The following is a 43,699-nucleotide window of genomic DNA, read 5'->3' on the forward strand; positions in this document are numbered from 1 at the left end:
GCTTGTCTCCGTCGTGCTTTATGGATCGGCCGTAACGGGAGACTTCGATCCCGAACGATCGAACTATAATGTCCTCGTCGTCCTGCAGACGATCGCTCCGGAGGATCTTCGAGCCGCCCGTCCGGTGATCGAAGACTGGCAGGCGCGCGGACATCCGTTGCCGTTGTACTTCACGCGAGAGGAGATGGCAGATGCGTCAGATGTCTTCCCAATGGAGTTCCTCGACATGAGCGCGGCTCATCGCGTCCTCTATGGCGAAGATCCCTTCCTGGGTCTCGATGTCCCGACGGTTCACCTTCGCCACCAGCTCGAATACGAATTGCGGGGGAAGCTCATCCGACTGCGGGAGCTCTACATTCCGGCGAGCCATAGCGCCGAGCGGGTGACGGCCCTCATGGCAGATTCGATCGTGAGCTTCGTCGTCCTCTTCCGACATGTTCTCCGACTCTTTGGGATCTCCGAACCACCCCTGAAGCGGCAGGAAGTCGTGCAACGGTTGGGCGAGACGCTCTCGCTCGATGTGACGCCGTTTCAAACAATCCTTGATCTTCGACAGGCGAAGCGGTCGCTTCCACTTGAGGAAGCCGATCGGCTCTTCGCCGCCTATGTGGAGGCCATTCGAACCGTCATTGAGCGAGTTGACCATTTGGAGGTGCGACCATGAGCGAATGGTTAGGACCGGAATCCGGAACGCGCGAGGAATTCCGCCAGGTCTATCTTCGCGAGCAAGAGCAGTTGGCTCGCGCGCGAGCTGAGCGGCGCCGCCGCACCTTCATCGTGGGCGTCATCCTCGGCGCGGTGATCCTCATCTTCGGCGGCTACTCCATCTCGACGTACAACAGCCTGGTTGCAAAACGCGAGGCCGTGCGCAGCCACTGGTCACAAGTGGAAAATCAAATGCAGCGGCGCGCCGATCTGATCCCGAATCTCGTGAACACGGTCCGCGGGATCACGAAGCAAGAGCTAGAGGTCTTCACCCGCATCGCAGAAGCGCGAGCGAGACTCCTGAAGCCCGATGCGACGCCTGAGGAGCGCGTGCAAGCGAATGCGCAGATCGAGACGCTTCTGCCGCAGTTGCGCGTGCAGGTGCTCTCGCTCGCCGAGCAGTATCCTGAGTTGCGCTCGAACGAGACGTTCCAACGGCTCATGGATGAACTGGCGGGGAGTGAGAATCGGATCGCCGTCGCGCGCCGGGATTATATCCAGGCCGTTCAAGAGTACAACATCGCGACATCTCGATTCCCCTCGGTCCTCGTCGCACGGCTTTTTGGTTTCGAGCGAGCCGAAGACTACTTCAAGGCTGCACCAGAAGCGACGCGCGTTCCTCAGGTTCAGTTTTGAGCTGCGGGGGCGTCTTATTCTTCTTCCAATGGGGCCTTCGAGATTTCTCTCAGCACGCGGTGGATGTGTTCGTGCTCGAAGCCGAGTCGCATCAAGTGATCGAAGAGCCGTTTCGCCTCCGCCGTCGTCCTGGGTCTCCCCTTTGTCCGCATCCACTTCTGGACAGCGCGCGCGATCAGAGATTCTTCGTCGGTGTGACGATAGGCTTGCTCCAGGGCCGATTCGATCGCTTCTTCGGGTAAGCGCTTTCGGCGCAACTCCTCGCGAAGTCGCCGTCGGCCCATCGGCCTGAGTTGTAGACGCATGAGGGCGTAATCGCTCGCCAGTTGCCCGTCATTTAAGTAGCCGAGTTCTCGCAGGCGGGCGAGGACTTGCTCGACGAGCTGTTCTTCTTCCGGCGCTTTCTCCAGGAGCTTCGCGCGAAGTTCGGCCGTACTGAGCGCCTTGCGCGAGAGCAGCCGAAAGGCGCGATTCATGAGCTGTTGGTAGCGCGATGCGGTCATGACGTGAGGATTATCTTCGCCCGCTCCTGGCTTCGTCAATGTGACCTCGGGGGAAATCCGAGAAGATCAACGCGAAGGCTCTGCTCCGTCACGAAAGGGACATTTTGGGAATGAAAGCAGGGAAGTAGGTGGGCCGGTCGCGCAATCCCTGGCGAGACGGCGAGTAGCTGACCCGACCTATTAGGTCCTGTCATCCGGCCGCATGACGTGGTAAACTCCAGAACGGTTTTTCAGAGCTGTAAGAACCTGCCGAGGCGCCCGCGCAGATTATCGCGTGGCGGCCTCGCGCGGCAAGAGATCGCCGGGGGGGAGGGGGCTATGGTCGGGGGCGATCTCCAAACGATGGAGAGTGAGAGCGAGCGATGGGCCCGGTGGGATCAAGTACATGAAGAGATCCTACAGCTCGCTCGTCGGCTCATGGAAGCGCGCGATGATTCGGTGGAGACCCATTCTCTGATCTCCCGTTTAGAGCAGCTCCTTGAAGAAGTCGAACAATTGCGGCGGTATTCGGCTTAGCCGGTACGATCCTCCATTCGAAGCGGGCTCATCGGAAGCTTCTATTCGACATGGCGCTACCCCGTGAGGTGGCGTCCGTGCTGTTGTGTGAGAGGAGGACGTCGCCATGGCGAAGATCTTACTCGTAGATGATGAGCCCAGCATTCGCCTTTTTTATTCCGCCGTCTTAGCCGATGAAGGCTATGAGGTCGCCGAAGCTCCGTCGGGAGCCGAGGCTTTGCGACTTTTGAACGCCGAGCCGTTCGATCTCGTCGTTCTCGATATCCGATTGGGGTCTCAGAGCGGGCTTGAGCTGCTTCAACAAATCGCGAGCCATCCGGCGCGCGTCCCCGTCATCATCCTCACGGCCTATGCGTCTTTTCAGGACGACTACACCACGTGGTTGGCCGAGAGCTACGTCCTCAAATCGAGCGATCCGACGGATTTTCTCACAGAGGTTCATCGCGTGCTCGATCGCCGGCTGGGGGGATCGTTGAACATCTCGTTCCCATTGGGAAGCACCCTTCCTAACACCTCGCCTCCGTAATGCCGTTCGGCATCGAGCTGTCCCGTGCCTTTTCTTCGAGGCCGACGTGAGCCGTTCCGGCTATGGGCTGTGAGAGCAGCAAGGGATACGAAAAAGACAGCATCTTCACCTCAGAGAGGGATCCTCCGCTCGCCGTTGCGTCTCGTGGCGTCAAGCCGCGAGTTTGATCGTCCAGCTCATGCCGCGCTTCTCGACCACCACTCCGAGCGCACGTCCAAGCCTCTCTAGGACGCTCCATGAGGGCGGCGACTTGTGGAGCCCGCGTTCGATTCGACTAAGGTATTCGACGGAGATCTCTACCCGCTCGCTCAAAGCCTCTTGCGTGAGTCGGCGCGCTTGACGCAACTCGCGCAAGGCGCGGCCGAACTCCTTGGCGAGATCTCGCCTCATGGCCCCCTCCCGAACTTTCAGTGTATCTTCGCCGAGCGGTCTTTTCAAATCACGCGTTCGCTTCGTGACGAAAGAATTCAGCGTTTCCCTCCATTGCAGGAGAGTAGGGGAGGACCTGGTTCGAGAGACGTCGCTTGCGCTGTCTTCGTCAAGGAGCTAGCCCGCGCGGAAGGGCCCCGAAAGAGGGCGTCGTTCCGGCGCTCTTTATGCCGGAAGAGGCATCGCGAAGGTGTTTCCCGTCTTGACGTCTCGCTACTGGCGTTCAATCATCCCACTAACTCACGTACGCGTTGCACGATCCGACGGGCGCTGATGCCATAATGATCGAGCAGCTCTTCGGGTTTACCCGAGCGCGGCAGATCGTTCACGGCGAGCTTCACGACCCGAAGGCCTTCTTCAGCAGCAACTGCGGCGATGGCATCGCCCAGCCCCCCTTCCGGATAATGATCCTCCACGGTGAGAATGATTCCGCCAGTCTCGCGAGCCATCCGACATATGGTCTCACGATCCATGGGCTTGACCGAGAAGAGATCGATCACGCGGACGAAGACCCCTTGGTTCTTCAGCTCTTCGTGAGCCCGCAGGGCCTCATGGAGCGTGATGCCGGCGGCTACGATCGTGAGCCGGTCTCGTGCGTCTCGCCGTAAGACCTTGCACTGGCCAATGGCGAATGATTCTTCGTTCGGGTAGAGGACGGGCGTTTTCGGTCGCGTCGTGCGAATATAGACGATACCTCGGTAGGCAGCGGCCAGCTCGACGGCTCTCTCGGTCGAAATCGCGTCCGAGGGATAGAGAACGACGGATCCCGGAATTGCGCGCATCATGGCCAAATCTTCAAGTCCCATCTGCGAGGGGCCATCTTCGCCAATGGAGACGCCGGCGTGGGAGCCGCAGAGTTTGATGTTCGCACGCGAGATGCCAGCCATGCGGATGTGATCGAAGGCCCGCGTGAGGAAGCAGGCGAACGTGGAGGCGAAGGGAATGTAACCGCGCGCCGCAAGTCCGATCGCCGCACCCACCATGTTCTGCTCAGCAATGAACTTCTCAAAGAAGCGGTGGGGATACGCCTGCTGGAACTTCTCCGAGAACGTGGAATTCTTCGTATCTCCATCTAGGGCAACGATTCGTGGATTCATGCGACCAGCCCGCACGAGCCCCGTTCCGTAGGCTTCGCGCGTCGCGACGTGATCGCCAATGCGATAAGTGGGCGGCGGCCACGATTCGCCAGGAGGGATCGCCTCGGCGACATGGATCCCATCGGGATGAGGCGGAGGAGGCGATAACTCGAACCCAGCGGGAGCCTCGATTCGTTCGATCGGCCACTGTTCCGGAGCGCCAAGGTCTCGCAGAGCCCGCTCTGTCTCCTCACCCCGCTTGAGGGGTTTTCCATGCCATCCCTCTTTGTCTTCGAGGAAGGAGACGCCTTTCCCTTTTATCGTCTTGGCGATGATGGCGACGGGGCGTTCCTCGCTCTGGCGTGCTTCGTCCAATGCTCGGGTGATCGCTTCCACGTCGTGCCCATCTACGACGAGCGTGTGCCATCCGAAGGCTCGAAAGCGCCGTTCATACGCCTCCAGATCATGGCCGTACATGGTCGCTTGACTTTGACCGAGACGGTTCACATCCACGAGGGCAATGAGATTGTTCAGCCGATAGTAAGCCGCCAGCGCAATGGCTTCCCAAACGGCTCCTTCCGCCGTCTCCCCATCACCGAGCAGGACGTAGACACGATAGTCGAGTCGGTCCAGGTACTTTCCCGCTAAGGCCATGCCTACGCCGATGGAAAGACCTTGACCAAGCGATCCCGTTGCGACTTCCGCCCACGGGAAGCGCGGCGTAGGATGACCTTCCAGCTCGCTCTCCACGTGCCGGAGAGTCGCGAGCTTCTCGGCCGGAATCGCTCCAGCTTCGGCCCAAGCGGCGTAAAGCAGCGGCGCCGCATGACCTTTCGAGAGGATGAACCGATCGTTTGTCGGATTATGAATATTGCGGACATCATAGCGAAGAGCATGGAAGAAGACGGCGGCCACAAGGTCAGCGGCCGAAAGACAAGAGGTGGGATGTCCCGATCCCGCCTCCGTCGTCATGCGGACACAATTGCGTCGCAATCGTTGCGCCAGTTCTCGCAAGTCAGTGATCTTCGCTCTCATAGTCCTCCTCGCATCCCGTTCAGGATCATGGTCTCCAGCGCGCTCACTGGAGGTTCCCCATATCCGAGCAAACGATCGTGGAATTCCCTGAGCGAGAACGCGTCTCCTCGCGCGTGACGATAGACTTCGCGCAAAGCACGAATCTGCCACTTCCCCCATGAGTAGACGAGCACGAGCGGATCGCGCGTGTATCGCCACACTTCGCGACGCGCGTTCTCCGGCTCTTGGTAGCATTCTTGCACAAGGAACTGGATGGCTTGCGAGAGCGAGAGCTGCCCCATATGCATCAGCGTGGCGGTAATCAATCGGCCGATGCGCCAGAGCGCTTCATGGAGTTGGAAGAGCCGGAGGCGTGGATCCTCTCGCCCGAACCCTTCATCCAGCATCATCTCTTCGCAGTAGTGCGCCCATCCCTCGACGAATGTCCCAGCCGCGAATACCTTTCGCACCAGTGACGGGCATCGCCTCACATGGAGCGACTGAACGTGATGACCGGGATATGCCTCGTGGATGATCGTCGAGACCTGAGCATAGACATTGTGCGCACGCAGGTAGGCGTCCTGACGATCTGGAGGATGCGTGGCGTCCACCGGCGTGACGTAGAAAAACGTCGGGTGTTGCGCGGTCTCGAAGGGACCCGGCGGATCGAGCGCAGCGAAGATGAGGCTCCGATAAAAGGGGGGCGTCTCAGTGATTTCTAGCCAGTCCCCTTCGGGGATGCTGATCAGTTCCCGCTCCAAGACGAAGCGTTTCGCTTCCTCGCAGCGCCGGCGGTAGGAGGGGATCAAGTCGTCAGCCGTCGGGTGGTCTTCCGAGAGCTGACGGAGGAGATCGGGAAGCGAGCGGTGGGGAGCGATCCGGCGCGCGATCTCCTGCATCTGCTGCTGGGTCGCGCGCAACTCCTGCCATCCCCGCTGCAGGATCTCTTCGATGGGCGTGAACACGTGCTCTTCCGCCGCAAGCAAACGAGCGAAGACCTCTCGACCGAGAGCGAACTCTCCTTGAGCGCCATCCAGAAGCTCCTCCGCGAGAAATCTCCGCATCCTCTCACACGCATGAAGGACCTCGGCGTTGGCCTGCTCGAGCGAACGCGCTTTCTCCGGATCACTCACTTCGGCAATGAAGCCGGGGACTGCCGTGGCGAAGAACTCGCACGCGCCGCCGAATTCTTCAAGGGCGATCTCGACGAAGATGCGGGGGATCCCCTGAGCGGGAGCTTCGCGCGCTTCTTCCGCCGTGCGCGCCAGATGTTCCTGCGCCTGTGCCAACAATCGGGGGATGGCGCGCAAGCGTCGCTCAATAGCCTCCAGACGTTGTGGCAGCGGCGTCGTTGGCCTCACCAGGAGACTGTAGATCGACCATGCCGCTAAATCGCTGAAGTAACCGGGATCGCGCGCCCACCAGCGGATCTCCCGCAGATGCACGAGCTGTGCCTCGATCTTCGAGCGCAGGATTTTAAGATCAAGGCGCGCTTCCGCCGGAAGCTCTTCGGGTGCGACCTCGCGATCCATTCGTTCGCGAGAGCTTTCCAGGCGACGAATCTCTTTGGCGATCGCCTCGGCCGATCGGTCCTCCACCTGATCGTCGTATTCGTGTACGCCTAAGGCCGTCGCGTGCGTGGGATTGAAGGCGAAATATCCGCTCAGGAATTCCTCGACCAGATGCTCGAACGCTCTCGTCCCTTGCCTTGGCATAATGCAATAGCGTTTCACGATAGCACGGGAGCGGGCCTTCGGACAAGGCCACCTCTTTCGCGGAGGCCTTTCCATCGTGGGGAGATTTCCCTATAATTGCTCGTTATACTCAACGAGCGGGAGGAAAGCCATATGGCCATACGAGTCGGCATCAATGGGTTCGGTCGCATCGGGCGCAATCTGCTGCGTGCCTCTTTGGGAAATCCGGAGATCGAGTTCGTCGCCGTCAATGACATCACGGACGCGAAGACACTCGCGCATCTGCTCAAGTACGATTCGGTCCTTGGGCCGTTGGAGGCGACGGTTACTTCCACTGAGGACACGATCACAGTGAATGGTCGGACATTTCGGGTCTTCAAGGAAAAGGACCCGGCGAAGATCCCATGGGAATCGGTTGGTGCGGAGATCGTCGTCGAATCCACGGGGTTGTTCACCAATCGCGCAGACGCCGAGAAGCATTTGCGGGGTCCGGTCAAGAAGGTCATTATCACAGCCCCGGCGAAAGAGGAGGACATCACGATCGTCCTTGGTGTGAACGAGAAGGCATACGATCCGGCGCGGCATCACATCATCTCCAACGCTTCGTGCACGACGAACTGCTTGGCGCCAGTCGTCAAGGTGCTACACGAGCGGTTTGGCATTGTGCACGGCTACATGACGACGGTTCACGCCTATACGAACGATCAAAAGGTTCTAGACCTGCCGCACAAAGACCTGCGGCGCGCGCGCGCGGCCGCCGTCTCGATGATCCCGACGACGACGGGAGCGGCCAAAGCGATTGGATTGGTGATCCCGGAATTGAAAGGGAAGCTCGACGGGATCGCTATTCGCGTTCCTGTGCCGAATGTCTCGGTCGTGGATCTGGTCGCTGAACTGAAGCGTCCGGTGACGACCGAGGAAGTGCGCGCCGCGCTCAAGGAAGCGGCCGAGGGAGAGTTGCGTGGAATCCTCGCCTACTGCGAGGAGGAGCTGGTCTCCGTGGACTTCCTGCGAAACCCTCACTCTTCGATCGTGGATGCCAGCTTCACGCGCGCTCTGGACGGGAACCTGGTGAAGGTGCTCGCGTGGTACGACAACGAATGGGGCTATAGCTGCCGGGTGCGCGATCTGATCCTCTTCATCGCTCAAAAGGGATGGTGAGGGCGTATGGCTAAGGTCTCGATCCGCGATTTGGAGTTGCAAGGGAAACGGGTCTTCCTGCGGGCAGATTTCAACGTCCCGATCGAAGGGGGGGAGGTCATCGAAGCCTGGCGGATTGAAGCGACGCTCCCCACGATTCGCTATGCATTGGAGCGAGGAGCGCGAGTGATCTTGGCCTCTCACCTTGGACGTCCCAAGGGGAAGCGCGATCCGAAATACTCGCTGCAACCGGTTGCGCGGAAGCTCTCCGAATTGCTCGGCCAAGAGGTCCCGTTGGCGCCCAATTGTGTGGGCGCTGAGGTCAAGGCCTTGGTGGATCAAATGTCGAATGGACAAGCCCTCCTGTTGGAGAACCTGCGCTTCCATCCGGAGGAGGAGAAGAACGATCTCGAATTCGCGCGTCAGCTCGCTCAGCTGGCGGATCTCTATGTGAACGATGCCTTTGGGGCGGCTCACCGAGCCCACGCTTCGATCGAGGGGATCACGCGCTTTGTGCCCGTAGCGGCGGCGGGATTCCTCATGGAGCGAGAGCTGGAGTATCTGGGACGCCTACTCACGCAGCCGGAGCGTCCCTTCGTCGTCGTCCTCGGGGGGGCGAAGGTCTCGGACAAGATCCTAGTCATCGAAAACCTGCTGGCGCGGGCTGATGCCGTGCTCATCGGCGGCGCTATGGCCTATACGTTTCTGCGTGCCCGGGGAGAAGATGTTGGCGCCTCGCGCGTGGAGAGCGATCAACTGGAGTTGGCGCGGAAGCTCATGACGGAGGCCGAAGCGCGACAGATCGCCTTCTTGCTGCCCGTGGATCATGTGGTGCTTGAACGCATGGAGGACCAGACGCAAACGCGCATTGTACGAACCGAGGAGTTTCCCGAGAAAGCCATTGGGATGGATATCGGACCGGAGACCATACGCCTTTTCGCCGCGCGAATCGCCCAAGCGCAAACGGTTTTCTGGAATGGGCCCTTGGGCGTCTTCGAGCAGCCCCCATTTGATCAAGGGACAGTGGAGATCGCACGGGCATTGGCCGAATGTTCGGGAGTGACGATCGTCGGCGGGGGGGATTCTCTGGCGGCGATTCGTCATGCGGGCGTCGCCGAGCGGATCACCCATCTCTCGACAGGGGGCGGCGCGACGTTGGAATTCTTAGCTGGGATCGAGCTTCCGGGAGTGAAGGCCTTGACGGAGAAGACATAGCGGGGCGCCATCGCCCGAGGAGAAGAGATGCGCAAGCCGGTGATCGCCGGAAACTGGAAGATGTACAAGCTCGTCGCGGAAGCCGTCCAGACGGTCGCGGAGTTGAGATCCCTTGTCGCTTCGGTCACCCATTGTGAGGTCGTTGTGGCCCCGCCGTTCACGGCGCTGTGGGCTGTCGCTCAGCAGCTTGAGGGGAGCAACATCCAGATCGCGGCTCAAGATGTCTGCGACGTAAACGGCTTTGGCGCGCGAACGGGCGAAATCAGCGCCCTCATGCTGCGAGATGTCGGATGCCGATATGTGATCATCGGACATTCGGAACGGCGCCAGTTCTACGGGGAGACGGACGAATTGGTGCGGCGCAAAATCAGCGCAGCGCTTGAGGCGGGCTTAAGCCCCATTGTATGCGTGGGCGAGACACTGCAAGAACGAGAGGCGGGCCGTGCCGAAGTCGTCGTGAAGCGACAGGTAGAAGCCGCGTTGAGCGGACTGCGTCCGGAGGAAGTGACTCGTCTCCTCATCGCCTATGAACCGGTGTGGGCGATCGGGACGGGGCACACGGCCTCTCCCGAACAAGCGCAGACGATGCATGCCTACATCCGACAGCGCGTAGTCACCCTGGTTGGAGAACAGGTGGCTGAGGGATTGCGCATTCTCTATGGGGGAAGCGTCCGGCCCGATAATATTCGCGCCCTCATGGCCGAGCCCGATATTGACGGCGCTTTGGTCGGGGGGGCGAGCTTAGATCCTCGGAGTTTTTCGGAGATCGTGTACTTTCTTTGAGGAGAAAATGCCGTGTGGTGGGTAGATGTGCTCATCGCCCTCTATGTCCTTGATTGTCTGTTGCTGATCGCCGCCGTCTTATTGCAACCGGGGAAAGCGGATGCGGCCGCTCTTTTTGGCGGTGGGGGGAGTCAAACGGCCTTTGGCCCACGAGGGGCTCAGCACTTCTTAGGATGGGTTACAATCGTGACGGCGGCGATCTTCATGGGACTGGGACTTATCTTCAGCCTTCCGAACGTCTTCGGCCCAGCATCAGTTGTGCGCGAAGTGAAGGAGCCTCCGCCCGTCGAACGGCCAGCTGAGGCTCCTTCACCGGCCCCACAAAGGTGAACTTTGGCTCTTGAAAATGGGCCGGAGTTGATGTAATGTTCTATTGAACCTTGAACGAAGCGTCGGGGTGCCGAAGTGGTGGAATTGGTAGACACGCACGTTTGAGGGGCGTGTGGGGCAACCCGTGGGGGTTCGAGTCCCCCCTTCGGCACCATGTCTTTTTTCCTCCTCGACGAAAGAAATGGCCTTTTCTACGGGGGCTTCGAGCATGATCTTCCGAACTGTCGGCCGTAAGGTGTGCGAAACGCTGCAGACTCTGGGCGTGCCCCGACCGACCCTGGAACACTTAGTAAATGCGCAAAAGGAGGCGCTTCTGGCCGTGCGCTCTCTTTTGGACGCCGCCATCGAAGACATCGAGAGTTGGTTGAAGCCCGAGTCAGAGAGAGGCGTTGAGAAGGTAGAAATCCAGTAAAACTAGATTCCGGGTGCGTTCGGGCGCGAAATCTACATCGCCGGGTTCATTACGTCTTGACGAAGAGGGGCTTCTTTTGGTAACTTCAAACGTGTTCTAGACTTAATGGTCAAGGTGGAGGGAGCGGGATTCGGTGGCCAAGGCGACTCGGAGAGCGAAAAAGTCCAAATCCACATCCAGGCGAGTCCCCGCTTCGACCCCTGCGGCCTCTCGGAGAAAGGTCACCGGTCGGGGAAAAGCGTCTAAAGGCCGGGCTACGGCTCGAAAGGAATCGTCAACGGCTCGCCATCGAGCTTCTCAAGAGGCCCCTTCGAAGAAGGCTGCGGTGCGAGCCCCACTCACGAGCAGAGAGCGAGTGCTCGCCCCTCCGGCCGTGCGGGCTTTCGAGCAAGCCGTTAAGCTCTTCAATCGCCAGGAGTTTGAGAGGGCACGGGAGGCGTTCCAAACCCTCATTGAACGCTTCCCGACGGAGGCCGAGGTGCTGGCACGGGCTCGCGCCTATCTGGCCATTTGCGAGCAGAAACTCAAGGCGCCTCGCCCAGTGCCGCGCACGGCCGAGGCACTCTATGACCAAGGGATCATTGAGCTGAATCGCGGGCAGATCGCTCCGGCCATCGCCTATTTTGAGAAGGCCCTCAGGCTCGATCCCCGCGCTGATCATGCCGTGTACGCCCTAGCTGCCGCTTACGCCCGAGGCGGTCACGTCGAGAAAGCTCTGGCGACTTTGCGCCAGGCGATCGCCATGCGGGAGACCTATCGGCTCCATGCGCGTCGAGATCCCGACTTCTTCTCCCTCTACGCGAATCCGGAATTCCAAAAACTCGTTGGGATCGAGGTCATTGAGTAAAACGCCTGCTGATGGGCGTTCTCTTTACGACCCCCGTCGAGAACGAATCCTTCGTCCCTGAAGCCTCAGGTCATGACGCTTAGTCGTCATTCCTCCGGAGACGTCTCCGCCTCGGCAGGAGGTAGATCCTTATACAGGTACTTGATCGCGTGCTTGAAGATGAGCAAGTTGGGCTCTCCATTGCGATGCAATTTGATGCAGTTTTTATCGTACCATTCGATCGTGCCCCGAATGACCTCCCCGTCGGTGAGGACGACAACCATCGGAGTCTTGGCCTCCATTTGCTTCCGGTAGTAGTAGTTCTCCGCATGCGTTTGTTCGGGCGGCACGCGCTTCTTCGACTGTGTTTGCACAATCTGCGTGCGCGTCAAGTTGTTCGGATCATAAAGACCCCGGCTGCTGACATCTGTGTATGTCGCTCGCACCGTCTTCTTAGTCACAAACGCACCCTCCAAATGATTTCTTCGTCTCGTTCCCGTTGGGGAGAGCAAGCTAGGCTAATATTACAGGAAAACACGCCGTTTGGCAAGATGCGGATGAAGACGCCTTCTCTCAAACGTACGAGTGGGAAGACGGGCATGAGTCGGACGGTTGACGTTGCGAGCGTGAAGGTGCTATAGATTGAGCGATATTGTCGGCGAGTGGGCGCATATGTTGGAATCGTTACGAGAGCGTTTAGTGGCGCGTCTTCGAGAATGCGTTCGAGAGCGGTTTGACCTCGCGTTAGAGGAGGTTCCGATCGAGATCCCGCCACAGGTCGAATATGGGGATTTGGCCTTTCCCATCGCGTTTCAACTCGCGCGCAAGCTTCGGGAGCGCACTGGGCAGACGTCGAATCCGCGAGCATTGGCGGAGATGATCGCGGCTCATTTGCCGCCGATGGAGGAGATCGCGCGCGTCGAAGTCGCTGGAGCGGGGTACATCAACGTCTTCCTCAACCGGGGGGCTCTCCTAGTAGGACTTCGACAGCCGGAGCCTCCTCGGGAGCCATCTGGGGAGAAGATCATCGTCGAGCACACGAGTATCAACCCCAATAAGGCCGCGCATATCGGGCATTTGCGGAACGCGGTCCTCGGAGATGCCCTGGTTCGGTTGTTGCGCTACAATGGGGCGCGCGTCGAGGTCCATAACTACATCGACAACACCGGGGTTCAAGTGGCCGACGTCGTCGTCGGATTCAAGTACTTGGAGAAGAAAGACCGAGCGGAGATCGAAGCGATCCCCGGGAAATTCGATCACTATTGCTGGGACTTGTACGCGCGAGTAACGGCATGGTATGAAGAGGACCCGACGGCTTTGGAGCTTCGGCGTCGAACGCTCAGTGAGATCGAAGAGGGCGGTAATCCGACGGCTGAGCTCGCCGAATATATCTCCATGCGCGTGCTCAATGCTCAGCTGGACACGGTGGAGCGCTTGGGCATCTATTACGATCTGCTTCCCCGCGAGAGTGAGATCCTTCATCTGAGGTTTTGGGATCGCGCCTTCGAACTGCTCAAAGCCGCTGGATTGATCACCTACGAGACCGAGGGGAAGAATCGAGGATGTTGGGTAATGCGCTTGCCCTCAGAGAGTGAAAGCGAGGCGCAGGGAGAAGAAGGGAAAGTTCTCGTTCGCTCCGACGGGACGGTCGTCTATACGGGGAAGGACATTGCGTATCACCTCTGGAAGCTCGGGCGGCTGGACGTGGACTTCAGCTATCGGCCGTTTCGTCGATACTCAAACGGACACACGACGTGGATCACGACAACCGAGGGAGCGAGCGAAGCGCATCCGGAATTCGGGCACGGATCGGCTTATCTGAGCGTGATCGGATCAGAGCAAACGTATTTGCAGAAGTTCGTGAAGGAAGCCGTCCGCGCTCTGGTCGTGGATCCGCGCGTCGAGCGAAGCGCGCATATCGCCTACGAGAAAGTGGCATTGACGCCTCGGGCTTGTCTGGAGCTTGGGATCGAGTTATCGCCGGAGGAGTTGGAGCGGCAGCAAATCAGCATGTCCGGACGGCGTGGTCTTGGAGTAAAGGCCGACGATCTCATTGAGAAGCTTGAGGAGAAAGCGTTCTCGGAAGTGCGCGCTCGGCATCCTGAGCGCTCCGAGGCTGAAGCTCGACAACTGGCCCATCAAATCGCGGTGGGTGCGTTGCGCTATTTCTTGCTCAAGTATACGCGGACGACGGCCATCGCCTTCGATTTCGCCGAAGCCCTCGCCTTTGAAGGGGAGACCGGTCCTTACATCCAATATGCCGTCGTGCGCGCGCGCAGCATCTTTCGGAAGCTTCGGGAAGCGGGAATAGAGCGGCGTTCGCTAGGGTCGGAGGATCTGGCCGAGATCAATCGTTTCTTGAACGCGCACGACGATCTGTGGACGTTGCTCTATTTCGCTGCGCGGCTCAGAGAATTCGTCCGCCAGGCCTGTGAGAACTATGAGCCGGCGATCCTCGCGAAATACGCTTTTCAACTCGCTCAGCGTTTCAACAACTTCTATCACAGCTATCACATCTTGAGCGAGGACGATCCGCTCAAGCGCGAGATCTACCTCACCATCACTGAGATTGTGTGCGAGCGCTTGACGCGCGCGTTAGACCTTTTGGGCATCGAAGTTCCCGAGCAGATGTGAGCGTGTGGATCCTCACGAAGCGGGGACTTGCGCCCGTCGCCGTTCGCGTTGAGTACGCCAGAGCCAGTTCGCCAGAGCGAGCACAGAGGTCAGAATCAGCACGATCACTTCTCCGCGCCCCATGCGGGTTACCAGGATCAAAGAGAAAGCGAGCGCCAAAACGGCTAGGAATGGCCCATACGGGAGGCGGAATGCTGGCTCTTCGTGCCCTTTCTGCCTCAGGACGATGAGGGCTAGGCACGTCGAAGCGTAGGTGAAGAGGCGCGCGACGGCGGAGAGCATGACGTTCCAGGCGAACGTGCCGGCCAGCGCTAATCCCCATGTCAGGAGCGCGAAGACCACGATCGAGAGGTGCGGCGTGCGAAATCGCGGGTGAACGGCGGCGAAAAAGCCCGGGAAGTCACCGCGTTCGGCCAAGGCGAATGTCAGCCGTGGCGCGTTCAACATCATCGAGCTGAGGTACCCATAGACCGAGATGAGCGCACCCGCGCTGATCATCCCAGCTCCCCATGCTCCCGAGAACGCACGCGCTGCTGTGGCCAGCGGGCGCTCTGTGCGCGCGGCATCCGGTAGGACGCTCACGACGATCACCTGAATAAGTGTGAAGATCGCCGTGACCGTCACCAGCGCGACGAAGAGTGCAAAGGGTGCGTCTCGCCGAGGATTCTTTGCTTCCGCCATCGGCAAGAGTGCGGCCTCGAAGCCTCCATAGGCGTACACGAGCACGAGCACGGCGTGCAACCAGGCTTCGACTGTAGGCGTCGAGGAGCGCACTTCGATGGGCTTCATGAAGGCGAACCCCAAGCCAATGAAGAGCAAAAGCGGAATGAGCTTCAAAACGGCGAAGACATTGCTCACCTGAGCGCCGGTGCGCACGCCGCGATAATTCACGGCCGCGAGCCCACCGATGAGCAGCGTCAACAGGGCCGCGCGCGGGAGGGGATCATCGGCCGATGGCCAGAATTCGGCCAAGTAGATGACGAAGAGATTGGCATTGGCGGCGGCAGCAGTGAGCCGGACTAACCACGTGAGCCAACCGATTTGCACGCCGAAGAACGCCCCGAATGCTTCTCGCGCATATAAGTACGGGCCGCCGGCTGCCGTGAAGCGCGAAGCGACCTCAGCGAAACAAGCCATGATCAATCCCATCCCCGTCGCAGCGAGAAGATAGGCCAGTGGGCTCCAGGCTCCGACCAATCCGGCGACGATCGAAGGGAGACCGAAGATGCCGCTCCCGATGATGGAGTTGATGACGAGCGCCGCGAGGCTCCATCGGCCGATGGCCCGTAGAAGTGGGGCGTCCGAACGTTCGCTCATCACACCCGTCGCTGCCGCCAATCGCGCAGAACCGTTCGCGCCGCGTGGTATCCGGGCAGGCCCATGACCCCGCCTCCCGGATGCGTGCCGGCCCCGCACAAATAGAGTCCCCGAATAGGTGTGCGATAGCGTGCCCATCCAGGCACAGGGCGAAAGGAGAAGAGTTGGTCCGCGCTCATGTCCCCATGAAAGATGTTCCCCCCTGTGAGCCCGAACTCCTCTTCCAGATCCTGCGGCGAGAGCACCTGCCGGTCCAGAACGCGATCCTTAAACCCTGGGGCATATTCCTCGATGAGATCCATCACGCGATCGGCGTACGCATCTTTCAGGGCGCGCCAGTCGCCTTCCCGAAGCCGATAGGGCGCGTATTGGAGAAAGATGCCCATGATGTGCTTCCCCGGCGGCGCGAGCGAATCATCGTACGTCGTGGGGAGGGTGATCTCCAACATCGGGAAGGAGGAGGGATGCCCGTGCTTCGCTTCGTCCCACGCGCGCTCGATGTAATCCATGTCCGGGCAGATATGGATCGTCGTCTTGTGATGCGGCATGAGGTGCGTCCCCGGCTGGGCCTTGAAGCTCGGGAGGCCATCGAGCGCGAGATTGATCTTCATCGCATATCCGCTCGTGCGGATCGCTCTCACCTGGCGCACGAATTCCGGATCCAGCTCGGATTCGCCCACGAGCGTGAGAAATGTCCGTTTGGGATCGGCATTAGAGAGGATGCAGCGAGCGCGAATCTCCTCGCCATCGGCGAGGCAGGCACCCAGGGCGCGCCCGTTGCGCACGATGATGCGCCGCACTTCGGCTTCGGTCCGGATCTCGACTCCCGCCGCGCGAGCTGCCGTTGCGATCGCTTCCGAAAGCGCCCCCATCCCGCCGCGCACGAACCCCCACAATCCGCGATGCCCGTTGACCTTCCCCATGACGTGATGCAGGAGCACATAGGCCGTTCCCGGAGTCCTCGGGCCGCCGGCCGTCCCGATGACCCCGTCCGTTGCCACCGTGACCTTCACCTCCTCGGACTCAAACCATGGTTCGAGAAAGTCGGCAGCACTTTGGGTCAGAAGCTTCAATAAGCTCACCCGTGCCGTCTCTTCCAATCGCAGAAGAGCCCATCCTAACTTCCCGAACTCCCAAAGATCGCGCGCACGCATCCGCACAAGATTCGGTGGGGGATGCCAGAGAATACGCTCCATCCAGCGAGCGAGTTGTTCCAAATACTCCTCGAAACGCGGATAGGCCTCAGCATCGCGGCGAGAGAACTTCGCGATCTCTTCGCACGTCCGCTTTTGGTCCTGCCAGAAGATGAGGAAGCGTCCGTCCGGAAAGGGTGTGAAGAAGGCCGGATCTTTCGCATAGACGTGATACCCATAACGCGGCAGGTCCAGCTCGCGAACGAGACGTTCCGGAAAGAGGCTGCACAGATAGGCGGCTGTTGAGATCCGAAAACCGGGAAAGACTTCTTCCGTCACGCTCGCTCCGCCGACGCGCGGTCGGCGTTCTAGGACGAGCACGCGCAATCCGGCCCGCGCCAGATAAGCCGCGGCTACTAAGCCGTTGTGGCCCGCGCCGACGATCACCACGTCCAAAGGATCAGGCATAGGGGAGGAACGCCGCATCTTCGCGGCACGACATCCTGAGTTTTCGATGCTCCTTCAGCATGCACCGATTCATGACGACCAGCAAACCGGCTTCTCGGGCGCGGCGCGCCGCTTCTTCATTGACGACTCCCTCCTGCATCCACACAGCCCAGGCGTTGATCCGAATTGCTTCCTCTACGATCGGGAGGACGGCTTCCGAACGCCGGAAGATCGTAACCACATCCACGCGCTCGGGCACATCCGAGAGTCGAGCATAGGCGCGTTCACCGAGCACCTTCACTTCGTTCGGATTGACGGGGATGATCCGATATCCCTCCGATTGGAGATACTGGGCGACGCCGTAGCTTGGTCGCGTCGGTTTGGAAGAGAGGCCAACGATTGCGATCGTGCGCGCTTGCTGAAGGATTCGCCGAATGGCCTCCGGATCATTCGCCCGCATATCCCCTCCAGTCGTGTGCCGTATATGAGTAGCATAGAACGAAGCGCCGCGCAAAGCCAAAGAACGAAAATGGCGGAAGAAGGCGGATCGCCGCGCATTTCCGCTGCGGAAGGACGCGGAAGGCGCGTTCGCTCAAACATCGGCAGAAACAAAGGATGCGCGCGGCGACGGTTCGCGCCTCTCTGCTTGACCCGCTCCGGAAGTGGGCCTACACTTAGCGCGAAGACTGGGCGATGGGAGAAAAGCGATGAACAGGTTCCTCTTGGTGCTTCTGTTGAGTTCCTCAGCTTTCGGCGCCGGCCAGATGAGCGCAGGACGCCTCTCGGGCGTGGTCACCGATTCGCGAGGAGCGGTCATCCCCGGCGCTACGGTCATCGCTGTGCGAGCTAACGCCGAACCAATCCTGACCTCCACTAACGAAGCCGGGCGATACACGTTCACCAGCTTGATTCCCGGTCGCTATACGCTCACAGTGGAAATGCGGGGATTCAAACGCGCGACCGTGAGCGATATTCTCATCGAGGTCGGCAGCGCGGTCGTACGCGATGTCGTGCTCGAACCGGGCGAGCTCACCGAAGAGATCACGGTCACGGCGGAGAGCCAACCCGTCGTGGAGATAGGCAAAGGGCCCTCACTGGGCGACGTCGTAGATGCACGCCGATTGCTCGATCTTCCATTGAACGGACGGAACCCGCTCGATCTCATCCAATTGCAAGCCGGAGTCGTCGGCAGCAATGTCTCCGGAACACGCACCACTTCGAACAACATTCGCGTAGATGGGATTCAAGCGCAAGACAATTTCATCCAGGAGCCGATCAATGTTTCTATGATCCCGCTCTCGGTGGATGACGTCGCTGAGTTTCGCGTGACAATATCGCCGGTGGATGTGGAGTACGGGCGCGGAGCCGGAGCGCAGGTGGATGTCATCACCCCTTCGGGGACGAACGAGCTTCACGGCAGTCTCTTCGAGTTTCATCGCAATACAGTGCTGAATGCCAACAGTTTCTTCAATAACGCCATTCCACGTCGTGCTGATGGTTCCGAGGTCGCCCCGCGCGATGTCCTGTTGCGCCATCAGTTCGGCTTTCGTGTGAGCGGACCGATTCGCAAAAACCGCACGTTCTTCTTCGGCGCCTACGAAGGGCTGCGGGAGAGCACGGGGCAGACCGTGACGCGCGTGGTCCTGACCGAGCCAGCGCGACGCGGCCTCTTTCGATATTTCCCGAACGTTCCCAACGGACATGCAGCGAGTGCGAATCCGACGGTGGATTTTCAAGGGAATCCTCGACCGCCAGCTGGAATGACGCTCGCCGACCTGCGTGCGCTCGATCTCTTCTCATTGGACGTGCGCCGCGCGCAGCCGGATCAAACGGGATTGATCCGACGGTTGTTGGAGGCGATTCCCCTGCCGAACGACTTCACTGTCGGCGATGGGTTGAATACGGCGGGCTATACCTTCTTCGCACCGATTCGTACGGTCTCGGATCAGTTCACCCTTCGCATTGATCATGTGTTCACGGATCGGCATCGTTTGTATGGCGTCTATCGCTTCCAAGATTTCGCTATTCGTGGCGTGATCGCGCCGGGCGAAGGGTTGCAAACCTTCCCGGGATTGGGCGTGGGAGGGCAGACATTCCGCGCACAGAGCTTCTCGGGCACGCTCATTTCAGCCTTCACGCCGACCTTCATCAACGAATTCCGCGCGGGATTTCAACGCACGCCGATTCGCTTCGTGCCGCCCGAAGAAGGAGGATTGGCGGCCTTGGGCGCACGCTTGCCTCGATTACAAGGTGTGCCTGTGTCTCTGGTATTCGGAGCCTTCAGCAATCCGATCAACAATTTCGAGCAGCAGCAACGCGTCACTCCGGTCTATCAGTATACCGACACGGTGACGTGGATTCGCGGTAACCATGAGTTCCGCGGCGGCATCGAAGTACGGTTCATCCAGGCGAATTCGCGGGATACGGCAGGCGTGCGTCCCGTCGTGAGCTTGGGGGAAGCGCCAGCCAGTCAAGTGCCGCTGCCCCGCGAGGTGAATCCGAATAATGCCGCTTTGGCGCGCGCCATTCTATATGACCTCACCGGTTCGATCGCGCGCGTCGAGCAACAATATCGCACACCGGATGGGCGCACGCTCCTTCCGTTCCAAGCCGAGCACTTCGGCTTCCGCCATCGGCAGGTGAATCTCTTCTTCGGCGATTCGTGGCGGCTGCGGCGCACGCTGACCCTCATCTACGGGGTGCGGTACGAATATAACACCGTGCCATTTGAGGTGAACGGCTTGCTGGTGCAACCGACGCTTGGACCTGGGCACACGCGCTTCGCGGCGGCGCTCGGCATCTCCCATCGCACGGGCACGTGGGTCGATCTCTTTCAGCCCTCAGCGCCGGTGACCGACCCTCGCGCCATCGGCCCCGTCGGATTCGAGCTGGTGGGGCCAGGGCGGCCAAATCCGCTCTTTGGCGATGATCGGAATAATGTGGCTCCGGCATTCGGCTTAGCATGGAGTCCGCGCACGCGGCTGTGGGGCTTGCGCCATTTGCTCGGGCGCGAGACGCAGAGCGTACTGCGCGGGGGATATTACATCGGATACGAGGCCTTTCCGCTCGTCCTCTTCGCTCAATTCAGCCGTTTCAATCCTGGGATTTCGACCTCGGCCTTTCTCGTCCCAGCGGCGACGGCCGAAGCCGTGAGCCGATTGGACAATCCAATAGGCCTCACCTTGCCCGTGCCTTTGAGCGATACCCGCGCGCTGCGGCCGCCGGATTTTCAGCGACGCGATAGCGGGTTCTTCATAGATGAGAACATGCGCTCCCCCTACGTCCAGACGTGGAACCTCTCCTGGCAGCGCGAGCTGGACCGCGATACGGTCTTAGAGTTGCGCTACGTCGGCACCAAGGGGACTAAGCTCGTGCGCACGGCCAATCTCAACGAGATTAACATCATCGAGAACGGCCTGCGCGATGACTTCACTCTCTTGCGCGAGGAGCTGCTGCGCAGTGGCGATCCCATGGGATTCACCCCCTTGCGGTTTCCAAACCCCGCGGGCCCGTTGGCGCGCATCTTTCGCACGCCGGGCCGATTCCTCAACATCTTCGGCGCGCGCAATGATCTGCTGTTGGGAAATTACGTCCTCATCGCCTTCAACATTGATCGCCAGGTTTTTCAAGGCGCGCAAGGTGGATGGCTTGCGCTCGCCGGCCTTCCAGTGAACTTCATCAGCGCCAATCCGCAATTCGCCAGTGTCCTTTACATGTCGAATTTCTCTAACTCGACCTATCACGCGGCACAAATCGAGGTGCGCCGTCGCTTCGCGCGCGGGTTGCAGTTTCAGGCGAACTATACTTTCAGCCGTGCGCTTGGTGATGGGACCGATGACGGCACGGATCAATTCGCTTTCTCCTCGAATTTCCGAACGAATCGGAATCGGCGAATCGAGAAGCGGCGCTTGGTTTTCGATCGGGAGCATGTGCTCAAGGTTAATGCCATTTACGAGCTGCCGGTCGGACCTGGGCGCAAGTTCCTCGCGCGTCCAAGGGGATGGTTCGGCAAGCTGCTCGAAGGATGGCAAGTAGCGGGCATATTCCTCGTCTATTCCGGTGCGCCGCGTACGTTCAGTGCCGGTCGTTTCACGCTCTTTGGCGCTGGCGGGCTCAACGTCGTGCCCCCCAACCCGGCTCCCGGATTCGAGGTGCGTGGCTTCTCGGGGACAGTCACGCGCTTGCCCGATGGGGTCACATTCTTGCCTGGGGTGACCAATCCCTTCCAGGATCCCTTCGGGTTCAATCGCATGGTCTTGGACAAGACAGGTCGGATCATACTCCTCACTCCTGAGCCTGGAACGGCAGGCACACTCGGTGCCGGGACGTTCACCGATCCCGGCCAAGTTTATTTCGATGGCAGCCTCCTCAAACGCACGCGCGTGGCCGAACGTTGGAGCGTGGAGTTTCGAGCCGAGTTCTTCAATCTCTTCAACAACGTTAACTTCAGCGGCCCCAATCTCAACATCCAATCGCCGAGCTTCGGGCGCATCAGTGCACAAGCCAATTCGCCTCGCGTCATTCAATTCGCCCTCCGCGTGAGTTTTTGAGTGCGGCGGCGCGCGAGGTGAGGGAGGTGGGTGTCTCGTGCGCTGGCTCTGTACGAATAACGGGGGGATGTGCTACCCTTTCGGCGTGGTGAGAGAATTCGCAAAAAGGGAGCGCGCCGTGAGACGAACGTTTGGGATCGCGATCGCCTTCTTTCTCATTCTTCCCCTCACACCGCGTCGGCCGGAGGAACGCTCGCCGAACGAGCAGACGATCTTGGCCGATTTCGCAGAGGCGCTCACCATCATTGACGAGAATTACGTGGAGAAGATTGATTACGAGAGCGTGGTGAAAGCAGCAATCCTGGGAATGCTGCACACGCTCGACCCGCACTCGAATTTCTATGACAAGCGGGAATTCGCGCGATTCCGGATCGAGCAAATGAGCCAGTACTACGGCATCGGAGCGACTATTGGCGCGCGCAATGGCAAGGTGTATATCCTGGCACCTTTTGAGAACACACCGGCACATCGGGCTGGATTGCGTTACGGGGATCAAATCGTCGCCATTAATGGGGAATCCACGGAGGGATGGCCTTCCGCTCAAGTCTCTGAGCGCTTGCGTGGGCCGCGGGGAACGACGGTCGAAGTGCGCATCCTGCGTGCCGGAGAGCGGGAACCTCGTACGGTTCGCATCGTGCGCGACGCCATTCCGTTACCGAGCATCGTCAATGCGTACGTGATTCGTCCGGGGGTCGGATACATCGCCCTCTCGCGCGGATTCAATACTACGACGGATGAAGAGTTACAAAACGCGCTCGCTGAGTTGCAAGCACAAGGGGCGACTCGTCTCATCCTCGATCTCCGAAGTAATCCTGGAGGTTTTCTGGAGCAGGCTGTGCGCGTCGCTGACCGCTTTCTAGCGGCCGGTCAGTTGATCCTCACGCAGAAGAGTCGGACCGGTCGTCGTCAGGCCGAGCGGCAATACTATGCGCAGAACGGGAATCCGAATCTCATGCCTTTGGTGATCTTGGTGAATCGAGGCACAGCCTCGGCTTCGGAGATCGTGGCGGGAGCGATCCAAGAGCATGATCGTGGACTCATTGTGGGAGAGCCTACGTTCGGCAAGGCATTGGTGCAGACGATCATCCCCCTCCCGTTCGGAACGGGACTGACGTTGAGCACAGCCAAATATCTGCTGCCGAGCGGACGGTTCATTCAGCGCAGTTATCTGGGGCTCTCATATCACAGCTATTATGCTCAACGGCGAGGGGGTGAGACGCCGACTCAGCCTCAGGGACCGGGTTTTCGCACGGATACCGGCCGCGAGGTCTATGGCGGCGGCGGGATCACTCCTGACGTCGTCGTGCCGGCGGTGACGCTCACGCGCGAACAGTCAGCCCTCTTGGGGCCGATCTTCGCTTTCGCACGCGAGCTTGTGGCTGGACTCATTCCCGGGTTGGAGCGGTATCGCGTTTCCGGGATTACGTTTCGTCATATCCTCAAGCCAGGGGAATATCGCATCACTGACGAAGTGATCGAGGCGTTCAAGAAATATCTGCACGAGCACAGGAGCGAATTCCGCTTGAATCCGAAGACGGTGGACGAAAACCGCGAGTTCGTGCGGAACTACATCCGCTATGAAGTCGTCACGGCAGCCTACGGGATCGAGACGGCCGCACAAGTGCTCAACGAGATTGACCTACAGTTGCTCAAGGCCGTCGAGGTCATGCCGAGGGCTGTGGAATTGGCTGAGAGTTACCGGCAGCGGGTAGCGAAATAGTAAGAGACATGATCCGCTGGCTGTCTTCGCGGCGAGGTCTTTCGGTTCTTTGTTCATGACCTCTTCCCTCGCCGAAGTTCACTCTGTCATTGGTGCCTGTCGAACATGGGCAGATCGCCCAGCGTGTGGATCCAATGCCATAATTGCTCGAGGGAGGTCTCCGCAATGCGGGAGGAGTTCTTAGAGCTTTTGCGGACAGATCAAGCGTTTCTGGGTGAGGTGCGCTGATATGTTTTGACAGAGGAGCTATTGACGCTTCCGGTAGAGTTTGAGCGGTTGATAGGGATGGTGAGGGAAGCGGTGATCCTATTGGCGAAGCTCGCAGATGCGCAAGTGCAGTTGGAGGGGCGGGTGGGGCGGTTAGAAGAAGCGATGGCGCGGTTAGCGGAGGCGCAGGCGCGGACGGAGGAGCGCGTGGGACGGTTGGAGGAAGTCGTCGCACAGCTCGTGGAGGCGCAGGCGCGAATGGAAGAGCGAGTCGGAAGGTGAGAGGAAGTGGTAGCTCAGCTGGCTGAAGCCTAGGCACGGACGGAAGCACGCGTCGAGGAGCTCGCCAAGGCGCAAATCTCTATGCAGGAGGCCGTCCGAGCCTTGGCTCAACAGGTCGGGCGATTGAGCGAGGCAGTGGGATTCACATTGGAGGATCTGGCCAGGGAAGTGACGCCGGCGTATTTGGCACAGCATTATGGGATTCAGGTGAGGGAGTTGGAGCGACGATTTTTCACGCTAGACGGGGAAGAGGTGGAAGTTGATTTGTACGGAGAGGGATGGCGGGAAGGAGAACCAGCCGTGGTGATCGGGGAAGTGCGGAGTCAGATTTACGGACGGGATGTGGAGAGGGCTGTGCGGCGGGCGCAGGGGTTGCGACCGCAGGTGGTGGGGACGCCAGTTGTGATCTTGTTCGGGTTTGCCGTCCATCCTTGGAGGTCGCCGGGCGATTGGGGGCCATCGTGATCTCCTCCTCGGGCCGGTGATCGGATTTTAAATTTTAAAAAAGCTGTTGACGAATCGGCGGAAATCGGATAATGTAAAGCTGGCATCTGCAGCCCAAACTCGGGAGGAGGGGGCTATGAATAAAGTGAGAATTGTACTCGGCGGCCTCGTCGCCGGTGTGATCATTAACGCCATCGAGACGGTTGTTCACCGATTCCTCTTCAGGTCTCATCAGGAGCTTGGTCGAGAACCGTTGGCGATGTCCGGGGCCATTCTCATTTGGATCGTCGGGTTGGTTTTCGGCATTATGCTCGCGTGGTTGTATGCGGCGATTCGGCCTCGGTACGGGGCAGGGCCAAAGACGGCGATCCTGGCGGGATTTTATCTCTGGATTGTGGCTGGGCTTTTGGTGTGGATCGGCTTCTCGCCGCTGCTCCAGTGGGGGATGCGGTTGATGATCATCGGGATCGTGACGAATCTCGTCGCTTACATCGTCGCCGCACTGGTCGCCGGATATTTGTATAAAAAAGAGGAGGTGGCGGCCGCGTGATCGGCTGATCTTCTCGCCCTATCCGCCGGGGCGCGGACGTCCAGATCGGTTGCTCATGGACGTGAGGTAAAAAACATGCCTTAAGTTAGCCGCGCCTTATTCTTTGGACAAACCTCGGGCTCCCGTGACAAAATTAGCGGTTGTGGCAAGGGTCTATTCATTTCGAGCATGGCGATACAATCGGGAGAAAGTCGGCGACCTCGCTGCCGTCGTGACGCAGCCGTATGATAAGATCACCCCGGCGATGCAGGAGCGATACTATGAGCGGAGCCCGTATAATTTCGTCCGGTTGATTCTTGGGAAGAAATTCCCCGGGGACACGGAGGCGAATAACGTCTACACGCGAGCGCGCGAGGAGCTGCTTCGGTGGGTGCGCCAAGGAGTGCTCGTCGAGGATCGGGCCCCGGCGATCTACGTATATGTCCAGCGGTATCGCGTTTCGCCGGATGAGCCGGTGAAGATGAGGAAGGGATTTTTAGCGCTTGGACAGCTCGAGGATTTCGGACGAGGGGTCATCTTCCCGCATGAGCGCACGTTACGGGGACCGAAAGAGGATCGCTTGCGGTTACTTCGCACCGTGCGCGCTCACCTGGAGCCGATCTTCGTGCTCTATGATGATCCGGCGTTTGAGGTTCTTGCTGTCTTAGATCAGTACACCGCGGAACCGCCGGAGGTCGCAGTCACAGACGAGTATGGCGTCGAGCACTGGCTGTGGCCGGTATACGCCCCTGGGGCTAGTGAGGCGATCCAGCAACTGATGGCGCCACGACCGTTAGTGATCGCTGACGGTCATCATCGGTATGAGACGGCCTTGATCTATCGCGATGAGCAACGCGCCCACGCGGGGCGAGTGGATGAGCAGCAACCTTACGAGCGCATGCTCATGGCTTTTTTCAACCTGCGAGACGAGGGGCTGACGATCTTGCCGACGCATCGGTTGATCGTCAACTTGGAAGCATTCGATTCGCACAGATTTCTCAGCGTCGTCGCACGCCATTTTGAGGTGGCGAGTTTGCCTTTGGGGGACTTCTCGGCGGAGACGCTTGCTCGCGTGCGAGCACGCCTGGCGGAAGAGGGGAAGCGGCGGATGACCTTCGGCCTGATGTTCGCCGGAAGTGCGGCGTTTTATCTTCTCGGATTTCGACCGACGGCGGAGACGGAGGCGTACTGCGAAGGGATGACTCCGCTTGAGCGGACGCTGGATACGGCTGTGTTACATCGCGTGCTGATCGAGCACGGGCTTGGCATGAGCGAAGAAGCGATTCAGAGCGAACAACACCTTGTTTACGTCCGGGAATTCGAGGAGAGCGCGCGAGCCGTTTGGGAGGGGCGTGCCCAACTCGGCTTCTTCCTGAATCCGACGCGCGTGGAGCAGGTTTATGAGATGGCGCTCTCGGGGCGTCTCATGCCGCAAAAATCCACGGATTTTTATCCAAAGCTTCTCTCTGGGCTCGTCTTCTATCCGCTTGAGAAGCTTCCGTTCACTGAGACGGAGTAGGACGGCTCGCTCGGCGAGCACCTGAAGCGCACGACTTGTTCAGCGATCCAAGGGGACAGGCGTCAGCGGAACGTCCCAATGTGCTTCCAACAACTCGAAGCGTCGCCGCTCTTCGGCTTGGAACCGCTCTTGGTCCGGGAAGAGGCGACGGAGCAATTCCTCGCGTCCCGATTGGTCAATGACGGCGTTCCAGTTTCTGTAGACGATCACAGTCATGAAGTGCCAATCCGCTCGTCCCTCCCCGTGGAACGTCGGTTGATAGGCTTCGACCCGCAAGATGCGCCCTTGCTCTTGCTCGGCTTTGAGGAGCGGCCAATGGTTCTTTTTGAAGAGCCGCAGGAACTCATCGTAATATCCCCACTTGACCTTGTAATAGTAAGCGACGGCATAAGGTTGTTCCGTCGGCTTTTGTGGGGCGGCGTGAGGCGAAGTGAGCATGAGAAGAAAGGAGAAGGCGAGTGTGAGCAGCCATTGGCGAATCGAGGGACGCAGCATGGGACTCCTCCATCAAAAGGTGTATTGGTAGCGCAGGAAGAGACTGCGCCCGGGAGCGTCTAATCCCCAACTGATTCCCCGGTAGTTGCGATCCGTCAAATTCTCCACTTCGGCGATGAGCCGGTGATTTTCGCCGAGGTGGACTCCCAAGCGCACATTGAAGACCACGTAGCCAGGGATCGCGCGAAAGAGAGGCGCGCTTTCGACGCCCGGGCCGAGAACCCGATTTTGAATCTGTGTCAGCGTCTCGCCTGTTGGAATTAGGACGTCGTCCGCTGTGCCTAGGCGACCATCAGGACCGGGGCCGACGAGTCCGCGCACCGTCGCCCCATTGCGGAAAAAGTTGGCGATGCTCGTGCGCGAGCGCGTGGCTCCGGTGCGCCGATCTTCAAGAGCGAGCGTGGAGAGCCGCGTGTGACGAGCCGCGGCGTGAAGGTACGGCTCGATCCAAAAGCGACGCGTAGGCATGTATCGGAGCCGGAGCCATCCGTCTGGCGCCGGGAAGCTCGCTTCGATATTCGGGGGCCGACCAGTGCGCCGATCCTTCGCGGCAATGTGCGTATGTACGAGGTCGAGGGACCAACGTTCGGAGAACTCGACGGTCCACGTCTGCTCGATCCCCCAGAAACGTGCGTTGCCGAAGTTAGCGCGCACAAGAACGGGTGCCGAGGAAGCAGCGACAAAGACAACCCCATTCGGAAGCTGCGCGACGATGGGCTCGCCACCGAGCGAGAGGCCGACGGCTCCCGGTGGCAGAATCAACGCTTGTTTGGCGATCAAGTTCGAGACATCGTTCAAGAAGAGCGTGAGTTCGCCCCGCACTCGAGCGCGTCGGTAGCGCACGCCCAGCTCATAGCTGGAGCTGAGTTCGGGCTTGAGAGGAGCAACCGGGCGTCCTGTCGAAACGGCCGTGCGATCCGCTGTTGAGCCGACGAATCCTCCCAGCGCAGCGATGTCACGAGCAGCGGCTTCGAAGCCCGAGCCCGTGAGTCCAAGTGTGCCGAGATCGGTCAGGCTCGGCGCGCGAAAGCCGCGGCTGAGGTGAAAAGAAGCGCTGAGGTGATCGCCCAGGGGCACGAGAAGGCCAATCCGTCCGCTCACATTGGAGACACGGAGTGCATCGCTCGGCCAAAGTGGACGTCCTGCAACGATCGGAGCATATTCAGCGCGAGAACGATAGTCGGCGCCGCTGTACCGCAAGCCGCCGATCAGCTTCACGGATCCTCGTCGGGGTTCAAAGACATCGAGGACGTAGATTCCCCAATTCTGATATCGGGCGCGGTCCGGCACACGAGGCCGCCGCAGTGTCACGCGCGACGTGACTGGGTCCACGCCGAAGGCCGGCGCGCGGATGCGCTCGTGATAGGCTTCCCCGCCCAGGCGGAGATAGTGTCCGCGCCAGAGCCGCTCAGCTCGGGCTTGCACCCCATGAACGCGCATCTTCTCATATTCGTGCACGATGGTGGCACGCGGATTCCCATTGCCCCCTTGGTTCACGCGTTCTTCGCGCTGCGCATTGAAGGAGTACGACAGGGAGAAGTGATCGAAACCCGCAAATGCCTGGCGATCATAACGAGCGTAGAAGAAGTCGAGCATGAGATTGCGCAGGTCGGCGATGAGGTTGCCATCACCGCCGAGGAGTTGGTCGAAGCGTTTCCCCCCATCTTGTTGCCCGCGTTGATAATGGAACCGGAAGGCGTGTCCAGAAGATGGAGCCCACAACAAGCTCGCGCTTCCTCCATATTGGGTGAAGCCGGTGTCCGGCAGGCGGGGACCGTAAAGCACGCTCGAGGGAAGGCCCAAAAAGCGCGTCACCGCTGAATGGGAATCCACGCCACGTCCTGGCCGGAGAGTGTTCACACGCCGTCCCACCGCGTTGAGGACAAGGCCGAGCGTAGGCGTCCCAATGCTTGCGCGGAAGTTCGATCCCGTGCTCCAGTCCGCGGTATTCAAGGTCGTCGCCCAACTCCCGTGCCATTCGACCTTGCGGAGTGCAAGAGGAGGCGGCCACGTCAAAAGTTGGAAGCTTCCACCCAGGGCATCGCTTCCATAATCGGCACTCCGCGGCCCGCGCAGGACTTCGATGGTCTCCACGTGCGTGGGGTCCAATAGGCTGAGGAATGTATGGATGCCCGAGCGCATGGCGGAAGTCGAGTAGCGAACGCCATCCACGTAGACGTTGACCTTATCGCCGCCAAGCCCTCGGATGAAGATCCCCGCGATCGTGGGGCTCGTCCGTTGTAGGTGCACCCCAACTTCTTCGTTCACAGCCTGCGCCAGGACGGCTTTCGCACGTGCGAGAATCTGATCGGAGGTGATGACGCTCACAGGTTGAACGGCGCGGTTCGCTTCCTCGACGAATCCACCTTCTCCGGTCACAGTCACCTCTTCCACAATTGGGGCAGTGTCGAGCGTCACCCGAAGGTAAACATCGTCGGCGACTGCGAGTCGAATGGGGAGACGGTGTTCGACGAACCCTTGCGCATGGACGACCAACTCGTAAACCCCGCGTGGCAACTGAGCGAACGTGAACTCACCAGCTTCGTTTGACACTGTGCTCGCCATCGTACGTTGCGCCTGCCGGAGAAAGACCTGCGCGCCAGAGACGCGCGCTCCTGTAGCGTCAGTCACGATCCCGCGAATCCTCCCCCGGGACTCGGCCAATGCGCGCTCTGACGCCACGCCCAGTACAATCATTCCCGCGAGCAACGCTCCTATCCCAATGTCCCCCAAGTGTCTTCTCATATCTCGTGCCTAGTCCAGGCAGATTTTGAGGAACGACCTGTTATTTTACGGTCTCCTTGCTCACTATGCCAAGGATCAGGATGCTCAACGGCGCGTGCTCACTTGGCTTTCACGATTAATGCGGGAAGCTGCGATTTTTTTAAAGCTCGACGATTCTGCACGCTAGATATACCCACAGCCTGTAACCGCTGCTCGATCTCAGAACGTTTCAAAGAGATGGCGAGGACGAGCGATATGGCGTGGAGGTGCGAGATTGTGAAGATCTTCGGTCAGGAAGACCGTTTGAGAAGGGTGGTTTCTCACATGAGCTGGTGTCGGGGACGCGCGTCAGAAGGAGAGGGGTGGGAGACGCTGCCCGAGTGGATCTCGTCGTCGGGATTAGAGGTCAAGCAATGCCGTTTCGGGGGAGAGCATTGGCCGGTCTGGAAGAGGTGAGCCCAACGGAGGTCGCAGACCGGCCAAGGGTGAGGCACGGCTATTATAGCGGGTTTCGTAGGGAAACCGCTATGGTGGAATAGCGAGGGCCTCCCAGCTCATCCCCCGATTGTTTTCCCATCTACGGGGATGAGCCCTTTCTTTCGCGTCCAACCGGTGATCATCATGGGGATGCATCGGTCGGGAACGACCCTTTTGGCACGGCTCCTGAGTCGGCTCGGCCTCTTCCTCGGTCATCATGTAGAGAGTCACCATGAGGCTGTCTTCTTCTTGCACCTGAACGAAGTCATCCTCAGGCAAGCCCGGGCCTCTTGGGATCGTCCCGATCCAATCCGCGATTTCCTGCAGAACCCGGAGATCATGCGGATGACGCTCCGTTGCGTGGAACGCGATCTCCTCTCGTGGCGAAGCGCCCGTTATCTGGGATGGCGAAATCTCCTGCATTATCGCTCCTTAGCTCGCTTTGATCGGCCATGGGGATGGAAAGACCCTCGCAACGTCCTCACGCTGCCGTTGTGGGCGGAGCTATTCCCCGGGGCGAAAATCATTTACATCGTGCGCCACGGGGTGGACGTGGCGCAAAGCTTAGTGGTCCGGGAGCAGCAATACCTGAATTGGCAGCGGGTCCGATTCCGCGAACGATTTCATCGCCCCAGTCTTCGGACGCATCTGGAGCGCGTGGGCTTTCGGGGCTCGACGCGTTGTCTGACGCTCGCGGGGGCATTCGCTCTATGGGCGAGCTATATGGCCCATGCCGCATGGGCGCTCGCCCATGTCTCCAACGAACGCATGATCATTCGATATGAGGACTTCGTGCGGGAGCCGCTTTCCTTCCTTGGCACGCTCGCCGATTTCTGCGGGCTGCCGAACGTTCGGCGATGGGAGATTGAGGAGGCCTCGCGTGAGGTGGAAGCGCGGCGAGCCTATGCCTTCATTTCTGATCCAGCGCTTGTGGCGTTCTTCCGCCGTGTGCGCACGAATGCCTGGATGGAGCATTACGGCTATTCGGAGGCCGTGCTGCCGTCCCGCATCCTGGTGTGATGTGCTCCAATTGATGGGAGAAGGCGGGGGAGGCGTCAAGTCGCTCTTCACTTTAGAATCCCTTGCCCGAATGGGAGTCCCTGGACGAAAATAGAAGGCGCAGTGCGCGGAGCGAGAAGGGGGTGTGATGGAGGTTGAAGAAGAAGGGTTGAAGAAGAAGGAACGATGAGGCGAAGCGTCACGTGGGGAGGCATCGTCGGGCTTTTGTTCACCTTGGTGTGGCTACCGGGGGACAGTCTCTCCCTCTCCCGAGGTGCGACTCATTCTCCCGCTGAAGCAGGAGTGCGCAAGGCTGCTGTTGCAGGATCTCTCGAGGAGGAGAAGCGCGAGACTCGAGAGCTCTATCAACGGACGTTTGAGATCGTCTGGGGTCGAGTGAAGGAGAAATATTACGATCCGACATTCGGAGGGGTGGATTGGGACGCCGTCGGGCAGCGATATCGAACGCGGTTGGAGGGGATTCGTGCGGAATCGGAACTTTATGCGCTATTGCAACAGATGCTCGGGGAGCTGCGACGCTCGCATTTTCACATCTATCCTCCTGGAACGTTCGTCGAGGAAGGGGATCCGTCGGAGAAGCAGGGAAGCGTAGGTCTCGACGTGCGGGTTCTCGGACGTCAGGTTGTCATCACGCGCGTGCGCGCGGGGTCCTCGGCCGAGCGGGCCGGGCTGCGACCGGGATTCGTCCTTCGGCGAGTCGAAGATCGGGAGGTGGATCAACTGGTACGGCGGCTCTCAGCAGGATGGGAACCCATCTCGCGAAGGCGCATGCGAGTCGCTCGAGCAGTGCTCGCCGCTTTGGAGGGAGAACCGGGGACGTGGGTGCGCGTGCGATATTGGGACGCGCAGAATCGGATCCGCGAGACGCGCCTACAGCGAGAGCGGATTGCTGGAGAGTGGTCCGAGCGCTTCGGAAATTTCCCTCCGGCGCCCATCGAATTCGAGGCGAAGCGCCTGGGGGGGAGCGTCGGATATATTCGCTTCAACATCTTCGTCGTCGGCCTAATGGAACGAATCCGCGCGGCGATTCGGGAGTTGTCCTCGACGCCAGCGCTCATCTTCGATCTGCGGGGAAATCCCGGAGGGATGGGGGGGATGGCGGCCGGCGTGGCCGGGATGCTTTGCGCGCAGCAGACGAGCTTGGGGACGATGAAACTGCGCTCCGGACATTTAAATCTCGCTGTCTTCCCTCAGCCGAATCCTTACACGGGGATCGTCGTCATTTTGATTGACGCGCATACGGGCTCAACGGCGGAGATCTTCGCCGCTGGGTTGCAGGAATTGGGACGCGCTATTGTCGTGGGCGAGCGGAGCGCGGGTGCGGCGCTGCCCTCGCTGTTCGAGCGTTTGCCAACAGGAGCGCTCTTTCAATACGCCATCGCTGACTTTCAAACGCCGAAGGGGGTCTTGATCGAGGGGCGTGGCGTGATCCCAGATGTTGAAGTTCGACTCACGCGACGCGCCCTGCTGGAGGGGAGAGATCCTCAGCTCGAGATGGCTCTTGGCGAGATCGCGCGCCGCCTCGCTATGCAGAAAATCGAGAAAGGAGGCTGAAGCAATGAGACACCGATGGGGCGTGGTCTTCGTGTTGTGCGGCGTCTTATCTTCGTGGGGATGGGCTGGGCAGGAGAAGCCTTCGCAAGCCGTCCCGGTTGAGGTGACGGTCGAGCAGGTGCTTGAACGGTACGTTCAAGCGTGTGGGGGGAAAGAAGCTCTGGAGAAAGTGACGAGTCAAGTTTCTCGTGGGACGGTGGAGATTCCTGCCGTTGGTGTGCGGGGGACATTCGAGTCTTATGCTCAAGCGCCCAACAAGATCGTGATCAGCATCGAGTTGCCGGGATTGGGGGTGATTCAGGAAGGTTTCGATGGCACTGTGGCATGGGCGAAAGATCCGTTCACGGGCGTTCGGGAGAAGGGTGGGCGAGAACTTTCGGCGATGCGACGGGATGCCGATTTCTACAAGCCGCTTCGGTTGAAAGAGCTGTATTCGAAGATCACGCTGAAGGGGAGAGAGACGATGGGCGGAAGCGAGGTGTATGTGCTCGAGGCAACACCGGCAGAGGGGAGTCCCGAGCGGTGGTATTTCGATGTCGCAACCGGATTGCTCAAACGGATAGACACGGAGCGCGAAGGGCCGCAGGGAAGGATCCCAATGGAGATGTACCTCGAGGATTACCGTGAGGTCAATGGCCTTCGGATACCCTTCACGGTGCGACAAGTTTCTTCGGCGTTCTCCTTGATCCTCCGGACCGAGGAGGTGAAGTTCAATGTCCCGATCGAGGGGAGCAAGTTTGCGAAGCCAGCATCGTGATGAGCTTCTCAGTGACGTGACCATCCTCAGGGAGGGCGTGTCGGCGATGAAAAGGAGAGAGATCTTCGGCCTCAGTCTGATGCTCGTAGCGCTCGCGTTTATCGCTTCGGCGCAGATCCATCAAGGGCGGCGTATCGTGACGCCGCGTCTTGTGGCGGATGTCGCTACTGTGCAGCCTGGGCGAGCGTTCACCGTTGGTCTGTATTTTCAGATCGAGCCCGGATGGCACATCTACTGGGAGAACTCGGGAGATGCTGGGCTGCCGATTCGCGTCGCGTGGGCTCTTCCTGAAGGGTTCCGTGTCTCACCGCTGCGATGGCCGACGCCCCGGCGCTATACGGAATCGGGGGGGATGACGGCGTTCGGGTATCAAGATGAAGCGATGGTCTTGGCGACGGTGACCCCACCGGCTTCACTTCCGGGGGAGTCGGTCGTGTTGGAGGCGACGGCGAATTGGCTCGTGTGCAAGGAAGTGTGCCTCCCCGGCACAGCGAAGTTGCAGCTCACATTGCCCATTGGGCGAGTGGAGCCGAGTGCTGAGGCGGAGCTGATCGCGCGCTTCGAACGCGCGGTCCCGCAGCCGATGGATCGGAGTCCGATCCGCGTCGTCAAAGTGGAGTGGGTGCCTCAAGACGCACGTCGGGGGACGTTGCGCCTTGAGCTGGTGGGGCAAGCCGCGGCACAAGAGTTCTTTCCGCGACGTTTGAAAGGCGCGACGATTCAACATGGGGGGGTGCGGGTCTCCGGACGTTCGATCCTCATCCCCATGGAGCTGGAAGCTGAGCAGGCGCTTGGCAATGCGATCAGTGGCGTCGTGGTGACGGAGCGCGGGGCATATGAGCTGCGCGCGGCGCTCGGATCCGTGTTCGTTCCAATCGCTTCTGAACGTGTTGAGTCCGCAAAGCCTACTCCTGCCGAGAGCGTGACGCGCGACGAGACGAGCGAGCCCGAGGTCGTACCAGATGGAAGCGCTGCGGGCGGGACCAATTGGTTGAGCCTGCCGTTCCGCGTGAGGGGACAGGAGGAACGCTCGCATTCGCTGGCGATGATCCTGCTGTTAGCGCTACTTGGCGGGATCATCCTCAACATCACGCCCTGCGTGTTGCCCGTTCTCTCGATTAAGATCCTGGGATTCGTCCATCAAGCGGGAGAGGATCATCGGCGTGTGCGCCTAATGGGGATGAGCTTCGCTGCTGGCGTGCTCGTCTCGCTGTGGGCGTTGGCACTTATTGTGATTGCTCTTCGAGCGACGGGCGAACAAGTGGGATGGGGCTTTCAGTTCCAGTCTCCGACGTTCGTCGTCGCCATCAGCACGGTGGTCTTCATCTTCGCGCTCAATCTCCTCGGCGTCTTCGAATTCCGAAGTCCGAGCGTGCGAACGCGGTGGTTGGAGAAACCGGGTCTGGTGGGCGCATTCTTCAACGGCGTCCTGGCGACGACGTTGGCGACGCCCTGTACGGCGCCCTTTTTGGGCACAGCAGTAGGATTCGCCTTCGCGCAGCCGGGGCGCATTATTGTACTCGTCTTCACGGCGATCGCCGTGGGATTGGCGCTTCCCTATGTCGTGCTCTCGTGGCATCCGCAGTGGTTGCGGTTCGTCCCCCGACCTGGGATGTGGATGGTCCGCTTCAAGCAAGCGATGGGCTTTTTGCTGCTGGGAGCGTTGCTCTGGCTGTTGGATGTGTTGGGGAGTCAACTGGGCGTGGAAGCCGTCATTTGGACGAGCGTCTTTCTTCTCTTTGTGGCCATCGCCGCGTGGATGATTGGGCAATTAGAACCCCATGTCTCAGTGCGGCGGCGATGGGGAACGTGGGGTCTCGCGGCAGCGCTCGTCATCGGCGGTTATGTCTGGGCGTTTGAGAAAGAGCTGCAGTGGCGAGAAGCGCGCGCGCTGGCGTCCGAAGAATCAGCGACAGCGTCGGCTGAGGAGATCGAATGGAAGCCATTCTCGCTGGCCGATATCGAGCGACGCGTGCGGCGCGGGGAGACGGTCTTCATTGATTTCACCGCCGATTGGTGCTGGAACTGTAAGGTGAATGAGCGAACGGTTCTGCACTCGGAAGCTGTTCGCCGAAAGATGCGCGAGTTGCGCGTGACGGCCATTCGGGCCGATTGGACGAATCGAAATCCGGAGATCACGCAGATGCTCAACAAATTCGGCCGATCGGGGGTGCCCTTCTATGTGATCTTCCCGGCCGGCCGATTGACCGAACCGATCACGTTGCCGGAACTTTTGACGCCCGGATTGGTAATTCGGGCGCTTGAAGAAGCCGGACCGAGCCGGGTCGCCGGAGGGTAACTCGGCGACGGGACGATCTCCGATGGCTGAACGCAGTCATCGGTCCTTCTGACGAGGAGGGAGCGTATGCGACTGGCAGCACGCATGGCGCGTTTAGGGACGGAGACAGCTTTCGATGTCCTGGTCCGCGCTCGCGAACTAGAGCGGCAGGGGCGAGAGATCATCCACCTGGAGTTGGGCGAACCGGATTTTCTCACTCCGGAGCCCATTATTGAAGCGGCCTATCGCGCCTTGAAAGACGGATGGACGAAGTACGGTCCTTCGGCGGGACTCCTGCCGTTGCGCGAGGCGATTGCGGACGAGGTCTCACGACGACGCGGTATTTCCGTCACCCCAGATCAGGTCGTCGTCACGCCGGGAGCGAAACCCATCATTTTCTTCTCGATCCTCGCCCTCATAGATGAAGGCGATGAGGTGATCTATCCGAATCCTGGATTCCCGATCTATGAGTCGATGATCAACTACGTGGGGGGAGTGCCCGTGCCGATCCCCCTTCGCGAAGAACGCGATTTCGCCCTCGATGTGGAAGAGCTGATCAGCAAGATCACGCCGCGGACTCGGATGATCATCTTGAATTCCCCCCACAATCCGACCGGGGGCGTGCTCGGATACGACGACCTGAAAGCCATTGCGGAAGCCGTTGTGGATCGAGACCTCATGATCCTGTCGGACGAGATCTACAGTCGCATCGTCTTCGAGAGCGAGCACGTGAGCATCGCGCAATTTCCGGGGATGTTGGAGAAGACGATCATCCTCGATGGCTTCTCCAAAGCGTATGCGATGACGGGATGGCGATTGGGCTACGGGGTCATGCGGGCGGATTTGGCGGCGCAGATCGCGAAGTTGCAAACGAATTCGACGTCCTGTACAGCCTCGTTCGTGCAGATAGCGGGCATCGAAGCGTTGCGGGGCGATCAAACGCCCGTCGCTGAGATGGTCGCCGAATTTCGGCGTCGGCGAGATCGCATCGTGGAGGGATTGAACGCCATCGAAGGCTTCTCCTGCCGAATGCCGAAGGGCGCGTTTTACGTCTTCCCCAATATCACGCGGACGGGATGGACGTCGAAAGCGCTGGCCGATTACCTGCTCGAAGAAGCGGGCGTCGCGTGCTTGGCGGGGACGGCCTTCGGGCAGCATGGGGAGGGATACATTCGCTTCTCCTACGCCAATTCCCTGGAGAATATCGAACGCGCGCTTGAACGCATCGCGCGCGCGATGGCGAAGGCGCGAGCCGCCGCATGAGGCCGGAAGATCCGGGGGAGGTGAGTCGCGGTGAAGCAGGTCTTGACCGAGTATCTCGGAAAGACGATCGAGATCCACTACGGGGGGCCTTCTGCCGTCCGAGGGATATTGGAGGAGATCGTCGATGGCGTCGCGCGATTGAAGGACGAGGAGGGGATAACCTTCTACGTTGCGCTCGATAAGATCCGCGCCTTTTGGGAAGTTCGCGAGAAGGAGAAACCGCTCGGCTTCGTCGTGAAGTGAGCGATCAGCGCTCCGGACATTCGACGCGAAATCGCTCTTCGGCAGAAGCCGCGATCGCCCGACCGGATGCCGCTTCGTGGCGAATGAAGTTGATCAGAGCGTCGCGAATCGTCATTCCGGTTGGGATGACAGTTCGCGCCGTGGCGAGCATCGCATACCCACCCCCTCCTTGATGGAGGTAGTCGGACGTCGCGAGCCGATAGATCGCGTGTGGTTCGATCGGGCGACCATCCACTGAAGCAGTTTTCAGCTCTCCTCGACATGCGACGATGTGAACACCGGAGAGGGCATCGGTGACGCGCTCGTTCCCACGGGCGACCAAATGGCGAATGAGGGCCAGAAGCGTCTCGCCGGAGATCTCCAACACGACGATCTGATTTTCGAAGGGCATGACCTCATAAATCGTCCCGAGCGTGATCTTCCCGCGCGGGATCGGGCGCCGCAAGCCGCCAGAATTTTGTAATGCAGCGTGAATGGGCTCACCAGTGATCTGCTCCGCCGTGCGCCGGATCACATCGGCCACGAAGGCCCCGAGCGATCCTCCACCGAGGCCTTTGATTAAATCCTGATCTGCTCGTCCAATGACGGTGCGCATCTCCGCGCGAAGGCGTTCCCCATAACGAGCGACCAAGTCTTTGACCGTTTTGTCCTCTCCTGCGCTCGCATCCACGCGAATGGGCGCGGGCTTGATTCGAATGTCGGCCGTCGGGGGCTGAGGGGCTTGGGCGAAGGCGCTCCAGCCCCCCACCAGCAGCAGAAGCGTTGCCGCAAGGCTCCATCGCTTTCGCCTCGTAATCTCCGACATCCGCACGTTCGACTTCTCCCGGCCCAAAGTATACCACACGATTCCTCACTCCGGAGGAGTTTTGGTATAGTGCCGAAGCTATGGCGTTGCCGATGAAGATCGTCGCCTCGGTGATGGAGTCAAGGCCGGCGCTCGCGCTCATAGAGCAAGTCAGTGCCGTCGCCGATGGGGTCGAGCTGCGCTTGGATGCGCTTGGGATTTCCCCGGCCGAGGATCTGACTTCGGTGATCGCCTCGGCCATCGGTGCGACGTCGAAGCCGATCATTCTGACCTATCGGCCGCGCGAGGAGGGAGGACAAGCTGAAGCTTCGCTCTCGGAGCGTCTGTCGTTCTGGTCGAGGGTGCTCGCGTGGACGGAACGTCGAGCGGACGTGCGAGCGCGCCTCTTCTACGATTGGGAGGTGGATTTGGCCGAAGCGTTCCTACAGCTAGCGCCTCCCGTGAGAGCGCTTCCTTGGGAGCGAGTGATCGCCTCGCACCATCGGGATGAAGCGAGGCCTGAGGCGGTCGAAGCGATGTATGCGCGCTTGAGCGCGCTGCCGGCGCGCGTGTTGAAGCTCGCCATCTTCGCCCGCGATATCGGAGACTCGCTCATTATCTTTCGCTTGCTCGAGCGCGCTCGACGGGAGGGACGAACGCTCGTGGGAATTGCGATGGGGATGGCTGGGCTCATCACGCGCATTCTGGGTGTGGCTTACGGAAGCGCCTTCACCTACGGAGCAGCAGTCGCCGGACGCGAAGCCGCTCCTGGACAGATTCCCGTCGCAGATCTGCGGACGCTCTATCGCGTCGCAGAGATCGGGCGGCAAACGATGGTCGTGGGCGTGATCGGGCATCCGATCGGCCATTCGCTCTCGCCGCTCATCCATAATACGGGATTTCAGGCGCTCAGATTGGATTTCGTCTATGTGCCGCTTGAAGTGGCGGCGCTGGATCGCTTCATGCGGGATTTCGTGCGACCGGAGACCCGACAGCTCTCATGGCCGTTGCGCGGCCTGAGCGTCACAATTCCTCATAAGGTCGCGGTGATGGAGTTCGTGGAGGACGTGGATCCCTTGGCGCGGCGTGTCGGAGCCGTGAATACGCTCGTCGTCGAGGGCGAGCGACTGCGGGGGTATAACACCGATGTCGCTGGGGGAACGGAGCCGCTTCGCGAGCGCATCGCGCTCAAGGGAGCGCGCGTGGCCATCGTCGGTGCTGGGGGAGCAGCGCGCGCCCTCGCTTACGGCGTGCGTGAATATGGCGCGCGCGTCTTGCTCTTCGGACGACGTTGGGAACGCGTTCGAGAATTGGCGGAAGAAGTTGGCGCGGACGCTCACGTCCTTGATGAATTGGCGACCTGTGCCTTCGACGTGTTGATCAATGCGACGCCTGTAGGGATGGCTGGATATCCGGAGCAAGAGGTGATCCCGGAATCCGCTCTGCGCCATCGGCCCTTGGTCTACGATCTCGTTTACAATCCCGCAGAGACGCCGCTGCTTCGTCGCGCGAGGCGTATGGGCTGTCCCGTTCTCTCAGGCGTCGAGATGTTCCTTCGCCAAGCGGCTGAACAATTTCGGCTCTGGACGGGTGCGGAGCCGCCGCTTGATGTCATGAGAGCGCGTATGTATACTGCTTTGCGTTGAACAGCCGAGCGAGTGAGAGGGATGAACGACGATGATCGAGATCAGAGTACCAGGTTCGACGTCTAATCTCGGGGCCGGATTCGATACGCTCGGGCTCGCGCTCCGCGTGTATTTGAAAGTTCGCGTGGAGAAGTTGAACGCGAGCGCGACAGCGCATCAGGTGACGGTGGAAGGTGTGGATGCATCGCTTATTCCTTCGAACGAGGAGAATCTCATCGTGCGAGCGATGCACTTTGCGGGAGAGCGAGAGGGTGTCGCTGTCCCCAAAGTCCGCCTGTGGATCGAGAATCATATTCCGGTTGCGCGCGGGCTTGGGGGAAGTGGTGCCGCCGTCGTCGCTGGACTGACGGCCTTTGAGGCGATGACCGGGCGCGTCCTCAGCGAGGAGAAGCTATTGGCCTATGCTTACGAACTCGAAGGCCATGCCGACAATGTGACGCCTTCGGTCGTCGGATCCCTCGTTTTGACCTGCCACACCGAGGATGGCAAGGTGCGATACCTGCAGGCCGAATGGCCTCGCGAATTGAAGATCGTCGCGGTCGTCCCGAACGTCCCGCTGGCCACGGAGACAGCGCGGAGCATCTTGCCGGAGCGAATTCCGCTCCAGGACGTAGTCTTCAATCTCCAGCGCGCGGCGCTCTTTTGGCCAGCTCTCGTGCATCGTCGGTTCGAGTTGGTGCGCGAGGCCATGCGCGATCGCGTGCACCAACCATATCGCCAGGGTTTGGTCCCTGGTCTGACCGAGGTCCTACAGCTCCGTGACATTGATGGTTTGGTGGGCGTGGCGTTGAGCGGAGCGGGCCCGACGGTCATTGCGATCGCATCGAGCAATTTCCAGAAGATCGCTGAAGAGCTCCAAGCTTGTTTCGAGCGGAACGGCGTGTCCACCGAGGCCCTGATCCTGGATGTGGACACGACTGGGCGCACCGTCTCTCGATCGGAGATCGAGGAGGGAATGTGACCTCACCCCTTAAGGCGCAGGGAGCGCTTCGTGCATTCTCTCGATGGGAATATTCGGCGATCGCCCTTCTTGCTCCTTCTGCGAAAGAGTTGCCGAACTTTCCTGGGGCGGGAGAGCGCCGGGGAGCGTGAAATAGAACGTGCTGCCCGCGCCGGGCTCGGATTCGACCCAAATGTGCCCGCCGTGCGCTTCGATGATACGCTTGCAAAACGCCAGGCCCATGCCGCGCCCGGGGAATTCCTCCTCGGGATGAAGTCTTTGGAAGACGTGGAAGATGCGCTCGCGGTCCTTCGCTTCGATGCCGATGCCATTGTCGCGCACGTAGAACGTGTGCGTTCCCTTGGCGGAGGGGAGGCAACCGATCTCAATACATGGGTGGGGTTTGTCGTTGAACGTGATCGCATTCAGCAGCGAGGCCAGAGGCGCCCCGAGAAGCTCGGCTTTCTCGTACCCCAGTGCCCTTGCCATATCCTCGTCGAGGTTCCGCACTTTCCCTTCGGCGTCGAGGAAGAAGGTGAAAGCCGATGGGAATGCGGATGGCGAAGCGCTCTCGATCGAGGCGACCAGGTGCGAGGATTCACGCGCATTTTCGGAGGAGCGCGACGCGCGCAACGCATGGAGCTGCTCGGAGAAGGTTTGGAGCAGGTGTTTGAATGCGCGCGACAGTTCATCCAGCTCTCGCAGGCCATAGATGCGCGTATGGGCGAGCTTTGCCGTGACGAGAGCGAGTTCGGCGGCGAAGGTCTTGAACGCCTCGAGCACTTCGGCCGTCGCGGCGTTTCGTATACCCCGGGAGTCGAAAAGCGCAGCACTCGACGCCCCCTGTTCGGAGGAGGCGAGAAGCGGCGCTCGCTTGGCCGCTTGGCGTAGAGCGCGTTCGATGAGAAGGAACGTCGGATGAACGCCGAAGAGCATGCTCAAGCACGGGCGCACGTGGCGATGAAAAGCCTCTTCCAATAGGTGGGCGATCGGCTCGGCCTCCGGAAACGCGAGGGCTTCGTCGAGCGCCGAGAGGTCAAGAGGAGGACTCTCGCGCTCGCCGCGAGGCGGTCCGTAGAGGGCACGATGAACGCGCGCGAGTAGCTCATCTCGTCTCGTCCCCTTGACGATGAAGTCCTCGGCGCCGACTTCGAGCCCGCGCAGTACATCCACAATCTGATCGCGCACGCTGTAGAGGATGACGGGGATGGCGCGGGTCGCTTCCTCCTCTTTCAGCCTCCGACACGTCTCATAGCCATCCATCTGCGGCATGTTGAGATCGAGGAGAACGAGATCTGGCTGGTTCTCGCGAGCGAGGGTAAGCGCCGATGCCCCTCCGGTCGCTGTGAGGACCTCATAGCCCGCTTGGCTGAGGAGATTCGCCGTGAGCTTCAGCTCGATCGGCGAATCATCCACAATGAGAATCCGTTTCGTCATGTCTCCTCCTTCATCGTCTCTCCCTCACGGTGCCGAAGGCTGCGCGGCTCATGCTCGGAGTGGTTCCTCGCATGATGCCGATAGGATATGTCCAACGGTCTCCAGGAGCTGTCGCGGGGTATAGGGCTTCTGCAGGATATGTGCGTCCGCCACCTGAATTCCCTTCAGACCACTCTCCTCAGGATTGTAGCCGGTGACCAGAAGGATTCGCACCATCGCGTTTCGTTCTCGGATGCGGCGGGCGGCCTCGATCCCCGTGAGCTCCGGCATCATGGCATCCAGAATGATCAGAGCGATCTCCTGTTGATGCTCCTCATACAGCTCCAGGGCCTCTCGCCCGCTGTGCGCTTTCAAGACGCGATAGCCGTTTCGGCGGAGGACCTCCTCCTCGAGATCGAGGAGTACCGGCTCATCGTCGGCAAGCAAAATGAGCTGATTCGCGCCTTGGAAGAGACGCGCTGTCGCCTCTTTCTCTTGAATCGCTGGCCGTTCGGTGATCGGCAGATAGATGTCGAAGCGACTTCCCTGGCCAGGCGTGCTTTGCACAGTGATGAATCCGCCGTGAGCGCGCACGATCCCATAGACGACCGAGAGGCCGAGGCCCGATCCGCGCCCCACCTCTTTCGTCGTGAAGAATGGTTCGAAAATGCGGGCTTGCACATCGGGGGACATCCCCACGCCCGTATCGGCGACCGAGAGGCGCAGGTATTGGCCTGGGGGCGCATCTGGAGGAAGTGGCGGTGTGCCCGGCTGCACGAGCGTCACAGACGCGCAAGAGATTGTGAGCGTCCCCCCTTCGGGCATGGCATCGCGGGCGTTCACTGCGAGATTCATGAGGACCTGTTGCAATTGGACGGGATCGGCCTCCAAGTTCCCCACATGTTCAGGGACATCCAAGCGAATCGCGATCGTCTCCGGGAGAATGCGTCGAAGCAGACCGACTGTCTCGGTGAGGAATTCCCGTGTGTCGAGGACCGCGCGATGCGCTTCCATGCGTCGGCTGAAGCTCAAGAGCTGACGGACGAGCCGCGCGCCGCGTTGACCCAACGTGAGCACGTTCTGCAGCAGCTCGGTACGCGGGTCCTTCGGCCCCAGTTCGCGCAACGCCAATTCGGTGAAGCCTAGCATCCCCGTTAGAAGATCGTTGAAGTCATGGGCGATCCCTCCCGCCAACGCACCGACGGCTTCGAGCTTCTGCGCCTGCATGAGCTGCTGCTCCAGACTTTTCTGCTCGATGATGTCCCGCACCGTCGCTCGACATCCCCGATAGCTCCCCTGCCCATCGAATTCCGCCATGATATTCATGCGCACGGGGAAGCGCGTCCCATCGCGCCGAATCATCTCCAGTTCCAACCCCTGGATCGCCTTCCCCTTCGCAAGCTGAGAGAGCGCATGCTCCAGCGTTCGGCGGCAACGCGCATCAGTCACATCAAAGAGGGTGAGCCGTCCAACGACCTCCTCCCGCCGATAGCCGAGCCATCGCAGCTCCGTCTC

The 43,699-nt window shown here is 60.1% G+C and carries 37 protein-coding genes and 1 tRNA gene; 25 read left to right on the forward strand and 13 right to left on the reverse strand.

The genetic code is table 11. The annotated features are described in order from the left end of the window. The coding region (locus NZ746_11385) for a hypothetical protein (protein ID MCS6817957.1) at positions 1 to 664 on the forward strand (664 nt) is incomplete at its 5' end. Next, complete coding sequence (locus NZ746_11390) at positions 661 to 1,341, forward strand: LemA family protein (protein MCS6817958.1); 681 nt, start codon at positions 661 to 663, stop codon at positions 1,339 to 1,341. The genes NZ746_11385 and NZ746_11390, both read left to right, overlap by 4 nt. A gap of 14 nt (positions 1,342 to 1,355) precedes the next feature. On the opposite strand, the gene NZ746_11395 is transcribed toward NZ746_11390, so the two are convergent. Next, positions 1,356 to 1,883: a RecX family transcriptional regulator gene (locus NZ746_11395; GenBank protein MCS6817959.1), complete on the reverse strand. Its 528-nt coding sequence runs from the start codon at positions 1,881 to 1,883 to the stop codon at positions 1,356 to 1,358. Positions 1,884 to 2,162: 279 nt separating this feature from the next. On the opposite strand from NZ746_11395, the gene NZ746_11400 reads away from it, so the two are divergent. Beyond that, the gene (locus NZ746_11400; GenBank protein MCS6817960.1) at positions 2,163 to 2,360 is read left to right on the forward strand and encodes a hypothetical protein; all 198 of its coding nucleotides are present in this window, start codon (positions 2,163 to 2,165) and stop codon (positions 2,358 to 2,360) included. A gap of 106 nt (positions 2,361 to 2,466) precedes the next feature. Next, positions 2,467 to 2,886, forward strand: coding sequence for a response regulator (locus NZ746_11405; protein ID MCS6817961.1), 420 nt, complete (start codon positions 2,467 to 2,469; stop codon positions 2,884 to 2,886). 150 nt (positions 2,887 to 3,036) lie between these two features. Here NZ746_11405 and NZ746_11410 read toward each other — a convergent pair whose 3' ends face one another. The 3 genes from NZ746_11410 to NZ746_11420 all read right to left on the reverse strand — a co-directional run bounded on the left by NZ746_11410 (position 3,037) and on the right by NZ746_11420 (position 7,120). Next, on the reverse strand, positions 3,037 to 3,276 hold the full coding sequence (locus NZ746_11410; protein MCS6817962.1) for a helix-turn-helix domain-containing protein: 240 nt from the start codon (positions 3,274 to 3,276) through the stop codon (positions 3,037 to 3,039). 266 nt (positions 3,277 to 3,542) lie between these two features. Continuing rightward, positions 3,543 to 5,426, reverse strand: coding sequence for a transketolase (locus NZ746_11415; GenBank protein ID MCS6817963.1), 1,884 nt, complete (start codon positions 5,424 to 5,426; stop codon positions 3,543 to 3,545). After that, the gene (locus NZ746_11420; protein ID MCS6817964.1) at positions 5,423 to 7,120 is read right to left on the reverse strand and encodes a DUF885 domain-containing protein; all 1,698 of its coding nucleotides are present in this window, start codon (positions 7,118 to 7,120) and stop codon (positions 5,423 to 5,425) included. Before NZ746_11420 ends, NZ746_11415 begins: the two co-directional genes overlap by 4 nt. Positions 7,121 to 7,252: 132 nt before the next feature. On the opposite strand from NZ746_11420, the gene gap reads away from it, so the two are divergent. From gap to NZ746_11450, 6 genes are all read left to right on the forward strand, one after another. Further along, positions 7,253 to 8,260 (forward strand): type I glyceraldehyde-3-phosphate dehydrogenase, encoded by a 1,008-nt coding sequence (gene gap, locus NZ746_11425; protein ID MCS6817965.1) that lies wholly within the window; start codon positions 7,253 to 7,255, stop codon positions 8,258 to 8,260. Between the two features lie 6 nt (positions 8,261 to 8,266). After that, positions 8,267 to 9,454: a phosphoglycerate kinase gene (locus NZ746_11430; GenBank protein MCS6817966.1), complete on the forward strand. Its 1,188-nt coding sequence runs from the start codon at positions 8,267 to 8,269 to the stop codon at positions 9,452 to 9,454. Positions 9,455 to 9,481: 27 nt separating this feature from the next. After that, on the forward strand, positions 9,482 to 10,237 hold the full coding sequence (tpiA, locus tag NZ746_11435) for a triose-phosphate isomerase (GenBank protein MCS6817967.1): 756 nt from the start codon (positions 9,482 to 9,484) through the stop codon (positions 10,235 to 10,237). A gap of 12 nt (positions 10,238 to 10,249) precedes the next feature. After that, entirely contained in the window at positions 10,250 to 10,567 is a 318-nt protein-coding gene (gene secG / locus NZ746_11440) for a preprotein translocase subunit SecG (GenBank protein MCS6817968.1), read from the forward strand. A gap of 69 nt (positions 10,568 to 10,636) precedes the next feature. Further along, a tRNA-Leu gene (locus NZ746_11445) sits at positions 10,637 to 10,721 on the forward strand. Between the two features lie 583 nt (positions 10,722 to 11,304). Then, positions 11,305 to 11,826: a tetratricopeptide repeat protein gene (locus NZ746_11450; protein ID MCS6817969.1), complete on the forward strand. Its 522-nt coding sequence runs from the start codon at positions 11,305 to 11,307 to the stop codon at positions 11,824 to 11,826. Positions 11,827 to 11,912: 86 nt separating this feature from the next. Here NZ746_11450 and NZ746_11455 read toward each other — a convergent pair whose 3' ends face one another. After that, positions 11,913 to 12,266, reverse strand: a complete 354-nt coding sequence (locus tag NZ746_11455) for an RNA chaperone Hfq (protein MCS6817970.1) — start codon at positions 12,264 to 12,266, stop codon at positions 11,913 to 11,915. A 211-nt stretch (positions 12,267 to 12,477) separates the two neighbouring features. On the opposite strand from NZ746_11455, the gene NZ746_11460 reads away from it, so the two are divergent. Continuing rightward, the gene (locus NZ746_11460) at positions 12,478 to 14,439 is read left to right on the forward strand and encodes an arginine--tRNA ligase (protein MCS6817971.1); all 1,962 of its coding nucleotides are present in this window, start codon (positions 12,478 to 12,480) and stop codon (positions 14,437 to 14,439) included. 12 nt (positions 14,440 to 14,451) lie between these two features. On the opposite strand, the gene NZ746_11465 is transcribed toward NZ746_11460, so the two are convergent. From NZ746_11465 to NZ746_11475, 3 genes are read right to left on the reverse strand one after another with little or no spacing between them, the layout of a single operon-like run. Next, entirely contained in the window at positions 14,452 to 15,756 is a 1,305-nt protein-coding gene (locus NZ746_11465; GenBank protein MCS6817972.1) for an amino acid permease, read from the reverse strand. Then, positions 15,756 to 17,357 (reverse strand): NAD(P)/FAD-dependent oxidoreductase, encoded by a 1,602-nt coding sequence (locus NZ746_11470; protein MCS6817973.1) that lies wholly within the window; start codon positions 17,355 to 17,357, stop codon positions 15,756 to 15,758. The genes NZ746_11465 and NZ746_11470 overlap by 1 nt, the downstream gene beginning before the upstream one ends. Further along, positions 17,350 to 17,796, reverse strand: a complete 447-nt coding sequence (locus NZ746_11475; protein ID MCS6817974.1) for a CoA-binding protein — start codon at positions 17,794 to 17,796, stop codon at positions 17,350 to 17,352. The genes NZ746_11470 and NZ746_11475 overlap by 8 nt, the downstream gene beginning before the upstream one ends. A 247-nt stretch (positions 17,797 to 18,043) precedes the next feature. Between NZ746_11475 and NZ746_11480 the strand changes: the two genes are divergently transcribed. From NZ746_11480 to NZ746_11505, 6 genes are all read left to right on the forward strand, one after another. Next, complete coding sequence (locus tag NZ746_11480; protein ID MCS6817975.1) at positions 18,044 to 21,886, forward strand: carboxypeptidase-like regulatory domain-containing protein; 3,843 nt, start codon at positions 18,044 to 18,046, stop codon at positions 21,884 to 21,886. Positions 21,887 to 22,004: 118 nt separating this feature from the next. Further along, positions 22,005 to 23,606, forward strand: a complete 1,602-nt coding sequence (locus tag NZ746_11485) for a S41 family peptidase (protein MCS6817976.1) — start codon at positions 22,005 to 22,007, stop codon at positions 23,604 to 23,606. Between the two features lie 249 nt (positions 23,607 to 23,855). After that, positions 23,856 to 24,095, forward strand: coding sequence for a hypothetical protein (locus NZ746_11490; protein MCS6817977.1), 240 nt, complete (start codon positions 23,856 to 23,858; stop codon positions 24,093 to 24,095). Positions 24,096 to 24,176: 81 nt separating this feature from the next. Further along, positions 24,177 to 24,560 (forward strand): hypothetical protein, encoded by a 384-nt coding sequence (locus NZ746_11495; protein ID MCS6817978.1) that lies wholly within the window; start codon positions 24,177 to 24,179, stop codon positions 24,558 to 24,560. Positions 24,561 to 24,675: 115 nt separating this feature from the next. Beyond that, positions 24,676 to 25,089 carry a hypothetical protein gene (locus tag NZ746_11500; GenBank protein ID MCS6817979.1) on the forward strand — a complete coding sequence of 138 codons (414 nt, stop codon included), beginning with the start codon at positions 24,676 to 24,678 and terminating at the stop codon, positions 25,087 to 25,089. A 142-nt stretch (positions 25,090 to 25,231) separates the two neighbouring features. Further along, entirely contained in the window at positions 25,232 to 26,587 is a 1,356-nt protein-coding gene (locus NZ746_11505; protein ID MCS6817980.1) for a DUF1015 domain-containing protein, read from the forward strand. 39 nt (positions 26,588 to 26,626) lie between these two features. On the opposite strand, the gene NZ746_11510 is transcribed toward NZ746_11505, so the two are convergent. Beyond that, the gene (locus tag NZ746_11510; GenBank protein MCS6817981.1) at positions 26,627 to 27,082 is read right to left on the reverse strand and encodes a hypothetical protein; all 456 of its coding nucleotides are present in this window, start codon (positions 27,080 to 27,082) and stop codon (positions 26,627 to 26,629) included. Between the two features lie 12 nt (positions 27,083 to 27,094). Further along, positions 27,095 to 29,827 (reverse strand): TonB-dependent receptor, encoded by a 2,733-nt coding sequence (locus NZ746_11515; GenBank protein ID MCS6817982.1) that lies wholly within the window; start codon positions 29,825 to 29,827, stop codon positions 27,095 to 27,097. 564 nt (positions 29,828 to 30,391) lie between these two features. Between NZ746_11515 and NZ746_11520 the strand changes: the two genes are divergently transcribed. The 6 genes from NZ746_11520 (at position 30,392) to NZ746_11545 (ending at position 37,398) form a co-directional block, all read left to right on the forward strand. After that, a complete protein-coding gene (locus tag NZ746_11520) occupies positions 30,392 to 31,303 on the forward strand; it encodes a sulfotransferase (protein ID MCS6817983.1) in 912 nt (303 codons plus the stop codon). 165 nt (positions 31,304 to 31,468) lie between these two features. Continuing rightward, positions 31,469 to 32,857 (forward strand): S41 family peptidase, encoded by a 1,389-nt coding sequence (locus NZ746_11525; protein MCS6817984.1) that lies wholly within the window; start codon positions 31,469 to 31,471, stop codon positions 32,855 to 32,857. A 4-nt stretch (positions 32,858 to 32,861) separates the two neighbouring features. Beyond that, positions 32,862 to 33,614: a hypothetical protein gene (locus NZ746_11530; GenBank protein MCS6817985.1), complete on the forward strand. Its 753-nt coding sequence runs from the start codon at positions 32,862 to 32,864 to the stop codon at positions 33,612 to 33,614. Between the two features lie 46 nt (positions 33,615 to 33,660). Continuing rightward, complete coding sequence (locus NZ746_11535) at positions 33,661 to 35,913, forward strand: protein-disulfide reductase DsbD family protein (protein MCS6817986.1); 2,253 nt, start codon at positions 33,661 to 33,663, stop codon at positions 35,911 to 35,913. A gap of 66 nt (positions 35,914 to 35,979) precedes the next feature. Further along, the gene (locus NZ746_11540) at positions 35,980 to 37,155 is read left to right on the forward strand and encodes a pyridoxal phosphate-dependent aminotransferase (GenBank protein MCS6817987.1); all 1,176 of its coding nucleotides are present in this window, start codon (positions 35,980 to 35,982) and stop codon (positions 37,153 to 37,155) included. A 30-nt stretch (positions 37,156 to 37,185) separates the two neighbouring features. Continuing rightward, a complete protein-coding gene (locus NZ746_11545; GenBank protein ID MCS6817988.1) occupies positions 37,186 to 37,398 on the forward strand; it encodes a hypothetical protein in 213 nt (70 codons plus the stop codon). Positions 37,399 to 37,402: 4 nt separating this feature from the next. Here the strand turns inward: NZ746_11545 and NZ746_11550 are convergent, their stop codons facing one another. Then, positions 37,403 to 38,203, reverse strand: a complete 801-nt coding sequence (locus tag NZ746_11550) for a 5'-nucleotidase C-terminal domain-containing protein (protein MCS6817989.1) — start codon at positions 38,201 to 38,203, stop codon at positions 37,403 to 37,405. An 80-nt stretch (positions 38,204 to 38,283) separates the two neighbouring features. Between NZ746_11550 and aroE the strand changes: the two genes are divergently transcribed. Then, positions 38,284 to 39,828 (forward strand): shikimate dehydrogenase, encoded by a 1,545-nt coding sequence (gene aroE / locus NZ746_11555; protein MCS6817990.1) that lies wholly within the window; start codon positions 38,284 to 38,286, stop codon positions 39,826 to 39,828. A gap of 31 nt (positions 39,829 to 39,859) precedes the next feature. Further along, positions 39,860 to 40,789 carry a homoserine kinase gene (thrB, locus tag NZ746_11560; GenBank protein MCS6817991.1) on the forward strand — a complete coding sequence of 310 codons (930 nt, stop codon included), beginning with the start codon at positions 39,860 to 39,862 and terminating at the stop codon, positions 40,787 to 40,789. Positions 40,790 to 40,798: 9 nt separating this feature from the next. On the opposite strand, the gene NZ746_11565 is transcribed toward thrB, so the two are convergent. Together NZ746_11565 and NZ746_11570 are read right to left on the reverse strand one after the other, a co-directional pair. Beyond that, on the reverse strand, positions 40,799 to 42,205 hold the full coding sequence (locus NZ746_11565) for a response regulator (protein MCS6817992.1): 1,407 nt from the start codon (positions 42,203 to 42,205) through the stop codon (positions 40,799 to 40,801). 48 nt (positions 42,206 to 42,253) lie between these two features. Beyond that, positions 42,254 to 43,699: ATP-binding protein (locus NZ746_11570; protein MCS6817993.1), on the reverse strand; the 1,446-nt coding region annotated here is incomplete at its 5' end.

The organism is Blastocatellia bacterium, from assembly GCA_025055075.1.
Classification (GTDB): Bacteria; Acidobacteriota; Blastocatellia; order HR10; family HR10; genus HR10.

Coding starts and splice junctions, on each gene's coding strand:
- NZ746_11565 (MCS6817992.1), bottom strand. CDS start 42,205: ATGACGAAACGGATTCTCATTGTGGATGATTCGCCGATCGAGCTGAAG.
- NZ746_11405 (MCS6817961.1), top strand. CDS start 2,467: ATGGCGAAGATCTTACTCGTAGATGATGAGCCCAGCATTCGCCTTTTT.
- NZ746_11460 (MCS6817971.1), top strand. CDS start 12,478: ATGTTGGAATCGTTACGAGAGCGTTTAGTGGCGCGTCTTCGAGAATGC.
- NZ746_11410 (MCS6817962.1), bottom strand. CDS start 3,276: ATGAGGCGAGATCTCGCCAAGGAGTTCGGCCGCGCCTTGCGCGAGTTG.
- NZ746_11525 (MCS6817984.1), top strand. CDS start 31,469: ATGAGGCGAAGCGTCACGTGGGGAGGCATCGTCGGGCTTTTGTTCACC.
- NZ746_11550 (MCS6817989.1), bottom strand. CDS start 38,203: ATGTCGGAGATTACGAGGCGAAAGCGATGGAGCCTTGCGGCAACGCTT.
- tpiA (MCS6817967.1), top strand. CDS start 9,482: ATGCGCAAGCCGGTGATCGCCGGAAACTGGAAGATGTACAAGCTCGTC.
- NZ746_11430 (MCS6817966.1), top strand. CDS start 8,267: ATGGCTAAGGTCTCGATCCGCGATTTGGAGTTGCAAGGGAAACGGGTC.
- NZ746_11415 (MCS6817963.1), bottom strand. CDS start 5,426: ATGAGAGCGAAGATCACTGACTTGCGAGAACTGGCGCAACGATTGCGA.
- NZ746_11530 (MCS6817985.1), top strand. CDS start 32,862: ATGAGACACCGATGGGGCGTGGTCTTCGTGTTGTGCGGCGTCTTATCT.
- aroE (MCS6817990.1), top strand. CDS start 38,284: ATGGCGTTGCCGATGAAGATCGTCGCCTCGGTGATGGAGTCAAGGCCG.
- NZ746_11475 (MCS6817974.1), bottom strand. CDS start 17,796: ATGCGGGCGAATGATCCGGAGGCCATTCGGCGAATCCTTCAGCAAGCG.
- thrB (MCS6817991.1), top strand. CDS start 39,860: ATGATCGAGATCAGAGTACCAGGTTCGACGTCTAATCTCGGGGCCGGA.
- NZ746_11470 (MCS6817973.1), bottom strand. CDS start 17,357: ATGCCTGATCCTTTGGACGTGGTGATCGTCGGCGCGGGCCACAACGGC.
- NZ746_11465 (MCS6817972.1), bottom strand. CDS start 15,756: ATGAGCGAACGTTCGGACGCCCCACTTCTACGGGCCATCGGCCGATGG.
- NZ746_11515 (MCS6817982.1), bottom strand. CDS start 29,827: ATGAGAAGACACTTGGGGGACATTGGGATAGGAGCGTTGCTCGCGGGA.
- NZ746_11400 (MCS6817960.1), top strand. CDS start 2,163: ATGGTCGGGGGCGATCTCCAAACGATGGAGAGTGAGAGCGAGCGATGG.
- NZ746_11495 (MCS6817978.1), top strand. CDS start 24,177: ATGCAGGAGGCCGTCCGAGCCTTGGCTCAACAGGTCGGGCGATTGAGC.
- NZ746_11540 (MCS6817987.1), top strand. CDS start 35,980: ATGCGACTGGCAGCACGCATGGCGCGTTTAGGGACGGAGACAGCTTTC.
- NZ746_11535 (MCS6817986.1), top strand. CDS start 33,661: ATGAAAAGGAGAGAGATCTTCGGCCTCAGTCTGATGCTCGTAGCGCTC.
- NZ746_11520 (MCS6817983.1), top strand. CDS start 30,392: ATGAGCCCTTTCTTTCGCGTCCAACCGGTGATCATCATGGGGATGCAT.
- NZ746_11510 (MCS6817981.1), bottom strand. CDS start 27,082: ATGCTGCGTCCCTCGATTCGCCAATGGCTGCTCACACTCGCCTTCTCC.
- NZ746_11480 (MCS6817975.1), top strand. CDS start 18,044: ATGAACAGGTTCCTCTTGGTGCTTCTGTTGAGTTCCTCAGCTTTCGGC.
- NZ746_11500 (MCS6817979.1), top strand. CDS start 24,676: ATGAATAAAGTGAGAATTGTACTCGGCGGCCTCGTCGCCGGTGTGATC.
- NZ746_11390 (MCS6817958.1), top strand. CDS start 661: ATGAGCGAATGGTTAGGACCGGAATCCGGAACGCGCGAGGAATTCCGC.
- gap (MCS6817965.1), top strand. CDS start 7,253: ATGGCCATACGAGTCGGCATCAATGGGTTCGGTCGCATCGGGCGCAAT.
- NZ746_11420 (MCS6817964.1), bottom strand. CDS start 7,120: ATGCCAAGGCAAGGGACGAGAGCGTTCGAGCATCTGGTCGAGGAATTC.